This window comes from Streptomyces sp. NPDC057438, from assembly GCF_042802995.1.
Taxonomy (GTDB): Bacteria; Actinomycetota; Actinomycetes; order Streptomycetales; family Streptomycetaceae; genus Streptomyces.
Genome location: NZ_JBHVDD010000017.1, coordinates 1 through 57,671, shown reverse-complemented (window position 1 = coordinate 57,671; position 57,671 = coordinate 1). Strand labels below are relative to the sequence as shown.

At 73.3% G+C, this 57,671-nt stretch carries 43 protein-coding genes (1 of these 43 running past the window's edge); 31 read left to right on the top strand and 12 right to left on the bottom strand.

Going from position 1 to position 57,671, the window contains the following annotated elements:
• The 4 genes from uppS to ACFU5F_RS12750 form a co-directional block, all read right to left on the bottom strand.
• A protein-coding gene (gene uppS, locus ACFU5F_RS12765; protein ID WP_383885938.1) for a polyprenyl diphosphate synthase crosses the window boundary here: on the bottom strand, positions 1 to 973 show its 5' portion. Its footprint begins 881 nt before the window's first position; the window shows 973 of its 1,854 coding nt (coding positions 1-973); it begins with the start codon at positions 971 to 973; its stop codon lies off the left edge, out of view.
• 272 nt (positions 974 to 1,245) lie between these two features.
• Positions 1,246 to 3,798: a polynucleotide kinase-phosphatase gene (locus ACFU5F_RS12760; protein ID WP_383885935.1), complete on the bottom strand. Its 2,553-nt coding sequence runs from the start codon at positions 3,796 to 3,798 to the stop codon at positions 1,246 to 1,248.
• Complete coding sequence (locus tag ACFU5F_RS12755; RefSeq protein ID WP_383885932.1) at positions 3,795 to 5,285, bottom strand: 3' terminal RNA ribose 2'-O-methyltransferase Hen1; 1,491 nt, start codon at positions 5,283 to 5,285, stop codon at positions 3,795 to 3,797. Before ACFU5F_RS12755 ends, ACFU5F_RS12760 begins: the two co-directional genes overlap by 4 nt.
• Before the next feature lie 280 nt (positions 5,286 to 5,565).
• Positions 5,566 to 6,489 carry an LLM class F420-dependent oxidoreductase gene (locus ACFU5F_RS12750; RefSeq protein ID WP_383885930.1) on the bottom strand — a complete coding sequence of 308 codons (924 nt, stop codon included), beginning with the start codon at positions 6,487 to 6,489 and terminating at the stop codon, positions 5,566 to 5,568.
• A 238-nt stretch (positions 6,490 to 6,727) separates the two neighbouring features.
• Here ACFU5F_RS12750 and ACFU5F_RS12745 point away from each other — a divergent pair, with 238 nt between their 5' ends.
• On the top strand, positions 6,728 to 6,895 hold the full coding sequence (locus ACFU5F_RS12745; protein WP_383885928.1) for a hypothetical protein: 168 nt from the start codon (positions 6,728 to 6,730) through the stop codon (positions 6,893 to 6,895).
• 228 nt (positions 6,896 to 7,123) lie between these two features.
• Here ACFU5F_RS12745 and ACFU5F_RS12740 read toward each other — a convergent pair whose 3' ends face one another.
• The 4 genes from ACFU5F_RS12740 to ACFU5F_RS12725 form a co-directional block, all read right to left on the bottom strand.
• Positions 7,124 to 7,600, bottom strand: a complete 477-nt coding sequence (locus ACFU5F_RS12740; RefSeq protein ID WP_383885925.1) for a DUF6099 family protein — start codon at positions 7,598 to 7,600, stop codon at positions 7,124 to 7,126.
• A 214-nt stretch (positions 7,601 to 7,814) separates the two neighbouring features.
• Positions 7,815 to 8,177, bottom strand: coding sequence for a nucleotide pyrophosphohydrolase (locus ACFU5F_RS12735; protein ID WP_383885922.1), 363 nt, complete (start codon positions 8,175 to 8,177; stop codon positions 7,815 to 7,817).
• A complete protein-coding gene (locus ACFU5F_RS12730) occupies positions 8,164 to 9,339 on the bottom strand; it encodes an ATP-binding protein (protein ID WP_383885920.1) in 1,176 nt (391 codons plus the stop codon). Before ACFU5F_RS12730 ends, ACFU5F_RS12735 begins: the two co-directional genes overlap by 14 nt.
• A gap of 728 nt (positions 9,340 to 10,067) precedes the next feature.
• A complete protein-coding gene (locus ACFU5F_RS12725; RefSeq protein ID WP_383886077.1) occupies positions 10,068 to 10,457 on the bottom strand; it encodes a cell division protein SepF in 390 nt (129 codons plus the stop codon).
• Between the two features lie 371 nt (positions 10,458 to 10,828).
• Between ACFU5F_RS12725 and ACFU5F_RS12720 the strand changes: the two genes are divergently transcribed.
• From ACFU5F_RS12720 to ACFU5F_RS12595, 26 genes are all read left to right on the top strand, one after another.
• Positions 10,829 to 15,082, top strand: coding sequence for a molybdopterin-dependent oxidoreductase (locus ACFU5F_RS12720; RefSeq protein ID WP_383885917.1), 4,254 nt, complete (start codon positions 10,829 to 10,831; stop codon positions 15,080 to 15,082).
• 223 nt (positions 15,083 to 15,305) lie between these two features.
• The gene (locus ACFU5F_RS12715) at positions 15,306 to 15,698 is read left to right on the top strand and encodes a sortase-dependent protein (protein ID WP_383885914.1); all 393 of its coding nucleotides are present in this window, start codon (positions 15,306 to 15,308) and stop codon (positions 15,696 to 15,698) included.
• Positions 15,695 to 16,318: a class F sortase gene (locus ACFU5F_RS12710; RefSeq protein WP_383885911.1), complete on the top strand. Its 624-nt coding sequence runs from the start codon at positions 15,695 to 15,697 to the stop codon at positions 16,316 to 16,318. Before ACFU5F_RS12715 ends, ACFU5F_RS12710 begins: the two co-directional genes overlap by 4 nt.
• 77 nt (positions 16,319 to 16,395) lie before the next feature.
• Complete coding sequence (locus ACFU5F_RS12705; RefSeq protein ID WP_383885909.1) at positions 16,396 to 16,896, top strand: RNA polymerase sigma factor; 501 nt, start codon at positions 16,396 to 16,398, stop codon at positions 16,894 to 16,896.
• A complete protein-coding gene (locus ACFU5F_RS12700) occupies positions 16,880 to 17,407 on the top strand; it encodes a hypothetical protein (RefSeq protein ID WP_383885905.1) in 528 nt (175 codons plus the stop codon). Before ACFU5F_RS12705 ends, ACFU5F_RS12700 begins: the two co-directional genes overlap by 17 nt.
• A gap of 817 nt (positions 17,408 to 18,224) precedes the next feature.
• A complete protein-coding gene (locus ACFU5F_RS12695) occupies positions 18,225 to 19,703 on the top strand; it encodes a sugar transferase (RefSeq protein ID WP_383885902.1) in 1,479 nt (492 codons plus the stop codon).
• 82 nt (positions 19,704 to 19,785) lie between these two features.
• Positions 19,786 to 21,102: a nucleotide sugar dehydrogenase gene (locus ACFU5F_RS12690; RefSeq protein WP_383885899.1), complete on the top strand. Its 1,317-nt coding sequence runs from the start codon at positions 19,786 to 19,788 to the stop codon at positions 21,100 to 21,102.
• Positions 21,092 to 22,429, top strand: coding sequence for a glycosyltransferase (locus ACFU5F_RS12685; protein WP_383885897.1), 1,338 nt, complete (start codon positions 21,092 to 21,094; stop codon positions 22,427 to 22,429). Before ACFU5F_RS12690 ends, ACFU5F_RS12685 begins: the two co-directional genes overlap by 11 nt.
• Positions 22,426 to 23,793 (top strand): Wzz/FepE/Etk N-terminal domain-containing protein, encoded by a 1,368-nt coding sequence (locus tag ACFU5F_RS12680; protein ID WP_383885894.1) that lies wholly within the window; start codon positions 22,426 to 22,428, stop codon positions 23,791 to 23,793. Before ACFU5F_RS12685 ends, ACFU5F_RS12680 begins: the two co-directional genes overlap by 4 nt.
• Positions 23,790 to 25,307, top strand: a complete 1,518-nt coding sequence (locus tag ACFU5F_RS12675; RefSeq protein WP_383885891.1) for a Wzz/FepE/Etk N-terminal domain-containing protein — start codon at positions 23,790 to 23,792, stop codon at positions 25,305 to 25,307. The genes ACFU5F_RS12680 and ACFU5F_RS12675 overlap by 4 nt, the downstream gene beginning before the upstream one ends.
• A gap of 3 nt (positions 25,308 to 25,310) precedes the next feature.
• Positions 25,311 to 27,236: an asparagine synthase (glutamine-hydrolyzing) gene (asnB, locus tag ACFU5F_RS12670; protein ID WP_383885888.1), complete on the top strand. Its 1,926-nt coding sequence runs from the start codon at positions 25,311 to 25,313 to the stop codon at positions 27,234 to 27,236.
• A gap of 25 nt (positions 27,237 to 27,261) precedes the next feature.
• Positions 27,262 to 29,454 carry a bi-domain-containing oxidoreductase gene (locus ACFU5F_RS12665; protein ID WP_383885885.1) on the top strand — a complete coding sequence of 731 codons (2,193 nt, stop codon included), beginning with the start codon at positions 27,262 to 27,264 and terminating at the stop codon, positions 29,452 to 29,454.
• Positions 29,451 to 31,415: an alginate lyase family protein gene (locus ACFU5F_RS12660; RefSeq protein ID WP_383885882.1), complete on the top strand. Its 1,965-nt coding sequence runs from the start codon at positions 29,451 to 29,453 to the stop codon at positions 31,413 to 31,415. Before ACFU5F_RS12665 ends, ACFU5F_RS12660 begins: the two co-directional genes overlap by 4 nt.
• Before the next feature lie 9 nt (positions 31,416 to 31,424).
• Positions 31,425 to 32,945 carry a right-handed parallel beta-helix repeat-containing protein gene (locus ACFU5F_RS12655; protein ID WP_383885879.1) on the top strand — a complete coding sequence of 507 codons (1,521 nt, stop codon included), beginning with the start codon at positions 31,425 to 31,427 and terminating at the stop codon, positions 32,943 to 32,945.
• 37 nt (positions 32,946 to 32,982) lie between these two features.
• The gene (locus ACFU5F_RS12650; RefSeq protein WP_383886074.1) at positions 32,983 to 34,215 is read left to right on the top strand and encodes an O-antigen ligase domain-containing protein; all 1,233 of its coding nucleotides are present in this window, start codon (positions 32,983 to 32,985) and stop codon (positions 34,213 to 34,215) included.
• Positions 34,216 to 34,217: 2 nt separating this feature from the next.
• Positions 34,218 to 35,426, top strand: a complete 1,209-nt coding sequence (locus tag ACFU5F_RS12645; RefSeq protein WP_383885876.1) for a glycosyltransferase — start codon at positions 34,218 to 34,220, stop codon at positions 35,424 to 35,426.
• Positions 35,423 to 36,658 (top strand): class I SAM-dependent methyltransferase, encoded by a 1,236-nt coding sequence (locus ACFU5F_RS12640; RefSeq protein ID WP_383885873.1) that lies wholly within the window; start codon positions 35,423 to 35,425, stop codon positions 36,656 to 36,658. The genes ACFU5F_RS12645 and ACFU5F_RS12640 overlap by 4 nt, the downstream gene beginning before the upstream one ends.
• On the top strand, positions 36,655 to 37,449 hold the full coding sequence (locus tag ACFU5F_RS12635; RefSeq protein WP_383885869.1) for a glucose-1-phosphate cytidylyltransferase: 795 nt from the start codon (positions 36,655 to 36,657) through the stop codon (positions 37,447 to 37,449). Before ACFU5F_RS12640 ends, ACFU5F_RS12635 begins: the two co-directional genes overlap by 4 nt.
• Entirely contained in the window at positions 37,446 to 38,093 is a 648-nt protein-coding gene (locus tag ACFU5F_RS12630) for a PIG-L deacetylase family protein (protein ID WP_383885866.1), read from the top strand. The genes ACFU5F_RS12635 and ACFU5F_RS12630 overlap by 4 nt, the downstream gene beginning before the upstream one ends.
• 3 nt (positions 38,094 to 38,096) lie before the next feature.
• Entirely contained in the window at positions 38,097 to 39,122 is a 1,026-nt protein-coding gene (locus tag ACFU5F_RS12625; RefSeq protein WP_383885863.1) for an NAD-dependent epimerase/dehydratase family protein, read from the top strand.
• Positions 39,119 to 40,390, top strand: a complete 1,272-nt coding sequence (locus tag ACFU5F_RS12620; protein ID WP_383885860.1) for a DUF4910 domain-containing protein — start codon at positions 39,119 to 39,121, stop codon at positions 40,388 to 40,390. The genes ACFU5F_RS12625 and ACFU5F_RS12620 overlap by 4 nt, the downstream gene beginning before the upstream one ends.
• A gap of 5 nt (positions 40,391 to 40,395) precedes the next feature.
• The gene (locus ACFU5F_RS12615) at positions 40,396 to 41,685 is read left to right on the top strand and encodes a hypothetical protein (RefSeq protein ID WP_383886071.1); all 1,290 of its coding nucleotides are present in this window, start codon (positions 40,396 to 40,398) and stop codon (positions 41,683 to 41,685) included.
• Positions 41,682 to 42,629 carry a glycosyltransferase family 2 protein gene (locus tag ACFU5F_RS12610; protein ID WP_383885857.1) on the top strand — a complete coding sequence of 316 codons (948 nt, stop codon included), beginning with the start codon at positions 41,682 to 41,684 and terminating at the stop codon, positions 42,627 to 42,629. The genes ACFU5F_RS12615 and ACFU5F_RS12610 overlap by 4 nt, the downstream gene beginning before the upstream one ends.
• A complete protein-coding gene (locus ACFU5F_RS12605) occupies positions 42,626 to 43,888 on the top strand; it encodes a polysaccharide pyruvyl transferase family protein (RefSeq protein WP_383885854.1) in 1,263 nt (420 codons plus the stop codon). Before ACFU5F_RS12610 ends, ACFU5F_RS12605 begins: the two co-directional genes overlap by 4 nt.
• Complete coding sequence (locus ACFU5F_RS12600; protein WP_383885851.1) at positions 43,885 to 44,436, top strand: dTDP-4-dehydrorhamnose 3,5-epimerase family protein; 552 nt, start codon at positions 43,885 to 43,887, stop codon at positions 44,434 to 44,436. The genes ACFU5F_RS12605 and ACFU5F_RS12600 overlap by 4 nt, the downstream gene beginning before the upstream one ends.
• A gap of 7 nt (positions 44,437 to 44,443) precedes the next feature.
• Positions 44,444 to 45,769 (top strand): glutamate-1-semialdehyde 2,1-aminomutase, encoded by a 1,326-nt coding sequence (locus ACFU5F_RS12595; RefSeq protein WP_383885848.1) that lies wholly within the window; start codon positions 44,444 to 44,446, stop codon positions 45,767 to 45,769.
• 257 nt (positions 45,770 to 46,026) lie between these two features.
• On the opposite strand, the gene ACFU5F_RS12590 is transcribed toward ACFU5F_RS12595, so the two are convergent.
• Together ACFU5F_RS12590 and ACFU5F_RS12585 are read right to left on the bottom strand one after the other, a co-directional pair.
• Complete coding sequence (locus ACFU5F_RS12590; RefSeq protein ID WP_383885845.1) at positions 46,027 to 46,728, bottom strand: phosphatase PAP2 family protein; 702 nt, start codon at positions 46,726 to 46,728, stop codon at positions 46,027 to 46,029.
• A 316-nt stretch (positions 46,729 to 47,044) separates the two neighbouring features.
• On the bottom strand, positions 47,045 to 49,201 hold the full coding sequence (locus ACFU5F_RS12585) for an MMPL family transporter (protein ID WP_383885842.1): 2,157 nt from the start codon (positions 49,199 to 49,201) through the stop codon (positions 47,045 to 47,047).
• Positions 49,202 to 49,490: 289 nt separating this feature from the next.
• Here ACFU5F_RS12585 and ACFU5F_RS12580 point away from each other — a divergent pair, with 289 nt between their 5' ends.
• Positions 49,491 to 52,529, top strand: coding sequence for a BTAD domain-containing putative transcriptional regulator (locus ACFU5F_RS12580; protein ID WP_383885839.1), 3,039 nt, complete (start codon positions 49,491 to 49,493; stop codon positions 52,527 to 52,529).
• An 82-nt stretch (positions 52,530 to 52,611) separates the two neighbouring features.
• On the opposite strand, the gene ACFU5F_RS12575 is transcribed toward ACFU5F_RS12580, so the two are convergent.
• Positions 52,612 to 52,965, bottom strand: coding sequence for a hypothetical protein (locus ACFU5F_RS12575; protein WP_383885836.1), 354 nt, complete (start codon positions 52,963 to 52,965; stop codon positions 52,612 to 52,614).
• 198 nt (positions 52,966 to 53,163) lie between these two features.
• Here ACFU5F_RS12575 and ACFU5F_RS12570 point away from each other — a divergent pair, with 198 nt between their 5' ends.
• Complete coding sequence (locus ACFU5F_RS12570) at positions 53,164 to 54,714, top strand: tryptophan 7-halogenase (RefSeq protein ID WP_383885833.1); 1,551 nt, start codon at positions 53,164 to 53,166, stop codon at positions 54,712 to 54,714.
• A gap of 7 nt (positions 54,715 to 54,721) precedes the next feature.
• Here ACFU5F_RS12570 and ACFU5F_RS12565 read toward each other — a convergent pair whose 3' ends face one another.
• Positions 54,722 to 55,165: a MaoC family dehydratase N-terminal domain-containing protein gene (locus ACFU5F_RS12565; RefSeq protein WP_383885830.1), complete on the bottom strand. Its 444-nt coding sequence runs from the start codon at positions 55,163 to 55,165 to the stop codon at positions 54,722 to 54,724.
• Between the two features lie 190 nt (positions 55,166 to 55,355).
• On the opposite strand from ACFU5F_RS12565, the gene sbnA reads away from it, so the two are divergent.
• A complete protein-coding gene (gene sbnA / locus ACFU5F_RS12560) occupies positions 55,356 to 56,384 on the top strand; it encodes a 2,3-diaminopropionate biosynthesis protein SbnA (protein WP_383885827.1) in 1,029 nt (342 codons plus the stop codon).
• The gene (gene sbnB, locus ACFU5F_RS12555) at positions 56,378 to 57,400 is read left to right on the top strand and encodes a 2,3-diaminopropionate biosynthesis protein SbnB (protein ID WP_383885824.1); all 1,023 of its coding nucleotides are present in this window, start codon (positions 56,378 to 56,380) and stop codon (positions 57,398 to 57,400) included. Before sbnA ends, sbnB begins: the two co-directional genes overlap by 7 nt.
• Positions 57,401 to 57,671: the final 271 nt, after the last annotated feature.

The window sequence follows — 57,671 nt, the reverse complement described above, 5'->3', positions numbered from 1 at the left end:
CGGCCGCCGGCCTCGCCGGGGAGTCGCCGGGCGGCAGCGTCAGCCGCCACACCACGGCGGCCCGCGCCCGCGCCGGGCCGAGGATGCGCCACTCGATGTGCCGGGGCACACGAACCGGCCGGTGCAGGACCGCCGATCCGGCCCGGACGATCGCGTCCAGCTCCGCCCCGAACAGTTCGACGGCGCTGTCGAGCACGATGGCGGGGCCCAGCGGCAGTGTGTTCCGCAGCGCCCGGCGGGAGTTCTCCAGCCACTCCCGGGCCTGGTCCGCGAGGTGCGCGACCAGCCGCCGGACGGCCGGGGTCCACTCGCGGGACAGCAAGTCGGCCGGTGTGACGTCAAAACGGTCGAGCACCTCGGCGGGGAACCACACCTGCCCGGCGTCGAGATCCTCGGGGAGGTCGCGAAGCATGTCGGTGAGGAACAGGCCGTCCACGAAGCGGGTGAAGCCCGGAAGGTCCCGCAGGCGCACGGGCACGGGCAGCCCCGACCTGACCAGCATCCGCATCAGTTGCTCGGGCCAGCTGACGTTCTGGGCGTGCGCCCGCTCCCGCCACTCCTGCCAGGTCGCGACGCCCTCACGGCCCTCGTCCCGGCCGACCGCGTCCAGGGAGCCCAGCAGATCGCCGAGGTCGAGGCCCCAGTGCCAGACCGCGTCGGTCAGAGCGCGCCGGACCGGGTCGTCGCTGGTGCCGCTCGACAGGTCGGCCTCCAGCGCGGCCCGCCACTCCTGGAGCCGCCGGGCGCGCTCCCGCGGGGTGCCCTCGGTGGAGTCGACCAGGTCGTCGGCGGCGGCGAGGGCGGCGTACAGGGCCCAGCAGGCGGGGCGTACGGCCGGGGGCATCAGCTGCATCAGGGCGTACTCGGTGGGCCGGGTCGAGCGGACGAGCCGGCGGCACTCCTCGTACGCGGCGTCGAGTGCCGCTCGCTCCCGCCCGGACCGCGAGACGGAACGCGTGATGCTGCGACGCATGGGAAACCCCACATACCTTCGAACGGGACCGATGGGACCGACTCGGGTGACAGCGATCGCCTGCGACTGGCCGCGATCACTTTCCCCGAGCACTGCCGGAACCGCCGGAACCATTCGAACGCAGTGCACGGCCACACCTGACTGCGACATTATCAGCCGCATTGTCGCCTCCCGGGCGTGGGTCGGCCCGTGCCGGACGGGTGTTCCGTCCGGCACGGACCGGGGCCGCACCCGACCCGTGCCCGGGACCCGTGGGCCCCGGACGCGGGTTGTCACAGACGGGGGTCGACCGGCTCCGACTCCAGGGCCAGTACCCCGAACACCGCCTCGTGCACCCGCCACAGCGGCTCGCCCTCGGCGAGTCGGTCCAGGGCCTCCAGGCCGAGGGCGTACTCGCGCAGGGCGAGCGAGCGCTTGTGGTTGAGGAACCGGCCGCGCAGCCGGTCGAGGTTCTCGGGGCGGGTGTACTCCGGCCCGTAGATGATCCGCAGGTACTCCCGTCCCCGGCACTTGATGCCCGGCTGGACCAGCCTGCCCTGACTGCTCCGCACCACGGCCTCGACCGGTTTGACGACCATGCCCTCGCCGCCGCGGCCGGTCATCTCCAGCCACCAGTCGATCCCGGCCCGCACCGAGGCCTCGTCGCCGGTGTCGACGAAGAGGCGCCGGGTGGTCTGCAGCAGACCGCTGACGTCGAACTCCACGAGCCGGTCGATGAGGGCCAGCTGTTCGTCGTGCGGCAGGGCGGCGAGGCTGCGGCCCTGGACGGCGAGGATCTGGAAGGGGGCGAGCCGGACACCGTCGAGGCCCTCGGTGGGCCAGCAGTAGCGGCGGTAGGCGTCGGTGAACGCGGCCGCGTCGGCGGCCCGCTCGCGCTGCCTGCCCAGCAGCTCGCCCACGTCCACCCCGCGGGCCGCCGCGCCCTCCAGGGCGGCCAGCGCGCCCGGGAAGACCGCGCCGGAGGCGGCCCCGACGGCCGCGTACTGGGTGCGCAGCAGCCCGGAGGCCTTCAGCGACCAGGGCATCAGCTCGGCGTCCAGCAGCACCCAGTCGGTGGCCAGGTCCTCCCACAGTCCGGCGGCTCTCATCGCTTCGCGCAACCGGCCGAGGACCAGCTCGGTGCGGGCCTCGTCGTCGAAGAACGGGCGGCCGGTACGGGTGTAGAGGGATCCCGTGGGCCCGTCCACGCCGAAGCGCTCGCGCGCCGCGTCCGCGTCCCGGCAGACCAGGACCACGGCCCGCGAACCCATGTGCTTCTCCTCGCACACGACCCGGGCGACCCCGTCCTCCTTGTACTGCGCGAACGCCTCGGCCGGGTGTTCGAGGAATCCGTCGACGCGCGAGGTGGCCGTCGGGGCCATCGTCGGCGGCAGGTACGGCAGCAGACGCGGGTCGACCGCGAAGCGGCTCATGACCTCCAGCGCGGCGGCCGCGTTCTCCTCGCGGACCGAGATCCGGCCCGCGTGCCGGGTCTCGACGACCCGGCGGCCGTGCACGTCCGCCAGATCCAGCGGCCGCCCCTCGTGCCCGCCGGGGGCCTCCGTGGCCAGCGGCTTCGCCGGCTCGTACCAGACCCGTTCGGCGGGGACGTCGACGAGCTCGCGCTCCGGCCAGCGCAGCGCGGTGAGCCTGCCGCCGAAGACGGCGCCCGTGTCGAGGCAGATGGTGTTGTTCAGCCAGGTGGCGGTGGGCACCGGGGTGTGGCCGTAGACCACGGCCGCGCGGCCCCGGTAGTCCTCCGCCCACGGGTAGCGCACCGGCAGGCCGAACTCGTCGGTCTCGCCGGTGGTGTCGCCGTACAGTGCGTGGCTGCGCACCCGGCCGGAGGTCCGGCCGTGGTACTTCTCCGGCAGACCGGCGTGGCAGACGACCAGCCGGCCGCCGTCGAGGACGTAGTGGCTGACGAGCCCGTCGATGAACTCGCGGACCTGGTTCCTGAACTCCTCGCTCTCGCCCTCCATCTGCTCGATGGTCTCGGCGAGGCCGTGGGTGTGCTGGACGTTGCGGCCCTTGAGGTAGCGGCCGTACTTGTTCTCGTGGTTGCCGGGCACGCAGAGCGCGTTGCCCGAGCCGACCATCGACATCACCCGGCGCAGCACGCCCGGGCTGTCCGGGCCCCGGTCGACGAGGTCGCCGACGAAGACGGCCGTACGGCCTTCCGGGTGCACGCCGTCGACGTAGCCCAGCTTGCCGAGCAACGCCTCCAGTTCGCTCGCGCAGCCGTGGATGTCGCCGACGATGTCGAAGGGGCCGGTGAGGTGGGTGAGGTCGTTGAAGCGCTTCTCGGTGACGACGGTGGCGTTCTCGACGTCCTCGACCCCGCGCAGCACGTGCACCTTGCGGAAGCCCTCGCGCTCCAGGTGCCGCAGGGAGCGGCGGAGTTCGCGGGTGTGTCGCTGGATCACGCGGCGCGGCATGTCGGCGCGGTCGGTGCGGGCCGCGTTGCGTTCGGCGCACACCTCCTCCGGCACGTCGAGCACGATGGCGATCGGCAGGACGTCGTGCGTGCGCGCCAGCTCGATCAGCTGCTTGCGGGACTCCTGCTGCACGCTGGTGGCATCGACGACCGTACGGCGGCCGGCCGCGAGGCGCTTGCCCGCGATGTAGTGCAGGACGTCGAAGGCGTCCTTCGTCGCGCTCTGGTCGTTCTCGTCGTCGGAGACGAGACCGCGGCAGAAGTCCGACGAGATGATCTCGGTCGGCTCGAAGTGCCGGTGGGCGAACGTCGACTTGCCCGAGCCGGACGCGCCGACCAGCACCACGAGGGAGAGGTCGGTGACGGGCAGGACGCGCCCCCGGGTGGTCCGCTGTGTGTCCTCGCTCATGCCGCCTTCGCCTCCTTCTCGTTGCTGTCCTTCGCGTCGCGCCGCGTGAACACGGCCATCTGGGTGGGCGGCCCCACCTCCGGGTCGTCCGGCCCCACGGGCACGAACGCGACCTCGTAGCCGTGCCGTTCGGCGACCGTCGCCGCCCAGGCGCGGAACTCCTCCCGCGTCCACTCGAAGCGGTGGTCGCCGTGCCGGACATGGCCGGCGGGCAGGCTCTCCCAGCGGACGTTGTACTCGACGTTCGGGGTGGTCACGAGGACGGTCCTCGGCCGGGCCGAGCCGAAGACGGAGTACTCCAGGGCGGGCAGCCGGGGCAGGTCGAGGTGCTCGACGACCTCGCTGAGCACGGCGGCGTCGTACCCCTTGAGCCGCTTGTCGGTGTAGGCGAGGGAGCTCTGGAAAAGCTGGACTCGGGCGGCCTGGCGCTCGCCCATGCGGTCGAGCTTCAGACGGCGGGAGGCGATGGTGAGCGCGCGCATCGACACGTCCGTACCGACGATGTCGGTGTAGCGGACGTCCTTGAGCAGCGCCTGCAGCAACTGGCCCTGACCGCAGCCCAGGTCGAGGACCCGTGCCGCGCCGGACTCCCGCAGCGCGGCGAGGATCGCGTCCCGCCGCTGCACCGCGAGCGGCGTCGGCTTCTCCTCGCCCTCGGCCTCGCCGTCCGCGGTCTCCGCGACGGCGTTGTCGATCGCCTCGACCTCACTGTCGTCGGCCTCGGCGAGCCGTACGAGTTCCAGCCGCTCCATGGCCTGCCGGGTCAGCGACCAGCGGCGGGAGAGATAGCGGCTGGTGATCAGCTTGTGCTCGGGGTGGGCGGGGAGCCAGCCCTCGCCCGCGCGCAGCAGCTTGTCGACCTCGTCCGAGGACACCCAGTAGTGCTTGGTGTCGTCGAGGACCGGCAGCAGCACGTACAGGTGGCGCAGCGCCTCGGCCAGGGTCAGCGACTCCGACTCCAGGACCAGCCGTACGTAACGGGAGGCGCCCCACTCCGGGAACTCGGTGTCCAGCGCCACCGGCTCGGCGGTGACCGTCCAGCCGAGCGGTGCGAACAGCGCGACGACGAGGTCCGGGCCGCCGCGCGCGGGCAGCGCGGGTATCTCGACACGCAACGGGCGGGTCTGTTCCGGGAGTTCGGGCCGGGCCCTGCACTGACCGCGTACGGCGCTGGAGAAGACGTCGTTCAGCGCGACGGCGAGGAGGGAGGAGGCCGCGTACGGGCGGTCGTTGACGTACTGCGCGAGGGCCGCGTCCGGTGCCCCACCGCGTCCCTTGCCCTTGCCGCGCCGGACCAGCGCCACCGCGTCCACCTCCAGCAGCAGCGCGGCCGTGCACCGCGCGGCGTCCGCCTCGGGGTAGAGGACGTGGGCCTTGCCGTACGAGGTGGAGAACGCCTGTGCCCGGTCGGGATGCTTGTGCAGCAGGAAGCCGAGATCGGTCGCCGGGCGCTCTGGGGTACCGGTGGTACTGATCGTCAGGAACACGGTGGGGTTGCCTCGTGATGAGTTGTCCGGGGCGGCTGCCCTGGTCGAGGAGAAGGCGTCTGAACTGCGGATACCTGCGCGTCGTCACGTTTCGGCGCGCGCCCCCAACGTACAGGCCGGGTCCGGGCCGCACTCAGGCATTTTCCCGCTCGCTCCACCGTCTCCTGCGGCCGCGTGCCGACGCGCTCCCGCGCTCGCAGACGGCGCGGGAGCGCGCGCACGTGCGGGGCGCGCCTCCGGGAGGGTTCGCCTTCCGGGGAGGGGCGCGCGTTCGCTCGCGCTACGACAGCTGGGAGAGCACCTGGCCGGAGATCAGTTCCAGGTGGTCCAGGTCGTCGAGGTCGAGGATCTGGAGGTAGAGGCGCTGAGAGCCGATGGCCTGGTAGCGGGCGATCTTGTCGACGACCTCGGCCGGGGAGCCGGCGAGGCCGTTGGCCTTCAGCTCGTCCACCTCGCGGCCGATCGCGGCGGCGCGGCGGGCGACCTCCGCGTCGTCCTTGCCCACGCAGACGACCAGGGCGTTGGAGTACACGAGGTCGTGGCCCTTGCGGCCGGCCTCCTCGGCGGCCGCGCGGACCCGGCCGAACTGGCGCTCGCTGTCCTCGATCGAGCCGAACGGCATGTTGAACTCGTCGGCGTAGCGCGCGGCGAGCCGCGGGGTACGGCTCGCGCCGTGTCCGCCGATGAGCACCGGCACCTTGGCCTGCGCGGGCTTGGGCAGCGCGGGCGAGTCGGTCAGCTGGTAATGGGTGCCTTCGTAGGAGAACGTCTTGCCGATCTCCGTGGCCCACAGGCCGGTGACGATGGCCAGTTGCTCCTCCAGGCGGCCGAACTTCTCCTTGGGGAAGGGGATGCCGTACGCCTTGTGCTCCTCCTCGAACCAGCCGGCGCCCAGGCCGAGTTCGACACGGCCGCCGGACATCTGGTCGATCTGGGCGACCTGGATGGCGAGCACGCCGGGCAGCCGGAAGGTACCGGCGGTCATCAGGGTGCCGAGGCGGATGCGCTTGGTCTCGCGGGCGAGTCCGGCCAGTGTGACCCAGGCGTCGGTGGGACCGGGCAGGCCGTCCGACGAGCCCATGCTGAGGTAGTGGTCGGAACGGAAGAAGGCGTCGAAACCCAGGTCCTCGGTGGCCCTGGCGACGGTGAGGAGGGTGTCGTAGGTGGCCCCCTGCTGGGGCTCGGTGAAGATGCGAAGATCCATACCTCCATCCTGCCCGCTCGGGCCTCGGTCAACGGCACCGGTCCCGCCGGTGCCGTGGGGCCACGGTCGGGTGAAAATGCGCCGCTCCGGCCCGCGGTGCGGGCCCGCTCCAGTGACCGGCGCGAACGGTGATCGTTGCCCGGGAGGAGCCGGACCGCCCGGCACCCGTCGCCGGCGGCCGCTGCCGGGACGCCCCCACACGTGCCCCCTCGGGGGCGAGGGCCGAGGAGGCCGTCACATGTCCCAGGAAGCCGTGCCGGAGCAGGCTGCCGTGCCTGCGCAGCCGAAGGGTCTGCTCCAGCAGATGGAGGAGTTGATGGCTGCCCTGAACGCGGACCTGTCCCAGCTCGACGCGGATCTCTCGGCACCGCGGGCCGCTGCCGCGGAGGAGAGCGGCGCCGTCTGATTCCTCCCTGAGTCGTGTTGCCTCGCGCCCGGCCTCGTCCTCTGTGGCCGGGCGTCCGTCATGGCGGGGTGGGTCGGGGTCGAGGGGCTGGTGCGGGTGAGTGGGGGCTGGTCGCGCAGTTCCCCGCGCCCCTGACAGAACGGGGGCGCGCGCTCCGTGAGAAGCGGGTGGCAACCCGGTTCAGCCCGCTGCGGGGGGGGGCGAGCGCGGTGCCGTGGCCGGTGTCGGTCATCCGGTGGTCGCGTCCCGTTCCGACAGGACCTGGTCCCGCACCGCCAGGCGCCGCAGCATCTCCAGGACGCGGTCCCGGGCCTCGTCCGCAGCGTCGATCGCCTCCATGCACTGCCAGTACGTCGCCTCGTCGCCGGCGCCGCTGGCCAGACCGACGAGGGCGATGCCGACCTCGCCGAGGAGGACACCCAGCCGCACGAGCGCGTCGTGGGCGTCGCCCAACTCCGTGAGCTGGGCGGCGCGTAAGTCGCCCACACCGAGCGGGGGCGCGCCGAGTATGCCGCAGCCACTGCCTGCCAGCTCGGTCAACCCGAGGGCCTCGCCGCGCAGTTCGGGAGGTCCCGAGACCGCGAGCCGGCTGCCGATCGCCTGGGCGAGGGCATAGGACTGCCACGCCTCCGCCATGAGCTGCGGCCCCTCGGCGCTGCCCGCCAGTGCACGCCTGCTCGCCATGATGAGCCGCACCGCATCCATGCGCTGCCCCCGACTGTCCCGACGCGCTCTCGCGCGTCCGCCTGAACTCCTGCCTGTTCATTACCCACAGTGAGGGACGCCGAGACGGAAAGCCAGAGGAAGTCTGAAATCTGTGGATAACAAGTCGGCTGTGGAGAACTTTTTGACTCCGGAGAGTGACAATCGGGGGAGCTGGCAACGCCGTCCAGCCCCGGTCGAACGCGGTCGGGCTCCGTCAGGGCCGCTCCGGCGCAGGAAATCTCCGTTCGTTGCGGTCGATCTTCGCGTCCAGGGCCGACAGCGGATCGATGCCCAGCACCTCGCAGAGCTGGAGCAAGTAGGCGAGCACGTCCGCCACTTCGTCCGTGACCCGGTGGGCGGTCCCGGGGTCCTCCATCACGCGCGCGGACTCCTCCGGTGTCAGCCACTGGAAGATCTCGACGAGTTCGGACACCTCCACGCTCAGCGCGGAGACCAGGTTCTTCGGCGTGTGGAAGCGCCGCCAGTCGCGGGCGGCGGCGAACTCGGCGAGCCGTCGTTGCAGGGTCGCCACGTCGAGTTCTCGCGCGGACTCCCGCGCGGGTTCAGGATCTTTCACGGTTCAGGTCTACCACCGTCACCCCCGGCAGTCCGGCGGCCCAGGAGGCGTCGCTCACCGCGCCGGCGAGCCGGATGTGGCCGCGTTCGCACATCCGGGCCGCCAGCCGCACCAGCTCCAGGGCCTGCCGCGGGTCGAGGGACCGGTCGAGGCCGTCGGCGAGGACGGTGAGCGTCTGCAGCGCCGCGGGCACCTCCGCGACCGGGTCGACCTCCAGGACGCCGGGCCCGGTGAACAGCACGAGGGCGAGCGCCAGGTACCTCAGCTCCCCGTCGCCGAGCAGCCCCAGGGCCGTCCGTACGCCCTCGCCCCGGTCCAGCACCGCCCGTACCGCGCCGTCGCGCAGCGGCTCGGCCAGCAGGTCGAGGACGGGTCCCGCGCAGCCGTCGCGCACGGCCCCGACGAGCAGCGCGTGCCGGCGGCCGCACTCCGTGCGCGTACGCCACAGCACGTCGGCGAGGTTGTCGCAGCCCCGCAGCAGCCGGCCGGAGCCGAGCGGTACGGCGGCGCGCATCCGGCCGGGGCGCGGATCGCAGGCGTAGACGGAACGGAGCGCGACGACCGTCTGCTCGGCGGCGGCGAGGACCTGGCGCTGGCCGTCCGTCTTGCCGGCGACGCGCAGCGGGAGCAGTGCGGTGCCGAGGAGGTCGTCGGGGAGCGGGCCACGGGTGACCGGGGATGTGCCGGCCGTGTGCCAGGAGGCCTGGACGACGGGGCGGCCCGGATCGACGAGCGCCGTCTGCAGCAGGGTGCGGCCGCCGGATGTCAACCGCTCGCCCACGATGCGGAGTTCGGGTTCGGCCTGCACCGCGATGTCGAGGTGCACGGGGCCTTCGGGGCCGTCGGTCGTGCAGCCGATGCGGAAGCCGCGTCGCCGCTGGGCGTCGGGACGGGCCCGTTCGGGGACGCAACCGCGCGGGTCGGGGAACGCCTCGTCGAGGCGGGCACCGCCGCCGAGTCTCGCCAGCGCCTCGTACGCCCTGAGCGCGGTGGTCTTGCCGCTGCCGCTGCGGCCCGCGAGGAGGGTCAGGGGGCCCAGCGGCAGGAAGGCGCCCCGGTGTCCGGCGAAGGCGGAGAGCCGCAGCTCGACGACGCTCGGCCGCTCCGGACGTGCTCCGGCGTCCGCGCCGGGCGGCATCGACGACAGGGATGACACGGTCATATGCGGACAGTACGGTCCCGTCCGCCAGGCGAACCGTTCCACCGAGTGGATCTTCCTACGATCGAGGGAGCGCCCTCGACGACCCGAGGGCGCCCCGCCCTTGCGGGAGCGCCCCGCGGCATCCGGGAGCGGCGAGCCCCGCCCCCGGGCGCCCCGCCGCACACCCGGAGAAACAGAGGCGGCACCGAGGTTCTTCGGCGGGCAGGGCAGGGGGACCGAGGGGAGCGAGTACCGCAGCACGGCGGGGATCACCGGCAGAAGGGCGGGGCGACCTGTCGATCGAGTCGGCGGGGAGCGCCCGTCGGAGAGGGCCGGAAGCTCGAAGACCGGCGCCACGCGCCCCGGGCCGGGGGCGGGAGAGCCGAGGAACGGGGGGAGCGGCTCGAACGGACTGCGCTCGTCGGAGAGCGAGGGCCCCGGGCCAGGGCGAGAGCACTCGGCGGAGGGCGCCGCCGCGCAGCCCCGGCGCCGTGCGTCACGACGGGCGCCCCGGTGCCCGGCACACGCGCGCGTCGTCGCCGCGCCCGCGTCTCGCCCCAGGACCCGAGGTCTCGCGCCGCACCCCCGGGCTCTCGTCCACGTCCCCTCGCATCGGAGCGGCCCGGTGCGACCCGCGGCCTCTCCCTGTCGCGACCCGCCCGCCCACGCCTCACCAGCCGCACGCGCCCCAGTCGCAGCCTCCGAACCCGCGGCCCGTCCCCGGCGCGCTCGAGCCCGACCGTGCCGCCTCAGACGCCCGGGACCCCCGCACCTTCCATCAGCCCGCGCACCTCGGTGCCGCGCGGGGTGAGAAGGAACACGTTTTTGTCCACGCGGTGCATTCCGCTGGCGAGGCCGAAAACGACCCCCGTGCTGAAATCCAGTACGCGTTTGGCGGTGTCGGTCTCCGCGCCGGAGAGATCCAGCAGCACCGGAACGCCCGCCATCAGCGTTTCCGCCACGTCACGGGCGTCCGCGAAGACGTTGACGCGCAGCACCACGAAGCGGCGGCGGGCCTCCGTCTCGGCTTCCGGTATGGTCCGGTGGCCGACCGCCGACGGCCAGGCGTCCCGGCCCCGCAACGGCACGACCTGGGCGAGCCCCTCCCACTGTTCGTCGGTGACATCGTGGCTGTTCACCCTGTTCACCGGCCTTCCCCCTGGCTCGCACTGAATGACTGCATCAGCCAATTCTTACGCATGGTCACCCGTTCGGCCCAACAGCGACACGGACCGCGACCCCTGCTTCCGGGACAACGGCCGGAACCCGCCCTCACAGGCCCTTGCGCGGCCGTGTGTGGCGGGCGTAACGCCTCATGATCAGGTCATGTGACACAGGCGTAACGGGCAATTCGTACGATCGGGCCTGCCGGGCCCTGACCCGGCCGTTGAGCGGAAGCCGACCGGCCGCCGTACCAGACGAGCAACCGGCCCCCGCACCGGACAGCGACCGGCGGGCCGGACCGGACGACCGGCCGGAGACCCCGGACGCCGACAGAGAGGGGCCGCCCGTGGCCGCCCAGGGCCCGCAGAGCACCACGACCCAGGTACGGACCGTGTGCTCGTACTGCGGCGTCGGCTGCGGCATGCTCCTGGACGTCGGAATGGGTCCCGACGGCCGGCGGACGGTCCTGAGGGCGAGGGGGGACAAGTCCCACCCGGCGAACTTCGGCCGCCTGTGCACCAAGGGCGCCACCACCGCCGACATGCTGGCCGCGCCCGGACGCCTCACCACCGCCCTGGTGCGCGACGACCGGGGCGACGAGCCGGTCCCCGCGCCCGTCTCCGCCGCGATCACCGAGACCGCCCGGCGGCTGCGCGCGATCATCGACGAGCACGGGCCCGACGCGTTCGCCTTCTACGTCTCCGGCCAGATGAGCCTGGAAGCCCAGTACCTGGCGAACAAGCTGGCCAAGGGCTTCATCCGCACCAACCAGATCGAGTCGAACTCCCGGCTGTGCATGGCGAGCGCCGGCACGGGTTACAAGCTGTCGCTGGGCGCCGACGGGCCGCCCGGCTCGTACGAGGATCTCGACAGGGCGGACGTCTTCCTCGTCATCGGCTCGAACATGGCGGACTGCCATCCGATCCTGTTCCTGCGGATGATGGACCGGGTCAAGGCGGGCGCGAAGCTGATCGTCGTCGACCCGCGCCGCACGGCGACGGCCGAGAAGGCCGATCTGTTCCTGCAGATACGCCCGGGGACGGATCTGGCGCTGCTCAACGGACTTCTCCATCTGCTGCACGCGGACGGGCACACCGACCCCGGCTTCATCGCCGCCCACACCGAGGGCTGGGAGGCGATGCCCGGCTTCCTCGCCGACTACGCGCCGGACGCCGTCGCCGGGATCACCGGTGTCCCGGCGGAGGACGTCCGCGAGGCGGCGCGCCTCATCGGCGAGGCCGCCGAGTGGACCAGCTGCTGGACCATGGGCCTCAACCAGTCCACGCACGGCACCTGGAACACCAACGCGCTCGTCAACCTGCATCTGGCGACCGGCGCGATCTGCCGGCCGGGCAGCGGCCCCTTCTCGCTCACCGGGCAGCCGAACGCCATGGGCGGGCGCGAGATGGGCTACATGGGCCCGGGGCTGCCGGGGCAGCGGTCCGTACTGGTGGACGAGGAACGGGCGTTCGTCGAGGAGCTGTGGGGGCTGGAGCCGGATTCCCTGCGCGCGGACGGCGTCGGCCGGGGCACGGTCGAGATGTTCCGGAAGATGGCCGACGGGGAGATCAGGGCCTGCTGGATCATCTGCACCAACCCGGTCGCCTCGGTCGCCAACCGCAGGACCGTGATCGAGGGCCTGGAGGCCGCCGAGTTCGTCGTCACGCAGGACGTCTTCGCCGACACCGAGACCAACGCGTACGCCGATGTCGTCCTGCCCGGGGCCCTGTGGACGGAGTCCGAGGGCGTCCTCGTCAACAGCGAACGCACCCTCACGCTCGCCGCCCCGGCCGTCGACCCGCCGGGCGAGGCGATGGCCGACTGGCGGATCATCGCGGCCGTCGCCCGGGAGATGGGGTTCGAGAAGGGGTTCTCGTACGACACCGCCGAGCAGGTCTTCGAGGAGATCAAGCAGGCGTGGAACCCGAGGACCGGGTGGGACCTGCGGGGTGTGAGCTACGAGCGCCTGCGGTCGGGTTCCGTGCAGTGGCCGGCGGCGGAGGAGGACGGACCGGCGCGCAACCCGATCCGGTACGCCCGGGCCGGGGCGGACGGGGAGCTGCTGTTCCCCACCGCCAGTGGACGGGCCGTGTTCCACGCCCGGCCGCATCTGCCGGCCGCCGAGATGCCGGACGACGACTATCCGTTCGTGCTCAACACCGGGCGGCTGCAGCACCAGTGGCACACCCTGACGAAGACGGGCAGGGTCGCCAAGCTCAACAAGCTGAACCCCGGGCCCTTCGTGGAGGTGCATCCGCGGGACGCGCGTGAACTGGGCCTCGGTGACGGGGACTGCGTGGAGGTCGCCTCGCGGCGGGGGCGTGCCGTGCTCCCGGCGGTGGTGTCGGACCGTGTGCTGCCCGGCTGCGTGTTCGCGCCGTTCCACTGGAACGACCTGTTCGGGGAGTACCTGAGCATCAACGCGGTGACGAGCGACGCGGTGGATCCGCTGTCGTTCCAGCCGGAGTTGAAGGTGTGCGCGGTCTCGCTGGCGAAGGTGGCGGCACCGGCCCGGACTGCGGCGGCGACCGGGACGGTGCCCGGCACGGTCCCGCCGGCCGCCGCAGCACCGACGGGCGTGACCGTCCCGGCGGCCCTCACCGTGCCGGCAGGCGTCGGTGACCCGGCGACGGTGACCGCGCCGCCGTCCATGGCGGTGGTGGCCGTGCCGACGGCGGTCACCCCGGGCGCCGACGCGTTCGGTCTCGAACCCTCGCCGCCGCCCGTGCTCTCCGCCCAGGAGCGCCGGTACCTCACCGGCTTCCTCGCCGGGCTCGGCTCCGGGGTGCGGGGGGTGCCCGTCCTGCCGGTGGACGCGCCGTTCAGCCCCGAGCACGCGCTGTGGGTGAACGGGGTGCTCGCCGGGATGTACTCGCGGTCGGCGGCCCCGGCCGCCGCACCCGCCACCGGCACCGCAGGGCGCGAGGTCGTGGTGCTGTGGGCCTCGCAGACGGGGACGGCCGAGGAGTTCGCGGTGGCGGCCGCCGAGCATCTGGGGGCCGCGGGACACCGGGCCACGCTGGTCGGGATGGACGAGGCGGAACCGGAGCGACTGCCGCTCGGAGCCGACCTGTTGCTGATCACCAGCACCTTCGGGGACGGTGACGCGCCCGACAACGGCTCCGGGTTCTGGGACGCTCTCTCCCACCGGGAGGCCCCCCGTCTGGACGGGGTGCGCTACGCCGTACTGGCCTTCGGTGACTCCTCCTACGACGACTTCTGCGGGCACGGGCGCCGCCTCGACGCCCGGCTCGACGAGCTGGGCGCGGTGCGCCTGGCCCCCCGCACGGACTGCGAGCCGGACTACGAGCCGTCGGCGGACGCCTGGCTGAGCCAGGTCATCACCGCGCTGGCCACGGAGACGGACGGGGACGCGGCTGCGGCCGGGACCCGGGCGCCGACGCAGGGGACCGCCACCGCGACCGCCGTGGTGTCCGTCGCCCCGCAGCGCGCCACCACCGCACCCGCACCCGTCCGTTCCGCCAAGGCGGCCCCCGCCACCGCCCGGCTGGTCGGCAACCGGCTGCTCAGCCTGCCCGGGGCGGGCAAGGAGGTGCGCCGCTTCACCTTCGACACCAGCGGGACGGGCCTGTCGTACGAGGCGGGCGACGCGCTCGGGGTCCGGCCGGTCAACTCCGCCGGTCTGGTGGCGGAATGGCTGGCGGTGACCGGCCTGGACGGCTCGGCCCCGGTGGAGGCCGCCGGGGTGGGCGAGGTGCCCTTCGCCGAGGCCCTGCACCGGCATCTCGACATCACCCGGATCACCCCGGACCTGCTCCGCTTCGTCTCCGAACGCACCCGGGACAACCGGGAGTTGAAGAAGCTGATGCGCCCCGACAACAAGGACGGACTGGCCCAGTGGTCCTGGGGCCGGCAGGCCGTGGACGTGGTGGCCGAGTTCGCCGTGCGGGCCTCCGCGCAGGAGTGGGCCGGCGCCTTCAAACGGCTTCAGCCCCGGCTGTACTCGATCTCGTCGAGCCCGCTCGTCGACCCGCACCACGTCTCGCTGACGGTGTCGGTCGTGCGGTACGAGAACCTGCACGGACGCCCGCGCGGCGGGGTCTGCTCCCCCTTCCTCGCGGACGGCGAGGCGGGTCTGGACGTGCCGGTCTTCGTGCAGCGCTCGCCGCACTTCCGGCCGCCCACCGACCCGGCGACCCCCATGATCATGGTGGGTCCTGGCACCGGCGTCGCCCCCTTCATCGGCTTCCTCCAAGAGCGGCGGGCCCTCGGACACCGGGCGCCCAACTGGCTGTTCTTCGGGGAGCAGCACCGGGCGACGGACTTCTACTACCGGGAGGAGCTGGCGGACCTCCAGGATGCGGGTGTGCTCAGCCGGCTGGACACCGCCTTCTCCCGTGACCAGCGGGCCAAGGTGTACGTCCAGGACCGGATGCGCGAGCACGGGCCCGAGCTGTGGCACTGGCTCCGGGACGGCGCCCGCTTCTACGTCTGCGGCGACGCCTCCCGCATGGCGAAGGACGTCGACCGGGCCCTGCGGGACGTCGCGGTCACCCACGGCGGGATGACCGAGGACGAGGCCGCCGCGTACGTGAAGCAACTCGCGACGGAGAAGCGGTACGTCCGGGACGTGTACTGACCCTCTTTGCCGAGCCCCCTCCGCCCTCCTCTGCCGAGCCCCCTCCTGCCTCGACCCGGCTTTGCCATCTCTTTACAACGTGTCCGATCGCTGTCTCGTCTCTCCGCTCGACATGTGACCGCCGCCGCGTGCCGGTGACCGGCCGGGCGGCACACGAAGCCGTCGCCCCCGCCGAACACGGCGGCGGGTACGGCCCGTTGAGCCCGACGAGAGAGAGCGACCCATGCGCCGAACCGTCCTCAGTGCCACGGCACTCGTGTTCACCGCCGTGCTGGCGACCGCGCCGTCCGCATTCGCCGACGACACGAGCCCGACCGCCGTCCCGCGCGAGGCGTCGACCGCACCGAGCGCGGCACCGAGCGCGGTGCCGTCCGCCCCGGCCGAGGAACCTTCGCAGGCGACCGAACCCACCAAGGCCCCGGACCGCCGTGACGCGAGCCCGGTGCCGAGCCAGGTCTCCGTCGTGCCCAGTGGCGCGCCCGACACGGGGGCGGCGAACGGCTCGGAGGGGTCCGGCGACGCGGGCGTGCTGGCCGGCACGGGCGCCGCCGCCCTGCTCGTCGGCGGCGGCACGGCCGTCGTGCTGCTGCGCCGTCGGCGGGCGAACGGGGCGTGACCTTGTTCTCCAGGCGCGCCTTCGCCGCCGCGGCGGCGGCCTCGCTCCTCGTGGCCTGCGACGACCGGCGGACCGATGGCACCACGACCGCGCCCCCCGCGGGCGACGCCGCCTCGTCACCCCCGGCCTCCCCGCCCGCCACCGGCGCCGTACGCCCCCTCGGCCGTTCGGTCCCGGTCCGACTGCTGATACCGGGCATCGGGGTGGACACTCCCGTCATCCGGCTGGGGCTGGCCCCGGACGGCACGGTGGAGGTGCCGCCGATCACGGCGCACGACCGGGCGGGCTGGTACGAGCACTCACCGACCCCGGGACAGACCGGCCCGTCGGTGATCCTGGGCCATGTCACGGTCGGCCGCCACGGCGACGGGGTGTTCCGCCGGCTCGCCACCCTGCGGCGGGGCGAGCGGATCGAGGCGCGCCTGGAGAACCGCACGGCAGCCGAGTTCACCGTCGACTCCGTACGGACGGTCGCCAAGTCCGCCTTCCCGGCGGAGGAGGTCTACGGGAACGTGGACCGGCCCGCGCTGCGTCTGGTCACCTGCGGGGGCCCGCGCACGGGGAACGAGTACCGCGACAACGTGATCGTCTTCGCCACGCTGCGCGCCCCGGCCCGGTGACGCACGGCCCGCCCCCGGATCCCGCGGCCGGCCTGTCCCCGCTGGCGTTCGCCGCACCACCACGACCATGGAGAGCGTTGAAACGGTCCCGTGAGAAGGCCGCGTCCGAGCTGTTCGCCGCCCTCTATCCGCGCCTCGCCGGCTGGTGCCGTCGGCTCGTCGACGACGACGGGACGGCCCACGAGATCGCGTCGGAGGCGTTCACCCGGCTCTGGGCCCGCTGGACGTCCGTGGCGGAGCCGCACGGTTTCCTCTACGTCACCGCGGCCAACCTCGTGCGGGACCACTGGCGCAAGACGGAACGCGAGCGCAGGGCGATGCGCCGGGCCACCGCCGAGGCCTCGGTGCGTCCGCTGCCCGACCACGCCGAGGCGTCCGACCCCTCGGTGCGGCTGCTCGTGCAGTCGCTGCCTGAACGGCTGCGCGTGCCCATCCTGTTGCACTACTACGCTGACATGCCGATCCGGGAGGTGTCCGTGCTGACCGGACGCAAGGAGGGAACCGTCAAGGCCGACCTCCACGCGGCCCGCGAACTGCTCCGCGCCCATTTGAGGAGAAGCCTTGACCACACGCCCTGACGAGGGCCCGGGGTTCGAGCCGGACGACGACCCGCTCACCGTCGTCCTGCGTCCCCCCGCCGTCCATCTCGGAGCGCCGCCCGGCCACTTCGAGACGGTCCGCCGCGCCGCCGCCCGGCGCCGGCTGGTCCGGGCCGCGGCCGGCGCCGCCGCCGCCTGCGCGGCCGTCGCGCTCGTCGTCCTGCCGCTGCGTCTGGCCGGGAGCGACGCCCCCGCCTCCCCCTCGGTCCCCCTGGCCCCGCCCCCCGCGACCGGCAGCCCCTCCCCCATCCCGCCGGACTCCGGCGCCTCCGGCACCCCTCCGCCCGCCGAACAGCGTCCGACCCCGGCCCCCTCGGCCCCGCCCGCCAGGACCGGCACCGAGACCACCGTGCCCTCGGCGAGCCCGTCCGAGGCCCCCGGACGCTCGGACCGGCCCAGCGGAACGGGCACCCGGGCCACCGCGCCGTCGGCGACCCCGGCCCGCTCCTCCGCGGCCTCGGACCGGCTCGCGACGCCCGGGGCGGACTGAGCGCCGGCACTGCCGGCACACCTCGGCGTGCGGAACGCCAGTCGAACAGAGTGGCGCCCGGGACGATCACGGCGGCCGTTCGGTCCGGCGACGCGCGGGGCGGGGCCCTCTCGGCTCCGGATCCGGCGCCCTCGGAGCACCGGCACGATCAAGTCGCCCGGCTCACGCACCTGATCGATCACACCGGTGCGCCCCGGCACTCACACGGCTCCGCCGTAGGCCGTGACCAGCGGAAAGGAGAGGCCGAACAGAGCGTCGCGGAAGCCGAGTCCGGGGGCGCGGTGAGGCTTGTGAAACACCCGATGGCGTAAAGGCATCCATAGGCGGCCACCGTTGGTCGTTTCGGCCCCAAAGCTTGAACACAAATTACACACATCCCCTCTTCAAGACTGGCCCCGATGGTCTAGATTGACCGTGCTTCAGCTGTTCGAGCACGAGGCGACCGTTAATGATCAATAGGTCCGGCCCTGGGGATAGCGTGTTTTCGCGACCCCTTCGCCGGGCGTGGGGGTGATCATTCCCGCGGAGCCCGGGAAGGGGCCTTGGGTGCGGGGAGCACCCGGGATTTCGAGAGTTCTCGCGCGCCTCGAAAGCCCGCAGGCCGTATGCGTCCACCGCCGCCGGGGTGAGTGGCCGAGCAGTACCGGCACGGCGGGGATGTCATGTGCGGGAGGCGGGGGCCTCCCGCAGGAAAGAAGCGCGACGCGGGGGCGGGGGCCTCCCGAGGGGAGGGGCGGTACGGGGGGCGGGGGCCTCCCGGGGCGAGGAAACAGTGTGCGGCGAACACGTCGAACCACTGGGAACCTTGGGGGGTTCTGTGCGGCAAGGGGAATTGGTCAGCCCGTTTCCGCCGGCGCGGGGGCGCCTGGCGAGCGGGGCCATCAGCGGGACCACGATCGAGTGGGAGCAGCGCTACCGCCGTACCGTGATCATCAGCGACACCGTGGCCACGGCCACCGTGGTGGCGGCGATCGGCAATTTCTTCGGGGCCCGGGACGCGGCCAACTGGCACGAGAAGTGGGGAATTCTCGCATTCGGCACCGAACTCCTGGTGCTGGGCGCACTCGCGGTGAGCCGGGCATGGGCTCCCGCCGTACTCGGCCAGGGCGCCGAGGAATTCCGCCGGCTCGGACGCTCATTGTTCACGGCGACCGTCGTGCTGGCGCTCGGCGGAATCGCGCTCACCTCGCGCAACATCAAACTCTGGATCTTCGTCGCCATTCCCGCGATCGCCCTGGTCACCATGACCGTGCGATATCTGCTGCGCCTCTCCCTGCACAGACAGCGCAAAGAAGGACGGTGTCTGAGACCGGTGCTCGCCGCCGGGAGCCCGGCCACCGTGCGCGATCTGATCGCCCGGACACGCAAGTTCCCGCACCTGGGCTGGCGGGTGGACGCGGTGTGCACCACGGACGGCCTGGGCTTCGGCGGTGAGTACCTGGACGGGGTCCCGGTCGTCGGCGGGCTGGCGGACGTCGCGGGCCACGTCCGCCGCGACGGCTACCGCGTCGTCGCGGTCACCCCGGACCCGCACTGGTCACCGCACCGGCTGCAACGGCTGGCCTGGAACCTGGAGGGCAGCGACGCCGAGATGGTCGTGGCCCCCGTGCTGATGGAGGTGGCCGGCCCTCGGCTGCACGTGGACGCGGTGCTCGGGATCCCGCTGCTGCGGGTCAGCATGCCGACGTTCACCGGGGGCCGCCGAGCGGTCAAAGAAGTCGTCGACCGCATAGGCGCAACGTTTCTGCTGATGCTGTTCGCGCCGCTGATGGCCCTCGTCGCGCTGCTCGTGCTGCTGGACAGCCGGGGTGGGGCGTTCTACCGCCAGCGCAGGGTCGGCAAGGACGGCCGCGAGTTCACCATCCTCAAGTTCCGCACGATGGTCACCGGCGCGCACAAGGCACGCGACGCGCTGGCCGACCGCAACGAGGGCGCCGGGCCCCTGTTCAAGCTCCGCCGGGATCCGCGGGTGACCCGGGTGGGGGCGGTGCTGCGCCGGTACTCGCTCGACGAACTCCCCCAGCTCCTCAACGTACTCACCGGATCGATGTCGCTCGTCGGTCCGCGGCCGCCGCTGCCGGAGGAGTCCGCCGCCTACGGCCCGGACATCCGGCGGCGGCTGCTGGTCAAGCCCGGCCTCACCGGTCTGTGGCAGATCAGCGGACGCAGCGACCTGTCGTGGGAGGAGGCGGTGCGGCTGGACCTGCGGTACGTGGAGGACTGGTCGCTCGCTCTGGACAGCGTGATCCTGTGGAAGACGCTGCGTGCGGTGATCCACGGGCAGGGGGCCTACTGATGCGCCGGGAACCGCAACTCGACGGTGCCGCCGACGCGCGGACCGCAGGCCGTGGGGGCCTGCCTGGGGGGAGGAACGGGTCATGAGAGTCAGCGTTTTCGGGCTCGGCTACGTGGGCTGCGTGTCGGCCGCGTGCCTGGCCAGCATGGGGCACGAGGTCGTCGGGGTGGACGTGAACCAGGTGAAGGTCGACCTGGTCAACGACGGCAAGGCCCCGGTGGTGGAGGAGCGGATCGGCGAGCTGATCGCCGAGGTCGTGCGCACCGGTGCGCTGCGCGCCACCGCCGACGTCCGCGAGGCGATCATGGACAGCGAGGTGTCGCTGGTCTGCGTGGGCACACCCTCGGAGCCCAACGGCAGCCTGTGCACGACGTACTTGGAGCGGGTCACCGAGGAGATCGGTGCCGCGCTCGCCGAACGGGGCGGGCGGCACACCGTCGTGTTCCGCAGCACCATGCTCCCGGGCACCTGTCTGAACCTGCTGGTGCCGATCCTGGAGAAGTACGTCGGCGGCACGGCCGGGGTGGACGTCGGGGTCGCGGTCAACCCGGAGTTCCTGCGCGAGGGCACGAGCGTCAAGGACTTCTTCGACCCGCCCAAGACCGTCATCGGTGAACTCGACACGGCGAGCGGTGACGCGGTGCTCGCGCTCTACGACGGCCTGCCCGGCGAGGTGTTCCGGGTGCCGGTCCCGACGGCCGAGGCGATCAAGTACGCGGACAACGCCTTCCACGGACTCAAGATCGGTTTTGCCAACGAACTGGGCGCGGTGTGCCAGGCCCTCGGCGTGGACTCGCACCAGGTGATGGACGTCTTCCTGGCCGACCGCAAGCTCAACATCAGCCCCGCCTACCTGCGGCCCGGCTTCGCCTTCGGCGGCTCCTGCCTGCCCAAGGACCTGCGCAGCCTGGTCCACGCGGCCCAGCGGGCCGATGTCTCGGTGCCCATCCTGTCCCATGTGCTGCCCTCCAACGCCGACCATCTGCAGCGCGCGGTGGAGCTGGTCGAGCGCACCGGAAGACGCCGGGCGGGACTGTTCGGGCTGTCCTTCAAACCCGGCACCGACGACCTGCGCGAGAGCCCGCTCGTCGAACTGGCGGAGAGGCTGTTCGGCAAGGGGTACGACCTGAAGATCTACGACGCCAACGTGAGCCTCTCCCGGCTGCTCGGCGCCAACCGCGAGTACATCGAGACCCGGCTGCCGCATCTGGCGCAGCTGCTCGCGGACTCCGTCGAGGAGGTGCTCGAACACGCCGAGGTGCTCCTGGTCGGGACCCGGGACCCGGCCGTGCTGTCGGCGCTGCCCCACGGCGACGGCCCGGTGATCGTCGACCTCGTCCACCTCCCCGACGCCGACGCGCGCCGGGCCGAACCGGGGTACGTGGGCCTTGCCTGGTGACGCGAGGCGCGGGAGCCGGCCGGGCCGGCGCGCGCTGATTCTGGTGGAGAACCTGTCGGTGCCCTTCGACCGGCGGGTGTGGCAGGAGTGCACGACGCTGCGCGACGCCGGCTGGACGGTGCACGTCATCTGCCCGCAGGGCACGAAGCGGGACACCGAACCCGAGGCGGAGATCGACGGGGTGCGGATCCACCGCTATCCGTTGCGCGCGGCCACCGGAGGGCCGGCCGGCTATCTCCGGGAGTACGGCTCGGCGTTGTGGCACACGGTCCGGCTGGCGCGGAAGGTCGGCCCGGTCGACGTGGTCCACGCCTGCAACCCGCCCGACCTGCTGTTCCTGCCGGCCCTGTGGATGAAGCGGCGCGGCGCGCGCTTCGTCTTCGACCAGCACGACCTGGTGCCCGAGCTGTACCTGTCGCGGTTCGACCGCGGCGAGGACCTGCTCTACCGCGCCGTGTGCGCGCTGGAACGGCGGACCTACCGGGCCGCGGACGTCGTGCTCGCGACCAACGAGAGCTACCGGGACGTCGCGGTGCGCCGCGGCGGCAAGCGGCCCGAGGACGTCTTCGTGGTGCGCAGCGCACCCGACACCGGCCGGTTCCACCCGGTGCCGCCCGAGCCGGAGTTGAAGCGCGGCAAGCCCCATCTGCTCTGCTACCTCGGTGTCATGGGTCCGCAGGACGGCGTCGACTACGCCCTGCGGGCGCTGGCGAAGCTGCGCGACGAACACGGACGGACCGACTGGCACGCGGTGTTCGTCGGCGCCGGCGACACCTTCGACGCGATGGTGGAGCTGTCCCGGCGGCTCGGGCTCGCGGAGCGGGTGGAGTTCACCGGGCGCATCCCGGACGCCGACCTGGCGCGCTACCTGTCCACCGCGGATGTGTGCCTCTCCCCCGACCCGCGCAACCCGCTCAACGACGTGTCGACCATGAACAAGGTGCTGGAGTACATGGTCATGGGCCGGCCGATCGTGTCGTTCGACCTGCGGGAGGCGCGGGTCTCCGCCGGTGAGGCCGCCGTCTACGCGCCGGCCAACGACGAGTCGGCCTTCGCGGGGCTCGTCGCGGGGCTGCTGGACGACCCGGACCGACGGGCCCACATGGGAAAGATCGGCCAGGAGCGGATCGGCGGGGCGCTGTCCTGGAGCAACTCCCAGCGCTCGCTGCTCGCCGCGTACGCCGCGGCCTGCGGCGACCGCCCACCGGGGCCGGCGGGCGGCACGGCCCCGGCGAGCGACACGGACGGGGCGAGCGACACGGACGGGGCGAGCGACACGGACGGGGCGAGCGACACGGACGGGCCGGGAAAGAGGCCGCGCCGTTGAGCGATGACACGATACGCCTGGTCACGATCGGGCGGATTCTCCGCCGGCGCCGACGGCTCCTCCTCATCCTCACCGTGGTGGGCGCGCTCGTCGGCTACGGCACCTCTCTGCTGCTGCCGCCGCGGTACACGACGTCGGCGTCGGTGCTGCTGCCGGGCGCGTGGGAGGAGCGCGAGCTGCTGACGCAGGCGGAGATCGCGACCAGTTCGGTGGTGGTCGACCGCGCGGCCACCGCGCTCGGCTGGACCGGGGTGGACGGCGGCGAGGTGCGGGAGCACGTCAGCGCCGAGGCCACCGACGGGAACATCATCAAGATCTCGGGCACCGCCGACACCCCGGAGCGTGCCCAGCACCTCTCCGACCAGGTGGCCCGGCAGTTCGTCGCCTTCGCCAAGCAGGTCGCGGGCGACAGCGCCGACCCTGACGCCGGGGCGCCCGAGGCGCTGCGGCAGACGGTCAAGAAGACCAGCCGCCGCATCACCGAACTGGCCGGCCGGGCCGGTTCCGGGGAGACCGTGGAGAGCGTGCAGACCCGCACCGAGCTGGCGAAGCTGCGCACCGCGCTGCAGGAGGCCATCGACAAGCTGGACCAGGCCGACCCGGCCGACGAGCAGGCCGCCAACCTGGTCGTCATGGGATCCGCGGCCCGGCCGGCCGGCGAGGCCCCGCCGACCAGGACCCAGCTCGTCGGCGCCGGGGCCCTGCTGTTCTTCCTGTTCACGGTCGCCTGCCATCTCGTCGCCGCCCGGATGAGCCGCCGGCTGCGGACCGAGCCGGAGATCGCCGCGGCGCTGGGTTCGGCACTGCTGGGCACCGTCGACGTACCTGTCGGGCGGTCCGGGCACCGGACCGGAGGCCGTGGCCCGGGGGCACTCGTCCGCCGGCTGCTGGGCACCGACGTCCGGTGGGACCTGCCGGCCCCGCGGACCTCCGGCGACGAGGCCAGCAGACAGCTCCGCTACCGGCGGGTCTGCACCCGCCTGCGGGAACGGCTGCCGGCCCCCCGGCGGCTGCTGGTGGTCGTCCCGGACGGCGACCGGACCGCCCGCGGGGCCGCCGAACGGCTCGTCGCCGAGGCCGGGAGCGATCCGCTGCTGCGGGTGGTGGGGGTTCCGGTGGCCCGGCCGATGGTGCCGGACCGCGCCCACGAGTCGGGGGTCCTGGTGGTGCTCAGCGCGGGCACCTGGACCGCCGCGGAGCTGGCCGGCCTCAACGAGGCGTGCGCGGACGCCAAGCACGAGATCGTCGGCATCGTCCTCGCCGGCCCGGTCCGGGCGCGTACGTCCCGGTCCGCCGGTCCGCCGCCGGAGGCCGTGACGCCGGCGTTCGCGGTCGGCGAGGACGCGAGAAGAGGTGCACGATGACGACGAGTACGACTCCGGAGTCGTCGGCCGCCCCGCTGCTGGACCTGCAGGGGCTGGTGGTGTCGGTGCGCAGGCGCCGCCGGCTCTGGGGCTCCATGGCTCTGCTGGGGCTGCTCGGCGGCGTGGGGGTGGCGGTCCTGCTGCCGCCGCCGCCGACCGCGGTGACCAAGGTGCTGGTCGCGCACCAGGAGGACCAGCCCAACGACCCCGGAACGCTGATCCGCACCGACGTCGCCCTGCTGCAGACCACCCGGATCGCCGGCAAGGCCCTGAAGTCCCTCGGGTCCACGGAGAAACCGGAGGACTTCATGGAGGACTACGGGGGCATCGGCCTGACCAACAACCTGCTGCAGATCGAGGTGACCGGGGACAGCGACGCGGTGGCCGTGGCCCGCGCGAAGGCACTGGCCGACGCGTTCGTCGCCGACCACGTGCGGCGGATCCAGGAAGCGGCGGACGCGGAGGCCAAGGCCCTGCTCAAGCAGCGTGACCGCATCAAGGCCGACCTCGCCAAGGTCAACAAGGCCATCGGGGACGGCGCACCGGACAGCGGCCCGAGCGCCTCGGCGGACATGGAGTCCCTCTTCGCCCGCCGGGCCGAACTCACCTCCCGCATCTCCGACTTCGACCAGCGGGCCGCCGAGGCGCGCATCGGCACACCCCAGCTGGTGGCCGGCACCCAGATCGTGGACGCGCCGCGCGCGGTGCGGCACTCGCTGCCCAGGACCGCCGCCACCGACGCGGCGATCGGACTCGTCCTCGGGCTCGCCCTCGGGCTCGCGGTGGCCGCGGTCGGCACCGTGGTGGCGGACCGTCCCGTCCTGCGCCGGGACATCGCCGCGCACCTGGGCGCCTCGGTCCTGTCGGAGCTGCCCCGCCGGTCGCCCCGGCTGTGGCGGCGCCGGCCGGTCCGGGCCGCGCGCGAACGGCTCACCCTGACCCTGACCCGCGCCGTACGCGGCTCGACGGACCCGCTGTCGCTGCTGGAGCTGGGCTGTGCGCGCGCCGCCGGCGAGATCGCCCTGGACCTCGCCGGGGCACTGGCGGCCCAGGGGCCGGTGGCCGTCGTCGACGGGCTGCCCGGCCGGCAGCTCGCGGGCCGCCGCCCGAGACCGGGAGACCCGGCCGTGGTCGACGGCGCGCGGGCAGAGGCCCTGGCGCCCGAGGACCTCAGGATCGGCGTCGGCTCGGTGGCCCCCGGCACGGCGTGGACCGACCTGCGGTACCTCGGCACGCGGACGGTGCTCGTCGTACGGGCCGGGCACGGCAGCGTCGCCTGGCTGCACACCGTCGCGCGGCAGCTCGCGGACCAGCACATCGCGGTGGTCGGGGTGGTCCTGATCGACCCCGATCCGCGGGACCGGACCGACGGCACGCTGTGGGACGGGCCGCTGGGCGCGGTGCGCGGCCGGAGCGAACGGCAGGGCCGCCCGGGCGGAACCGGCCGGCGGCGGACCGAACGGCTGCCGATGTGGGCGGAGCGGGTCCCGGACAGCGATCAGGAGGCGCGGTAGCACATGTGCGGCATCGCAGGTACGTACCGATGGCCCGACGGGAAGGACGTGACCGACCGGCTCACCGACGTCCTCGCCCACCGCGGTCCGGACGGGGCCGGCCGGTACAGCCACCCCGTCGGTGACGCCGAGGTGCACCTCGGGCACCGCCGGCTGGCCATCATCGACCTCTCCGAGACCGGGGCCCAGCCGATGGTCTCGGACGGCCTCGTCCTGACGTACAACGGAGAGCTGTACAACGCGCCCGAGCTGCGCGCGGAGCTGGCGGGGGCCGGGGTGCGCTTCCGCGGCACCTCCGACTCCGAGGTGCTGCTGGAGGCCTGGCGGCGATGGGGCACGGACTGTCTGCCCCGGCTGCGCGGGATGTTCGCGTTCGGGATCTTCGACGAGCGCACCGGTGATCTGGTGCTCGCCCGCGACCAGCTCGGCATCAAACCGCTGTTCCTGCTGCGGCGCGGCGAGGGGCTGGTGTTCGCCTCCGAGCTGAAGGCGCTGGCCGCCGTGACGGGCAGGTCGCTGGAGGTGGACCACGCGGCGCTGGTGGCCTCGCTGCTGTACTACTGGGTGCCGGACTCCCGGTGCGCGTTCCGTGAGGCGGAGAAGCTGCCGCCGGGGAGCTGGCTGCGGTGCCGGGCCGACGGCCGGGTGGAGCGCGGCCGGTTCTGGAACCTGCGGGACGTCGCAGCGGAAGGCAGGGAACGCGCCCTCGCCGGCGACCATCCGGACCTCGCGGCCGTCGTCGAGGAGTCGACCCGGCGCCATCTGCTGTCCGACGTCCCCGTGGCGACGTTCCTCTCCGGCGGGCTCGACTCCAGCTATCTGACGGCGCTGGCGGCCCGGGACCGGCCCGGGATCTCCGCCTACACGATCGGGTTCCGCGCCGAGGACGCCAGGTTCGAGGCGATGCCGGACGATCTGCGGTACGCCCGGCAGGTGGCCGAGCGGTTCGGCGTCGACCTGCACGAGATCGAGATCGCGCCGGACGTGCTCGACCTGCTGCCCCGGATGACGTACCACCTGGACGAGCCGATCGGCGACCCCGCCGCGATCAACACCTTCCTGATCTGTTCGGCCGCCCGGGAGGCCGGGGTCAAGGTGATGCTGTCGGGGATGGGTGCCGACGAGCTGTTCGCCGGGTACCGCAAGCACCTGGCCAATCTGCTGGCGCTGCGCTACCAGCGCGTCCCGCGGCCCCTGCGGCGCGGGCTGTCCGCGGCCGTGGACCGGCTGCCGGTGGCCTCGGCCCGCCGGGGGTACCGGTCGGTGCGCTTCGCCAAGCGGTTCCTCTCCTTCGCCGATCTGCCGGAGGAGACCGCGTTCCGGCGCAGCTACACCATGTACGACCAGGACGAGCTGCTCGGCCTGATCGATCCGGACCTGGCCGGGACGGTCGACGACGTGCTGACCGAGCACGCGGACGTCTACGAGGACAACGACCTCGACGACTTCGTCAACCGCATGTGCCTGGGCGACAGCCGGATGTTCCTGCCGGGCCTGAACCTCGCCTACACGGACCGCTCCAGCATGGCCGCGTCGACGGAGGTGCGGGTGCCGTACGTGGACGTCGAGGTGGTCAGGGCGGCGTTCGCCGTGCCCGGCGACCGCAAGATCGTCGGCCGGCAGGGCAAGGCCGTCCTGAAGGAGGCCGCCTGCTCGGTCCTGCCCCGGGAGATCGTGTACCGGCCCAAGGGCCTGTTCAGCGCCCCGCTGCGGGCCTGGATGAGCCGGGACCTGGCGCCGCTGGTGCGCGAGGTGGTCAACGACGGCGAACTCGTCCGGTCCGGATTCCTGCGCCGCGACGCGCTGCGACGGCTGGTCGCCGAGGACGCCGCCGGGCACCGGGACAACTCCAAGCATCTGTGGCATGTGCTGACCCTCGAGTACTGGTATCGCGGCGCGGTCTCCGGCTCCGGCCGGAGCGCGCCCTGACGGCGGAGAGACAAGAGGACTTCGGGTGAAACAGGTAGTGCAGAACTACAAGAGCGGCGAGCTGGCGCTGCTCGACGTGCCGGTGCCGGGGTGCAAGCCGGGCGGCGTGCTGGTGCGATCCGCCTACTCGCTGATCTCCACCGGCACCGAGCTGATGAAGGTGTCCGAGGCCGGCATGTCGATGGTGGGCAAGGCCCGTTCGCGCCCCGACCAGGTGGCCAAGGTCGTGCAGAGCGTGGCCACCAACGGGGTGGGCCCCACCTACCGCAAGGTGATGGGCAAGCTGGACTCCTACACGCCGCTGGGCTACTCGCTGTGCGGGGTGGTCGAGCAGGTCGGCGCCGGCATCGACGACGTGAAGGCCGGCGACCTCGTGGCCTGCGCCGGCAACGAGCACGCGCTGCACGCCGAGCTGAACTGGGTGCCGAAGAACCTCTACGCCCCGGTGCCGGACGGCCTCGCGGCCCGGCACGCGGCCTTCGGCACCGTCGGGTCGATCGCGATGCAGGGCGTCCGCCAGGGCGAGCCCCGGCTCGGCGAGGTGGCGCTGGTCATCGGTCTCGGGCTGATCGGTCAGCTGGTGGCGCAGCTGCTGACCGCCTCGGGCGTCCGGGTCGTCGGGGTCGACCCCGACCCGGCGCGCTGCGAGCTGGCCGAACGCCTGGGCGCCGCCGCCAGCGGCGACCCCGACTCCGCGGCCGTGGCGCACGCCGTCGCCGAACTCACCGACGGCCACGGCGTGGACCAGGTGTATCTGGCGGCCGGCGGCGGCAGCAACCAGCCCGTCGAACTGGCCGCCCGGCTGTGCCGGGACCGCGGCCGGGTCGTCGACATCGGCAAGTGCCGGCTGGACCTGCCGTGGAACGCGTACTACGAGAAGGAGCTGGACGTCCGGTTCTCCCGGTCGTACGGCCCCGGCCGCTACGACCCCGCGTACGAGCTGGAGGGGCGGGACTACCCGATCGGCTACGTGCGCTGGACCGAGCGCCGCAACCTGGCGTGCTTCCTCGATCTCCTCGCCCGCGGGCGGGTCGACGTGGAGCCCCTGATCTCCCACACGGCCCCCTTCGACGACGCCGTGGAGACGTACCGCGGCCTGCAGGACGGCGATCTGAAGGCCGTGGCGGTGCTGTTCCGGTACCCCGACCACGAGGAGGAGGCTCAGGAGGCCGAGGCCCCGGCGGTGGCCGTGCCCGCGGTGCGGCACGCCGGCGCGGGGACCACCGCCCCGGCCCGGGCGGCCGGGACGCCGGTGCGGCTGGCGTTCGTCGGCGCGGGGAACTACGCGACGTCGATGCTGCTGCCGCATCTGGCGGGCCGCGAGGGCGTCGAGCTGTCCACGGTCGTGACCACGACGGCGCTGTCCGCGGCGAACGCGCAGCGCAAGTTCGGTTTCGGGGCGGCGACCACCGATCTCGACGCCGTGCTCGGCGACCCGTCCGTGGACGCGGTGTTCGTGGTCACCCGGCACAGCTCGCACGCCGAACTGACCCGCAGGGCGCTGCTGGCCGGCAAGGCGGTGTTCGTGGAGAAGCCGCTGGCGCTCACCGAGGAGGAACTGGCGGGAGTGCTCGCGGCGGTGGAGGAGTCCGGCAACGACCGGCTGCAGGTGGGCTTCAACCGCCGGTTCGCGCCCCTGCTGCGGGAGGCTAAGCAGCGGTTCGGCGCCCGGACCGGTCCGGCGAGCCTGCGCTACCTGGTCAACGCGGGCCGTCTGGACCACGGCAGCTGGTACCTCCGGCAGGGCACCGAGGGCTCGCGGTTCGCCGGCGAGGGCGGGCACTTCGTCGACACGGCGAGCTGGCTGCTCGACTCCGACCCGGTCTCGGTGTACGCGACGGCCACGCCCGGCAACGAGGACCTGCAGGTCGTGCTGCGCTACCCGGACGGCTCCACCGCCACCATCAGCTATGTGACCACCGGCTCGTCCGGCTTCCCCAAGGAGACGCTGGACCTGATCGCGGACGGCAGGGTGCTCCGGCTCGACGACTTCGTCCGTGCCTCGGTGTACGACCGCAAGCGGTGGGTGAGTTCGCGGCTGCCCAAGGCCCGGGACAAGGGCCAGAACGCCGAACTGGCCGCGTTCGTCCGGGCTGTACGGACCGGCGGGCCGATGCCGGTGCCGCTGGAGTCGCTGGTCGCCACGACGGCGGCCACCCTCGCCGTACAGACCGGCCTGGCCGGCGGCGCGCCGGTGACGTTGGCGAGGCCACGGTGAGCATGAGCGCGGGCTGGTACCTTCGCCGGCTGTCCCGGATGGGGCCGCGGGAGGTCGCGGGCCGGGTGGGCGACACGGTGCGCAGGCGCCGGTGGCGGTCGGCGCCGCCCGGGGGCCCGGAGGTGATCGGCGCCCGGTTCACCGCCGTACTGCCCCCGGGGACCCTCGCCGAGGTGCCGCCGGACGCGACGAAGCGTCTGGTCGCCGAGGCGGACCGGCTGCTGGACGGACACGCCGAGTACTTCGGGGTGCCCCGCGACGACCTGGCCGACCCGGACTGGTGCCACGACCCGAGGACCGGGCGCCGGGCGCCCTGGGGCTACGCCTTCGACGTGCCGTACCGGGACGAGGACGCGGTCGGGGACATCAAGCAGATCTGGGAGCTGTCCCGGCACCAGTACCTCACCGTGCTCGCCGCCGCCTACGCGGTCACCGGGGACGAGCGGTACGCCGAGCGGGTGGCCGCGCATCTGCGGTCGTGGTGGTCGGCGAACACCCCGCTGCGCGGGGTGCACTGGACCAGCGGCATCGAGCTGGGCATCCGGCTGCTGTCCTGGGTGTGGGTGCGCCGGCTGCTCGACGGCTGGGCGGGCGCGGCCGAACTGTTCGAGGGCAACCCGGTGGCACGCCGGCAGATCTGGCACCACCAGCGCTGGCTGGCCGCCTTCCCCAGCCGGGGGTCGTCCGCGAACAACCATGTGATCGCCGAGGCGGCCGGGCAGTTCGCCGCGTCCTGCGCCTTCGACTGGTTCCCCGCCTCGGCGCGCTGGCGGGCCGAGGCGCTGCGGTCGCTGGAGCGGCAGCTGCGCGCCAACACCTTCCCCTCCGGCCTCAACCGGGAGCTGGCCACCGAGTACCACGGCCTGGTGCTGGAGCTGGGCCTGGCCGCGCTGGCCGAGGCGGACGCCGCGGGCGTGCCGGTGCCCGCGCCGGTCCGGCTGGTGCTGCTGCGGATGACCGACGCGCTCGCGGCCGTCGTGGACAACCGGCTGCGGCCGCCGCGCCAGGGGGACGCGGACGACGGGCACGGTCTGGTCGTCGACGGGGCGGGCACCGACCGCTGGGGCTCCCTGCTGGCCACCGGGGAGGCCGTGTTCGGCCGCCTGGACTGGTGGCCGGCGGTGACCGGCACCGATGTGCGCACCCCGCTGCTGGCCGCGCTGGTCCGGCCTCACCCGGCGAAGGGGGCACCGGCGGTGTCCCGCCCGGCGAGCCGGCCCGACCGTTTCGCCGACGCGGGGATGACGATCCTGCGGGGGCCGGAGGAGATCTGGTGCCGCTGTGACGGCGGCCCGCACGGGTTCCTCTCCATCGCCGCGCACGCGCACGCGGACGCGCTGTCCCTGGAGGTCCGGCACGACGGGGTCGACGTGCTCGCCGACCCGGGGACGTACTGCTACCACGGGCAGCCTCAGTGGCGGCGGTACTTCCGGTCGACCCTCGGCCACAACACCCTGGAGCTGGACGGGGCCGACCAGTCCCTCTCGGGTGGCCCGTTCCTGTGGACGCGGCAGGCCCGCACCCGCGTCCTGGTCTGCGACACGTCCGGGGAGGGCGTGGCCCGCTGGGGCGCCGAGCACGACGGTTACGCGCCCTCGGTGCACCGCCGCCGGGTGGAACTGACGGCCGCGGCCCGGGAACTGCGGATCGTCGACGAGGTCCGCGGCCGGCACGGCCCGCGCCGGGCCGTGCGGCTGGCGTTCCACCTCGGCCCGGCGATCGCCGCGGACCTGACGGGCCACCGTGCGGTGCTCACCTGGACCCGGGACGGCGAGGAGCGTTCGGCGGTGCTGGACCTGCCCGGGCAGCTGTCCTGGCGCGCGCACCGCGGCGAGAGCGACCCGCCGCTGGGCTGGTACTCGGCCGGCTTCGGTCGCAAGGAACCCGCCACCACGCTGATCGGCACGGGCTTCGCCGACGGCGTGGAGGGGTTCACCACCGTACTCGGGTTCCGCGGCTAGGGAGGACGCTTGGGGATCACGTGGCGGCACCGGGCACGGGCCGTGGCACCGCTGGTGCTGGCACTGCTGGCGGCGACCGGCTGCGAGGGCACGCCGGACGCGGGGCCGAAGCCGTCCACCGCGCCGCCCACGGCCGTGGCCGGGGTGTGCGCCGCGCGCGCGGCCGGGCCGTCGAAGGCGCCGGAGGGCGCGGTGACGGTCGACCCCGTCGTGCCCGGCGACCTGGCGGTGAAGACCGAGGAGAACCCGCCGGGCACCACGTTCTGGCTGCTCCCGGGCAAGCACCGGCTCGGACCGGACCGCTACGCCCAGGTCCTGCCCAAGGAGGGGGACAGCTACCTCGGTGCGCCGGGCGCGGTGCTCGACGGGCGGAAGACCAACCAGTACGCGTTCGGCGGCAGCGCCCGCGACGTCACGATCCGCCATCTGACCGTGCAGCGGTTCGTCGCGCCGCACGACGAGGGCGTGGTCAACCACGACTCGGCCGACGGCTGGGTCATCGAGCACACGACGGTCCAGAACAACTCCGGCGCGGGGCTGATGGCCGGGGCCCGCCAGCGGGTGCGCGGCAACTGCCTGCGCGACAACGGCCAGTACGGCATGAACGCCTACAAGGCCGACGGCCGTATCACCGGCCTGGTGGTCGAGGGCAACGAGATCACGGGCAACAACACGGACGACTGGGAGAAGCGGCGGCCGGGCTGCGGGTGCACCGGAGGCGTGAAGTTCTGGGCCGTCGACGGCGCCGACGTACGCGGCAACTGGGTGCACGACAACCGCGGGACCGGACTGTGGGCGGACACCAACAACAACGACTTCCGCATCGAGGGAAACCTGCTGGAGGCCAACGACGGTGCCGCGCTGATCTACGAGACCAGCTACAACGCGGTCATCCGGCAGAACAGGATCCGGCGGAACAACTGGGTCGAGGGCCGCGACTACGCCGGGCGCGGCGACAGCTTCCCGTTCGCGACCGTCTACATCTCGGAGTCCGGCGGCGAACCACGGGTCCCGGCCCGCACCGACAAGATCGAGATCTACCGGAACGTGCTGGAGAACAACTGGTCCGGCATCACCCTGTGGGAGAACGCGGACCGGTTCTGCAACAGCCCGGCGAACACCTCCTCGGGCGAGTGCACGCTCCTGGTGAAGGACATCGAACGCTGCGAGCGGCCGGCGATCGCCACCGCTCCGCTCTACGACGACTGCCGGTGGAAGACCCAGCGGGTGGACGTCCACGACAACCGCTTCACGCTGGACAAGGCCGTCCTCGACTGCACGGTGAAGTGCGACCGCATGGCGGTGCTGGCCAACTACGGCACCTATCCGGACTGGTCGCCCTACCGGGGCGAACGGGTGGCCGAGGCGATCACGCGCAAGCAGCACAACCGCTGGCACGACAACGTCTACCGGGGGCCGTGGAGGTTCGTCGTCCACGACCCGAGCCGGGTCCTGGACTTCGCCCAGTGGCAGGACACGCCGTACCGGCAGGACGCGGGCAGCAGGTACCGCGCCGGGAAGGGCGGTTGAGATGGCCACCGACCACACGCCGAAGAGGGCGGTTGAGATGGCCGCCGACCACACGCCGAAGATCGTCGGGACGGTCTGGGGGCTGCTGGTCCTCAACACCCTCGGCTCCGCCGGGGCGAAGACCATCGTCCCGCTGCCGCGCTCCCTCATCCAGATGGTCACCATGGGCGCGCTCGTCGCGGCGTTCGCGCTGGCGCTGGTGGTCAATCCCCGGCTGCGCGTGCGCCCCAACGCCTACCTGTTCCTGCTGACCCTGCTGCTGGTGCCGAGCGTGATCTCCAGCGCGGACCTGGAGTCCGGCTTCGGCGCGGTGTTCCGCTGCGCCCGGCTGGCGCTGTTCGTCAGCACCCTGTGGCTGCTCACCCGCTGGTGGGACGGCGAGCTGAGGTTCGTCCGGCTGCACATCCGGATGTACTACGTGGTCCTCGGCTCGGTGGCCCTCGGCGCTCTCGTCTCCCCGGGCGCGGCCCTGCCCGAGCTGTACGGCGGGCGGCTGGTCGGCGCGCTCTGGCCGCTCACCCCGCCGCAGATCGGACAGTACGCGGCGGTGATCATCGGGCTGTCCGTGCTGCTCCTGCTGGGCCGCCGGACGACCCGGGGCAGCGCGGCGCTGGTCATCGTGCCGTCCCTCGTCCTGCTCGCGCTGACCCACACCCGCACGGCGACGCTCGGAATGCTCATCGGGCTGGTGCTGGCGATCGGCTCGCTCTTCCTGACCAGCACCGCCGCCCGCCGGTTCTTCGCCTGGGTGGTGCTGTGCGCCGCCGTGGCCGCGGTGGGGTTCGGGCCGGCACTGCGGGCGTGGTTCCTGCGCGGGCAGAGCCAGGAGAACTTCACCAGCCTCACCGGCCGGGCCAAGGTCTGGGAGGCGCTGCTGGCGGCGCCCCGGACCACCTCGGAGTACCTGTTCGGCACAGGTCTCGGCGACAAGTCGTTCGGCGGACTGCCGATCGACAACAGCTGGCTGGCCGTCTTCAACGAGCAGGGCATGACCGGCGTGACGCTGGTGGCGGCGATCGTCGTCGTGCTGGGCGGCGTCGCGCTGCTGCGGCCGCCGTCGCTGTCGAGGGCCTGCGCGATCTTCCTGATCAGCTACTGCGGCATCGCCTCGTACACCGAGGCAGGACTGGGCGACGCCTCGCCGTACCTGCTGCATCTGGCGGTGGCCGCCTCGCTGTTGGCGGTGCCCGCCGAGCCCGGGGCCCCGCCGCCCCCCACTGTCCCCCGACGGCGCGTCACGCGTTGGGTCAGAAGATCGGAGGTGGCCTGAGCATGCACGTGCTCGTGGTGCACAACCGCTACGCGTCGGCGCAGCCGAGCGGCGAGAACAAGGTCGTCGACCAGGAGGTGGAGCTGCTGCGCGCGGCCGGCCACCGGGTCGAGGTGTTCGAGCGGCGCAGCGACGACATCGCCGCCCGGTCCCTGCCGGGCAAGGCCGCGATCCCGCTGCTGGTGCCGTGGAACCCGGCGGTCCGCAGGGAACTCGCCGCGCGGCTGCGCGCCGCACGGCCGGACGTGGTGCACGTCCACAACGTCTTCCCGCTGCTGTCGCCGGCGGTGCTGGCCGCCTGCGCGGACGCCGGCGTGCCCGCCGTCGCGACGCTGCACAACTACACCCAGGTGTGCCCGCCCGGCACGCTGCAGCGCGAGGGCCGGCCGTGCGCCGAGTGCGTGGGGTCCGCGCCGCTGCCCGCCGTCCGGCACGGCTGCTACCGGGGTTCGCGGCTGGCGACGGTGCCGCTCGCGGTCAGTCTCTCGGTGAACCGGCGGCGATGGTGGTCCGGTGTGGAGCGGTTCTTCTGCATCTCGGCGGCGCAGCGCGAGGTCCTGGTGCGCTCCGGCATGCCGGCCGAGCGGCTGGCGGTGAAGCACAACTTCGTGCCCGACCCGGGCCCGCGCCGGGAGGGTGACGGCGAGCACCTGCTGTACCTGGGCCGGCTCGCGGAGGCCAAGGGGATACGGCTGCTCATGGCCGCCTGGGACGAGCTGGCCGACGGCGGCGGGGTGGGCGTACCGCTCGTGATCGCCGGGGCGGGGCCGCTGGAGCGGGAGGTGACCGCCTGGGCGGCGGGTCGCGACGACGTGCGGTACGCCGGGCTGTACGACACGGCGCAGGTCCGCGAGGCCGTCGCGCGGTCGGTCGCCGTGGTGGCTCCCTCGACGTGGCTGGAGGCGTTCGGCCTGGTGGTCGTGGAGGCGATGGCGGCGGGGGTCCCGGCCGTCGCCGCCGGTCACGGCGCCTTCGTCGAACTCGTCGAGGACGGGGTGACCGGGCTGCTGCACCGGCCGGGCGAGTCCGCCTCGCTCGCGTCGTGTCTGCGCGGGATCACGGCCGATCCGGCCCTGGGCCGGGAGATGGGCCGGGCGGCCCGGGGCCGCTACGAGCGGGACTTCAGCCCGGAGGTCGGGCTGGAGCACCTGGTGGAGGGGTACCGCGCCGCGATCGCGGGGCGGACGGAATCATTGGGGGGCAGTAGATGACCGGATGCCGACTCTGCGGCTCGACGGCGCTGGAGAGCGTCGTCGACCTGGGAGCGACGCCGCCGTGCGAGAGCTTTCTCGCCGCGGACCGACTGGACCTGCCGGAGCCGGCGTACCCGCTGCACCTGCGGGTCTGCACGGACTGCTGGCTGGCGCAGATCCCTCCGCTGATCACGCCGGAGGACACGTTCGAGGAGTACGCCTACTTCTCCTCCTTCTCGACCTCCTGGGTGGAGCACGCGCGCACGTTCGTCGGCGACGCCGTGGAGCGGGCGGGCCTCGGCCCCGACGCCTTCGTGGTCGAGGTGGCGAGCAACGACGGGTACCTGCTGAGGCATGTGGTGGACCGGGGGATCCGCTGCCTGGGCGTCGAGCCGTCGGTGAACGTCGGGGCGGCGGCGCGGGAGGCGGGGGTGCCCACGCTCACGGCGTTCCTGTCCCCGGAGACCGGTTCGGCGGTCCGGGCGGAGCACGGCCCGGCGGACCTGGTGGTGGCCAACAACGTGTACGCGCACATCCCCGACGTGGTCGGCTTCACCCGGGGGCTGCGGGCCCTGGTCGCCGACGACGGCTGGGTCTCGATCGAGGTGCAGCACCTGCTGACCCTGATCGAGGAGAACCAGTACGACACGATCTACCACGAGCACTTCCAGTACTACACGGTCGCCTCCGCGATCCGGGCACTGGCGAGCGGTGGACTGACGCTCGTGGACGTCGAGCTGCTGCCCACGCACGGCGGCTCGATCCGGCTGTGGGCCCGCCCGGCCGAGGTGGCCGGCGAGCCCACCGCGCGGGTGGCCGACGTGCTGGCCCGGGAGAAGGCCGCCGGGCTGCAGGAGCTGTCCGGGTACACCGAGTTCTCCGCCCGGGTGGCCAAGGTCCGCAGGGACCTGCTGCGGTTCCTCATCGACGCCGCAGAGCGCGGCGAGACGGTCGTCGGCTACGGCGCCCCGGGCAAGGGCAACACCCTGCTCAACCACTGCGGCATCCGGCCCGACCTGCTGGCGTACACCGTGGACCGCAACCCCTACAAGCACGGCAGGTTCACCCCGGGCACCCGCATCCCGATCCTGCCGCCCGAGCGGATCGCCGCCGACAGGCCCGACTACGTGCTCGTCCTGCCGTGGAACCTGCGGACCGAGCTGGTCGAGCAGTTGGCGTACGTGCACGAGTGGGGCGGCCGCCTGGTCTTCCCGATACCGGAACTGAGCATTGTCGAGGTCGAGGCATGAAGGTCGTCCTGTTCTGCGGCGGTTACGGCATGCGGATGCGCAACGGAACCTCCGACGACGTGCCCAAGCCGATGGCGATGGTCGGCCCGCGCCCGCTGATCTGGCACGTCATGCGCTACTACGCGCACTTCGGGCACAAGGAGTTCATCCTCTGCCTCGGGTACGGCGCCCACCACATCAAGAACTTCTTCCTCACCTACGAGGAGACGACGTCCAACGACTTCGTGCTGCGGGGTGGTCGGACCGAGCTGCTGTCCACCGACATCGCCGACTGGACGATCACGTTCGCGCAGACCGGCGTCGAGTCGCCGATCGGGGAGCGGCTGCGCCGGGTGCGGCACCACCTGGACGGCGACGAGATGTTCCTCGCCAACTACGCGGACGTCCTCACCGACGCCCCGCTGCCGGAGATGATCGACTCCTTCGCCCGGCGTGACGCCGGCGCGTCGATGATGGTGGTGCCGCCGCAGTCCTCGTTCCACTGCGTGGACCTGGGCGAGGACGGGCTGGTGGGGGGCATCACCGCGGTGAGCGACATGCCGCTGTGGGAGAACGGCGGCTATTTCGTGCTCCGCCAGGAGGTCTTCGACCACATCCCGGAGGGCGGTGACCTGGTCGCCGACGGATGCGCGCGGCTGGCCAAGGAGGGCCGGCTGGTGGCGCACCAGCACCGCGGCTTCTGGAAGCCGACCGACACCGTCAAGGAGCGGGCCGCGCTCGACGAGGCCTACGCCCGCGGCGACCGCCCGTGGGCCGTGTGGGAACGGGACACCACCGGGGTGGGCGCGTGATCCGGCTCGGCGCCGGACGCCCCGACCGGGTCGTCGCGGTGGGCGCGCACTGCGACGACATCGCCATCGGCGCCGGCGGCACGCTGCTGACGCTGTGCCAGGCACGGCCGGGCCTGCGGGTCGACGCGCTGGTGCTCACCGGCGGCGGAACCGACCGGGAGCAGGAGGAGCGGGCCGCGCTCGCCGCCTTCTGCCCGGGCGCCGACCTGCGGCTGACCGTGGGCAAGCTGCCGGACGGCCGGCTGCCCGCGCACTGGGAGGAGGCCAAGTCCGCGGTCGAGGAGCTGCGTGCGGCGACGGACCCGGACCTCGTGCTGGCCCCGCGCACCGACGACGCCCACCAGGACCACCGCGGCCTGGCGCGGCTGATCCCCACCGCGTTCCGCGACCACCTCGTGCTCGGCTACGAGATCGTCAAGTGGGACGGCGACCTCGGCCGTACGGCGGCGTACCAGCCGCTGGCCGCGGAGACCGCCGAACAGAAGGTGCGGCTGCTGCAGGAGCACTACCCCTCGCAGCGCCACCGGCCCTGGTACGACCGGGAGGCCTTCCTGGGCCTCGCGCGGATCCGCGGCATCGAATGCCACGAGCGCTACGCCGAGGCGTTCGCGGTCACCAAACTCACGCTCAACCTGGGGGGTTGAACCATGCGCGTACTCCTGACCGGACACCAGGGTTACCTGGGCACCGTGATGGCCCCGGTCCTCGCCGAGGCCGGGCACGAGGTCGTCGGCCTCGACGCCGGGCTGTTCGCCGACTGCGTGCTGGGCCCGACGCCCGCCGACCCGCCGGGGCATCGGGTGGACCTGCGCGACCTCACGGCCGAGCACGTGGGCGGGGTGGACGCCGTGATCCATCTGGCCGCCCTGTCCAACGACCCGCTGGGCTCGCTGGCGCCGCAGCTCACCTACGACATCAACCACCACGCGTCCGTGCGGCTGGCCCGGCTGGCCCGCGACGCCGGGGTCCGGCGCTTCCTGTACGCGTCGACCTGCTCGGTGTACGGCGCCGCCGGCGGTGACGAGCTGGTGGCCGAGGACGCCCCGCTGCGCCCGGTCACGCCGTACGCGGAGTCCAAGGTGCGGGTGGAGGACGACCTGCACGCGCTGGCCGACGGGGACTTCAGCCCGGTGTACATGCGCAACGCCACCGCCTTCGGCCACTCCCCCCGGCTGCGCGCCGACATCGTGCTGAACAACCTGGTGGGCCACGCGCTGCTGTCCGGCGAGGTGCTGGTGCTCTCCGACGGCACTCCCTGGCGCCCGCTGGTGCACGCCGCCGACATCGCGCGGGCCTTCACGGCCGCGCTGGAGGCGCCGCGCGAGGCGGTGCACGACCGAGCGTTCAACATCGGCAGCGAGGCCAACAACGTCACGGTCGCCGAGATCGCCGAGCAGGTCGCCGAGGCGGTGTCCGGCGCGAAGGTGGTGATCACCGGGGAGAACGGCGCCGATCCCCGGTCCTACCGGGTGGACTTCTCCCGGTTCCGGGCCGCGGTCCCCGGCTTCGACTGCGAGTGGTCGGTGAAGCGGGGCGCGCTCGAACTCGCCGACGCCTACCGGACGTTCGGGCTCACCAAGGAGGACTTCGAGCGGCGCTTCACCCGGCTGGCCGTGCTGCGGGCGGCGTCCGATGCCGGCACCGTCGACGACACCCTGCGGTGGCGCGGATGACCGTCGGCGAGGAGATGCACGCGCTGGTCGAGCGGTTGTACCCGCTGTGCCGGAGCATCACCGGCGACGGGGTGCGCGCCACCCTGGACATCGTCGGCGAGTACATCCCGCTCCAGGTGCACGAGGTGCCGACCGGGACCCAGGTGCTCGACTGGACGGTGCCGCAGGAGTGGAACATCCGGGACGCCTACGTCGCCGACGCCTCCGGCAGGCGGGTCGTCGACTTCAACGCCTCCAGCCTGCACGTGCTGGGCTACAGCGTGCCGGTGTCGGCGACCCTGCCGCTCACCGAGCTGCGCGAGCACCTGTACACGCTGCCGGAGCAGCCGAGCCTGGTGCCGTACCGCACCAGCTACTACGAGCCGCAGTGGGGCTTCTGTCTCTCCCAGGACACCCTGGACGCGCTGCCGGACGGCCCGTACGAGGTGCGGGTGGACTCCACGCTCGCCGACGGCCACCTCACCTACGCCGAGCACGTGGTCCCCGGCCAGGTCGCCGACGAGGTGATCGTCTCGTGCCACGTCTGCCACCCGTCGCTGGCCAACGACAACCTGGCGGGCGTCGCGGTGGCGACCTTCCTGGCCCGGGCACTGGCGGAGCGGACACCCCACTTCACCTACCGGTTCGTCTTCGCGCCGGGCACCATCGGGGCGATCACCTGGCTGGCCCGCAACGCCGAACGGATCGAACGGGTCAAGCACGGCCTGGTGCTGGCCTGCGCCGGCGACCGGGGCGAGGTGACGTACAAGCAGAGCCGACGCGGCGACGCGGAGATCGACCGGGTGATGCGGCACGTGCTGAACGCCTCCGGGCGCCCGCACCGCGTCACCGAGTTCACCCCGTACGGCTACGACGAGCGCCAGTACTGCTCACCGGGGTTCGATCTCGGTGTCGGCTCGCTCAGCCGGACCCCGTACGCGGGCTACCCGGAGTACCACACCTCGGCGGACAATCCGGACTTCGTCACCCCGGAGGCGATGACGGACACCCTGGACCTGTGCCGGGAGGCGTTCGCCGTGCTCGACGGCAACCGGCGGTACGTCAACCTCAGCCCCTACGGCGAACCGCAGCTGGGCCGGCGCGGCCTGTACGACTCGCTCGGCGGCCGCAGCGACGCCAAAGAGGCCCAGATGGCCATGTTGTGGGTGCTCAGCCTCTCCGACGGCGAGCACTCCCTGCTGGACGTCGCCGAGCGGTCCGGGCTGCCCTTCGACACCGTCGCCGTCGCGGCCGGTGCCCTGCACGGTGCCGGACTGATCAAGGCATGACGCCGATGACCACCGGGGAGGAGAAGGCGACGGCACGGGCGCGGCCCGCCCGGCGGGCCCTGCTCGGCCGGCTGTCCTGGGGACTGGCCGACCAGGCGGCCTCCAGCATGACCAACTTCGCGGTGGGGATCTATGTCGCCCGCTCGCTCGGGCTCACCGCGTTCGGCGCGTTCAGCCTGGCCTGGGTGACCTACGGCGTGGTGCTCAGCGTCTCCCGGGGGCTGGCCACCGACCCGCTCGTGGTGCGCTTCAGCGGTGTGCCGGACGCCGCCTGGCGGGGGGCGGTGGCCCGTTCGTCGGGCACCGCGCTCGGCGTCGGCTGCGTCATCGGCGCGGCCTGCCTGCTGGTCGGACCGGCCGCCGGCGGCCACGTGGGGCCCGCCTTCGCCTGCCTCGGCGTCATGCTGCCGGGGCTGCTGCTGCAGGACGCCTGGCGGTACTCGTTCTTCGCCGCCGGCGCCGGGCGGAAGGCGTTCGTCAACGACGTGGTGTGGGGCGTCGCGCTCGTCCCGGCCATGGTCGTGGCGGCCCGTGTCGGCACGGTCGCCGCGTTCGTGCTGGCCTGGGGCGCGTCCGCCGCGGTCGCCGCGGTGTACGGCTGCTTCCAGTCCGGCATCCGCCCCCGGCCGGCCGGAGCGCGCGCCTGGCTCCGCGACCACCGCGACCTCGGCTACCGCTACCTGGTCGAGAACACCTCCCTCAGCGGCGCGGCCCAGCTGCGGGCGTACGGGCTCGGCGCGATCGTCGGGGTCGGCGCGGTGGGCGTGGTCCGGGGCGCCGAGCTGCTGCTCGGCCCCTTCCTCGCCGTGCTGATGGGGCTGTCGCTGGTCACCGTCGCGGAGGCGGCCCGGGTGCTGCGGCGGGCCCCGCACCGGCTCGGCAGGTTCTGCCTCCTGCTCGGCGGCGCGCAGGCCGTCGCCGCGCTGGTCTGGGGCGCGGCGCTGCTGCTGGTGCCGGACCACTACGGCGAACTCGTGCTCGGCGGCGTCTGGCAGGCCGCCTCGGAGCTGATCGTGCCGGCCACGCTCGGTGTCGCGGGCGCCGGTCTCGGCACCGGTGCGGCGGCCGGCCTGCGCGCGCTCGGCGCGGCCCGCCGCAGCCTGCGCTGCCAGCTGTTCGCCTCCGCCTGCTACGTCGGCGGCGGACTCGGCGGGGCCGCCGCGGCCGGCACGGTCGGCTCGGCCTGGGGCGTCGCCGCCGCGACCCTCGCCGGCTCCGCCGTGTGGTGGCTGCAGCTGCGCTCCGCCCTGCGCGAGCGCCACCAGGACTCCATCCGCGAAGTGAGGACGCCATGACCGCCCAACCCCGGCTGAGCATCGGCCTGCCCGTCTACAACGGCGAGGAGTACCTCGCCGAGTCGTTCGACGCCCTGCTCGGCCAGACCTACGAGGACTTCGAGCTGGTCGTCTCGGACAACGCCTCGACCGACGGGACCGAGGACATCTGCCGCCGGTACGCGGCGAAGGACTCCCGCATCCGGTACATCCGACTGCCCCGCAACATCGGCGCCGCGCCCAACCACAACTACGTGTTCACCGAGTGCCGCGGCGAGCTGTTCAAGTGGGCCTCGCACGACGACCTGTACGCCCGGGACCTGCTGCTGCGCTGCGTCGAGGCCCTGGACGAACGGCCGGACGTGGTCCTCGCGCACAGCGGCCAGGCGGTCATCGACGGCGACGGCAAGGTGAAGGTCCCCTACGCGTACGGGCTCGCCACCGACTCGCCGCACGCGCCGGAACGCTTCCGCAGCCTGCTGTTCGAGCCCGGCGGCGACGACTTCTACGGGGTGATGCGGGCCGACATGCTGCGCCGGGTGAAGCCGCACGACAGCTACCACCACGCGGACCGCACGTTCGTCGCCGAGATCACCCTGCACGGGCCCTTCCACCAGGTGCCCGAGCTGCTGTACTTCCGCCGCGACCACCCCACCCGCGCCGAGCGGGCGAACCCCTCCAAGCGCTCCCGGTGCGTCAACCTGGACCCGCGCCGGGCGGGCCCGCTGCACCCGACGCCCCGGCTGCTCGCCGAGTACGTCTGGGGCTTCGTCTCGGCGATCCGCCGGGCGCCGCTGTCCCCGGCCGACCGGCGCGCGTGCCACCGCCACCTGGCCGCGTGGATGACCAGCAGGGTCCGGCCGGGCGCCGGCGAGAGGGTCGAGGACCGCGCCCCGGTGGACCCGGCCCGGTACGACGTCTCCGTGGACGCCCTCGTCGCCGGCCGCGAAGGCAGGCAGGCATGAGGTCCGCGGGCGAACCCCCCGTGCGCGTAGGGGTGTTCGGGCTGCTCGGCTCCGGCAACCTCGGCAACGACGGGTCGCTGGAGGCGGTGCTCGGCCGGCTCCGCGCCGAACGCCCGGAGGCGGTCGTGGACGCGCTGTGCGGCGGGCCCGAGGCCGTCACGGCCCGGTACGGCATCCCCGCGACGCGGCTGCACTGGTACCGCGGGGAGTACCGGACCGCCTCCCGCGCGGGCGCGATCGCGGGCAAGGGCCTGGGAAAGCTCGTCGACGCCTTCCGCACCGCCGCCTGGGTGCGCCGGCACGACGTGGTGATCGTGCCGGGCATGGGCGTCCTGGAGGCCACGCTGCCGCTGCGGCCGTGGGGTTTCCCGTACGCGCTGTTCCTGCTCTGCGCAAGCGGCCGGCTGACCGGGACCCGGGTCGCGCTGGTCGGTGTCGGGGCAGGACCGATCGGCAACCGGGCGACCCGCACCCTGGTGCGCTGGTCCGCGCGGCTGGCCGCCCACCGGTCGTACCGGGACGAGCTGTCCCGTGACGCGATGCGGGCGATGGGCGTGGACACCGCGCGCGACGCGGTCCACCCGGACCTCGCCTTCGCCCTGCCGGCGCCGAGCTCGCCCGGCGGTCCGCCGGGCCGGGTGTGCGTCGGTGTCATGGACTTCCACGGCGGCGACGACGACCGCGACCGGGCCGAGGAGATCCACCGGCGCTACCTCGACGGGACGACCCGCTTCGTCCGCGCACTGGCCGAGGAGGGCAGGTCCGTCCGGCTGCTCACGGGCGACGCGTGCGACGCGCCGGTGGTCGCCGCGATCCTCGACGCGGTGGACTCGCCGCTGGTCACCGCCGCCGGGGCGACCTCGCTGGCCGACCTGATGAGGGAGACGGCCGCCGCCGACACCGTGGTGGCGACCCGCTACCACAACCTGGTCTGCGCGCTGCGGTCCGGCACCCCGACGCTCGCCCTCTCCTACGCGGCCAAGAGCGAGGCGCTGATGGCGCTGATGGGCCTGGACGCGTACTGCCACCCGGCCCGCGAGGTCGACGCCGACCGCCTGCTCGAACAGTTCCGGGAGCTGGAGAAGAACGCGACGGACACCCGGCGGACCCTCGCCGAGCGGAATCTGGCCGTCACCCGGCAGCTCGACGAGCAGTTCACGGCCCTGGCGAGGGCCCTGTTCCCGGCGGCCGACCGCACCCACACCCCCTCCCCCACGCCCACGCCCACGCCCACGCATCCTCGGCAGGAGACGCCATGAAAGCGACGGAAGTCCCGGAGATCTCCGGCGCGTACCTCTTCGAGCCGACCCCGTACGCCGACGAACGCGGCTTCTTCTGCCGCACCTTCGACGCCGACGTGGTCCGCTCGGTGGGCCTGGACCCGGACGCCTTCCTCCAGGACAGCCTGTCCCGCTCGGTGGGCGGCGTGGTGCGCGGCCTGCACCTGCGCTCCGGCGCCGGCGAGGCCAAGCTGGTGCGGTGCTCGTACGGGAGGATCTTCGACGTCGTCGTGGACCTGCGGCCGGGCTCGCCGACCTATCTGGGCCGGGCCTTCTTCGAACTGTCGGGCGAGACACAGACGACTCTCTACATCCCGGCGGGCTGCGCGCACGGCTTCCAGGCCCTGACCCCGACCGCCGACACCTCGTACCGGATCGACCGCCCGCACGATCCGTCCGAGGACGTGACGATCGCCTTCGACGACCCCGACCTCGCCATTCCCTGGCCGCTCCCGGTCACGTCGATGTCCGATCGGGACCGGAGGGCGCCCGGCCTGGCCGAGGTCCTGAAGCACAGGGAGAGCTGACACCGCCATGGACACCGAAGAGTTCGCACTCCCCCGGTCGCGGGCGGCCAACGAGCGGCTGCACGCCCTCGTCCCCGGCGGCGCGCACACCTACGCCAAGGGCGACGACCAGTACCCCGAGCACCTGGCGCCGGTCATCAGCCACGGCAACGGCGCCCATGTCTGGGACGTCGACGGCAACCGCTACATCGAGTACGGCTCCGGCCTGCGGTCGGTCAGCCTCGGGCACGCCCACCCGCGCGTGACCGAGGCGGTGCGGCGGGAACTCGACCGGGGCAGCAACTTCGTCCGGCCGTCCGTCGTCGAGGTCGAGGCCGCCGAACGCTTCCTGGCGACGGTGCCGACCGCCGAGATGGTGAAGTTCGCCAAGAACGGCTCCGACGCCACGACCGCGGCGGTGCGCCTGGCCCGCGCCGCCACCGGACGCTCGCGGGTGGCCCTCTGCGCCGACCATCCGTTCTTCTCCACGGACGACTGGTTCATCGGCACCACACCGATGGCCGCCGGCATCCCGTCGGCCACCAACGACCTCACCGTGACGTTCCCCTACGGGGACCTTGCGGCCACCGAGGAGCTGCTCGCCCGGTACCCGGACGACATCGCCTGCCTGATCCTCGAACCCGCCACCCACACCGAGCCGCCGCCGGGGTACCTCGCCGGCCTGCGCGCCCTGGCCGACCGGCACGGCTGCGTCCTGGTCTTCGACGAGATGATCACCGGCTTCCGCTGGTCCGAGGCGGGCGCCCAGAGCCTGTACGGCGTCGTCCCCGACCTCTCCACCTTCGGCAAGGCGCTGGGCAACGGGTTCGCCGTCTCCGCGCTGGCCGGGCGCCGCGCGCTGATGGAGCTGGGCGGGCTGCGGCACTCCGGCGAGCGGGTGTTCCTGCTGTCCACCACGCACGGCGCGGAGACGCACGCGCTGGCCGCCGCGATGGCGGTGCAGAGCACGTACGTCGAGGAGGGCGTCACCGCGCGGCTGCACGCCATCGGCGAGCGGCTGGCCGCCGGTGTCCGCGACGCCGCGGCCGCCATGGGCGTCGGCGACCACGTCCTCGTCCGGGGCCGGGCCAGCAACCTGGTCTTCGCCACCCTCGACGAGAACGGCCGGCCGTCGCAGGAGTACCGCACCCTGTTCCTGCGCCGGCTCCTCGCGGGCGGGGTGCTGGCCCCGTCGTTCGTGGTGAGCGCCGCGCTCGACGACGCGGACATCGAGCACACCGTCGACGTGGTGGCCGAGGCGTGCGCGGCGTACCGGAAGGCGCTGGACGCGGCCGACCCCACTCCGTGGTCGGGCGGACGCCCGGTGAAGCCGGTGTTCCGCCGCCTGGTGTAGGTGACGCCGGCGCCGCCCAGCCCGGCGCCGGCTCTCCGTCATGGACCGGAGCGCCGCCCGACCGGCCGGACGACCGGACGACAGGTGGGGCGGTGTTCCGCCGCGCGGCGCGACGGACATCGACATCGACCGGGCCCGAGGACGCGGGGCGCGGGGGCGCGGGGCCGCGATGCACCGCGTCGGCAGTGGCTCCGCCGTCCCGCCGCCTGACCGGACGACCGGTGGCGCGGTAGTCCCGCCCCTCGGCATGACGGACGTCAGCGGCGCCGCAGTCGGCCGGGGGCCGCCGTCCGGTCGACCAGCCACGCGGTCGCCGGTGTCACCGCCAGCGCGGTGCACCAGCCGCCGAGGACGTCGGTCGGGTAGTGCGCGCCCAGGGCGACCTGGGCCCAGCCCATGGCGGCACCGGCGGCCAGCGCGGTGGCGAGCACGAGGGACGGGCCGGCCGTCCTGCCGAGGCCGAGCCGGCCCGCCGCGAGCAGTGCGACCACGAGGGCGAGCGTGGTGAGGAAGGCGGTGTGCCCGCTCGGGTAGGAGAGGTTGCCGTCGCCGTGGATGGTGCGTCCGACCAGCGACTTGAGCGATGTGGTCGCCCCCACGGCGATACCGGCCGAGGCGACGGCGAGCACAGCCGCCCGAGGACGCCGCAACAGGAGACAGCCCACCACGAGGGCCATGACCAGGGCCGTGGCCCCCGCGGGCTCCCCCAGGAAATCGACGGCCAGAGCGACCTGTCGCCACGGCGGCCCCACCCCGTCCACGACCGCCGAGATCCGCACGTCCACCGCACCCGGCTCACTGTCACCGGCGAAGAGGAACCCGCCCACGGCGACACCCAGCGCGGCGAGAACAGCCACCACCCCGAGCCCCCCACGCAGCGCCGACGGCAGCACGGGCGGCGCGGGCCGCTCACCGTGTCCGCCGGGCCCGACGCCGACGCGCTCCTCGACCTCCGCCACCACAGAGCCCCCCGTCGTGTCCCTCCCCGCCACCCTAACCAACACGAGTTCCCCGGCACGGGGCACTCGGCGACCTGGTCGGCGCACAACTCGGTGCTCTGGGACGCGTCGGCAGCGATCATGTCGGCGGGGGTGGTGGGGCCGTACGCAGGGCGTGTCGCGATACACAGTGGGCGGCACAGCCGGGGGGCGGGTAGGGCTTGCGCAGGTCGAGCGTTCGGGCGCCGCCACCCCCGCTGCCGCTTCGAGCGCAGGACGAAGGCCCCGCCCCGGTGGATTCCGGGGAACGGGGCCCGGGGGTGGGCAGGGGCGGGCGTCAGACGCTCGTGCCCTGGCGGTCGTCCCGCGGCTGCGCGAGGTCGGCCGGGCGGGCCGGCGGGGCCGCCCGGTGGCCCGGCCACCAGGCGTGGCGGCCGAGGAGGGCCGTCACCGTCGGGACCAGGAGGATCGCCATCACGAACGCGGTCAGCAGGATGCCGAACGCGACCGCGAAACCCATCTGCTGGAGCATCGAGTTGGGGGCGAGGACAAGGACGCCGAAGGTACCCGCGAGGATCACCGCGGCCGCGCCGATGGTCGGTGTGGAGCGGGCCACCGCCCGGGCGACCGCGTCCCGCGGGTCGTGGCCCGCGCGGATCTCCTCGCGCAGGCGGGCGACCATCAGGATGTTGTAGTCGGTGCCGATGGCCACCACGAAGAGGTAGACGATCACCGGCAGCGTGAAGAGCAGGCCGTTCTCGCCCCTGAGGTCCTGGAAGAGCCAGACCGTCGCACCGAGGGTCGCGCCGAAGCCGAGGCCCACCGCCATCATCAGGTACAGCGGGGCGACGACACTGCGCAGCAGCAGGCCCAGAATCAGCATGATGGCCGCGCCCGCCACCGGGAAGACCAGGCGGTAGTCATGGGTGACCGCGGTGCGGACGTCCGCGAGGAGAGCGGTGGTGCCGCCGACGAGGGCGGTCGTGTTCTCGGGGGCCGAGCGGTGGGCCAGGTCCCGCAGCGGGCCGTCCACCAGGTTGATCGACCGTTCCTCGGCCGGGCCGTGGGCCAGGACCAGGCTGTACTGGGCGACCGTGCCGTCGGCGGAGAGGACCGCCTTCGGGGACATGGAGCCGACGCCCTTCGCGCCGTCGAACGCCGCGCGGAAGCCGGCGAGGGACTTCTCGTCCAGTCGGCTGCCGTTCGTGGAGCGGACGTACACCGTCGTGGGGTCGGTCTGGCCGGCCGAGAAGCCCTTCTCGAGGTCCTTCGCCGCGATGACGGACTCCAGGTTCTGCGGCATGGAGGCCGCCCCGTCGAACTCGGCCCGGAACCCGAGGGTGCCCACCGCGAGGACCGCGAGCAGCCCCGCCGAGAGGGCGGCGACCAGCGCCGGGCGCTTCGCGGCGAGCCGGCCCGTCCCGTCGGCGAGACGGTTCTTCGCGGGCCTGCGCCATGACGTGGACGGCCAGAACGCCTTGGTGCCCAGCATCGAGAAGACCGCCGGGACCAAGGTGAGTCCGGCCGCCAGGGTCACCCCCACCGCGATGGCCAGCGCCGGTCCCATCGCGCGCAGCATGCCCATGCTGGACAGCAGCAGCGCCAGGAACGCCACGATCACCGCGCCCGCCGCCGAGGCGATGGTCTCGCCGACCACGGAGACCGACCTCAGCATGGCGTCCTTGGGCGCGGTGCCCTCGCGAAGCTGCTCGCGGAAGCGGAACAGCAGGAAGAGGATGTAGTCGGTGCCGACGCCGAACAGGACGACGATCAGGATCGCGGAGATCGAGGCGTCCACCTTGAGGCCTCCGAGCTCCGCCGCGAACGAGATCAGGCCGGTGGCCACGACGTACGCCACCGCGATCAGCAGGACCGGCAGCACGGCGATCAGCGGGCTGCGGAAGATGATCAGCAGCAGCACCACGATCAGCGCCAGCGTGGCCAGCATGATCATCGCGTCGGTGTCGCCCGCTGACTCCATCGAGTCCAGCGAGATGGCGGCGGTGCCGGTGAGGCCCATGCGCAGATCGGTGCCGGAGAGCAGCGGCTTGGCATCGGCGCGCAGGTCGCGCATGGACTCGATCAGCGTGAGGTCGGCCGGGTCCTTGACGGTGGCGACGACGGAGGCGAGGGCGATCCTCCCGTTCGGGGAGACCGCCTGCGGGCCGGTCCGCACCGCCTTGACCCGGGGCAGCCCGCGGTCGGTGAGGCCGGCGGCGACCTTCGCCACGTCGGCCAGGTCCTCCTCGGTCAGCTTCGCACCGTCCGCGCGCTGGAAGACCGCTGTCGCGGCCGGCTGCTCGTGCTGCGGGAACGCCTTCTTCTCCAGGTCCGCGACCAGGACGGACTCGTAGTGGGGGGGCAGGAATTCGGCCTGGTCGCTGGTCGCCTTGAGCTGGGGTGCCAGCACGGCCAGCGCCACAGCGGCCAGCAGCCAGGCCGCGACGGTGGTCAGGGGGCGGCGAACGGCGAACCGTCCGATCCGTCCGAACATGGGGGGCTCCGTTGGTTGTTGGGCGGTTCGTCTCCCGGTCCCGCGCCCCGGGTGGTCCCCTGCGCGGCGGGGGTGGACGGCGCACAGAGAGCCTGACTCCCCCGGGGATCGAGTCGCGTGTCTCGACGGACGGCCGAATCTAGGAGCCGTTTCTATAAAGGAACTTGCACCGACCGCTTCACGTTGTGTCCGCTGAGTGAGATCTTGATCGGGTACGGTGACGGGACCGTCGGATGTGGTGAAGATTTCGGCCGTTCGGGGAAGAGGCGGCAGCGGGGGCGTTGTGGCCATGGGGGAAGTAGGGGCGACGGTGCTTCAGGTGGTCTTCCGGGTTTTAGGGCCGCTGGAGATCGAGGCGGACGGGCACGCCGTGCCCCTTCAGGGGGCCCGGCAACGCAGCCTCATGGCGATGCTGCTGCTCTCCCCGGACCGGGTGGTCTCGGTCGACGCGCTGGCCGACGCCGTGTGGCACGGCAAACCGCCCGCCACCGCCCGCAACCAGATCGCCATCTGCGTGTCCGCCCTGCGCAAGACCTTCAGGACGGCGGTCGGCCTCGACGACGTCCTGGTCACCAGCCATCCCGGGTACATGCTGCTCGCCGGTGAACACCGCATCGACGCGGTCGAGTTCGACCGCAGCGCCGTGCTCGGCCGGGAAGCCGCCCGGGGCGGCCGGGCCCACGAGGCGTGCGCCCACTTCGAGGACGCCTTGGCGATGTGGCGCGGACTGGCCCTGGAGGGCATCGGCGCGGAGCGCGTGGAGGCGGAGGCGGCCCGGCTGGAGGCGATGCGGCTCGACGTGTACGAGGAGTACACGGGGCTGCGCATCAAGCTCGGCCGCCACCGCGACCTGCTGGGCGAGCTGACCGCGTTCACCCGTGAACACCCCCTGCGCGAGCAGGCCCTCGCCCATCTGATGCTCGCCCAGTACCGGTCGGGACGACGGGCGGACGCCCTGGAGACGTACCACGCGGGCCGCCGCCGCCTCGCCGACGAGCTGGGCATCGATCCCGGGCCCACGCTCCAGGAGCTGCACGAGTCGATCCTCGCCGACGCCCCCGAACTGAGCGCGCCCGCGGCCGCGGTGACCGTCACCGTCGCGCCGCAGGCCACCGTGCCCGCGCAACTCCCCTCCGACATCGCCTCGTTCACGGGGCGCACCGCCGAGCTGGCCGCGCTGGACCGGCTGCTGGACCAGGTCGGCGGCGGGGCGCTGACGGTGGGGGCCGTCGCCGGGACCGGCGGCGTCGGCAAGACCGCGCTCGCCGTGCACTGGGCGCATCAGGTCGTCGCCCGTTTCCCCGACGGCCAGCTCTACGCCGACCTGCGCGGGTACGACGGCGAGGAGGCCCCGCGCCGGCCCGACGCGGTCCTGGACGGCTTCCTGCGCGCGCTCGGGGTGCCCGCCCCCCAGATACCCGCCGACCGGCACGAACGCGCCGACCTCTTCCGCAGCATGCTCGACGGCCGGCGGGTCCTGATCGTCCTGGACAACGCGCGCTCCTTCGCCCAGATCCGGCCCCTGCTGCCCGGCACCGGCCAGTGCTGTGTCCTGGTCACGGGGCGCGACGCGATGGACACCGCGCTCGCCGGGGACTACTTCTTCCAGTCGCTCAACCTCGGCCCGCTGGACGAGAGCGAGGCCATCGCCCTGCTGGCCCGGGTCGCGGGCGACGACGGGCTCACCGCCGACCCGGTGGGCGCGGCCCGGCTGGGCGAGCTGTGCGACCGGCTGCCGCTCGCCCTGCGGATCGCGGCGGCCCGGCTGGCCGCGAAGCCCCACTGGTCGGTGCGGACCCTGGTGACTCGCCTGGAGAACCAGCGCCGAAGACTCGACGAACTCAGTCCCGACGAGCGTGGGGTGCGCGCCGGTCTGCGGCTCAGCCACCGGGACCTGGCCCCGGGCGCGGCCCGGATGTTCCGCAGGCTGGGCCTGCTGACCGTGCCCGACTTCGCCGCCTGGGCAGGGGCGGCCCTGCTGGACATCGACCCGGTGGACGCCGAGGACCTCATCGAGGAACTGGTCGACGCCCAGCTTCTGGAGCCGCGCCGGGCGGGTGCGGACGGCCAGGTCCGTTACCGCTTCCAGGAGTTGGTGCGGCTGTTCGCCCGCGAGTGCGCGTACGCGGAGGAGAGCGAGGAGGACCGCCGGAACGCGGTGCTGCGGGCCTGCGGGGCATGGCTCGGTCTCGCCGAGGAGGCCCACCGCCGCGTCTACGGCGGCGACTTCACCGTGGTGCGGGCGGCGAAGGCGTCGCCGCACCCGTTGCCCGGGCATCTGGTCGACGCCCTGCTCGACAACCCGATGGGCTGGTTCGACACGGAGCGCGCGACGATCACCGGGCTGGTGGAGCAGATCGCGCAGGCGGCGACGGCCGGGGACGTCGACGGGGCGTCGTACGCCTGGGGGCTGACGATGGCGAGCGTCACCCTCTTCCAGAGCCGCAACTTCCTGGAGGACTGGCGGCGTTGCGCCGAGCTGTCGCTCGCCGCGGTCCGGCGGGCGGGCGACGCGCTGGGCGAGGCGGCGATGCTGCACTCGCTGGGCACCCTGGAGATCGTCCAGTGGGACTACGACCGTGCGCACGAGCGGCTCGGACTGGCTCTGCGGCTCTTCGAGGAGCAGGGCGAGCAGCAGGGCCGGGCGCTCGTGCTGCGCAACATGGCCCTGTGCGAACGCCATCGGGGCGAACTGGACCGGGCTGCCGACCGGGGCCAGGAGTCGCTGGAGACCTTCCGGGCGGTGGGCGACAGGTACGGGGAGGCGTACATGCTGGGGCTGCTGGCGCAGATCGCGTTGGAGCGCGGTGCGGCGACCACCAGTCTGGAGCTGTCGGCCGAGGCCATCGCCCGCTGCCGGTCGATGGGTACCGCGCGCGGTGAGGCACAGAGTTCGGTGCGGTTCGCGGAGGCGCTGACCTGGCTGGGCGAAGGGGGCCGGGCGGAGGAGTCGTGCCGCCGGGCCCTGGAACTCGTGCGGGAGACCGGTGACCTGCGCGGTGAGGCTCACGCGCTGCGGGCGCTGGGCGAGGCCCTGTGGCAGCAGGGGCGCACGGCGGAGGCGGAGGGGGCGCTGCGGGAGGGGCTGGCGGTGGCCCGGGAGGTGCCGGACCGGTTCCTGGAGGGGCGGGCGGCCGCCGTGCTCGGCTGTCTGCTGGCGCTGCGCGGGGACCGCGCGGGCGCGGTGCAGCAGACACGGAACGCGGCCCGGCTTTTCACCGAGGTGGGGGCGGGCCGGCGGTGGCGGGAGCGCGTGGAGCGGCTGCTGGGAGCGGTGGGGGCGGAACGGCCCGCGGGGGACGACCTGTTCGCGCTGATCAAGCAGTAGTGGGTCCGTACGCTGCCGCGCCGCGCCCCCGGATCACCGGAGCGGGACGCACAGCGTACGGACTCCGGGCGGGTCTGCGGACCTACGCGGGCTTCGGGGCGGTCCAGGGGTCGTCACCGTTCGGGACGGCACGGGTCCAAGGGTCGTCGCCCTTGAGGGCGGCACGGGTCCAGGGGTCGTCACCGCTCGGGACGGCACGGGTCCAGGGGTCGTCGCCCTTGAGGGCGGCACGGGTCCAGGGGTCGTCACCGCTCGGGACGGCACGGGTCCACGGGTCGTCCTGGGTGGCCGCGGCCCGCACGCCCGTCCAGGGGTCGTCGGCGGGGGCCTTGGCGAGGCCGCCGAGCGCACCGGTCACCGTGAGGAACAGGACCGCGCCCGCCGCCGGACCGCCGAGCGGAGCGAGCATTCTCGTGCGGAGCGAAGTGCGCTGCATGGTGTCCCCCTGAGTGTGTGCGGGCCGCCGTCGGCGGGCCCTGCGGTATGGAAAGAACACTAGGGAGACCTGGTTTCCGGGCTCTTTCGAAATCCTTTTGCCCTCCCCGGCCCAGGGAAAAGAGACGCGGCAGAGATTTTTCGTAGACCTCGGGGATCGCATCGAGGTATGGAAAGTCGCATCAGAAACATTCTCGTCGTGGGGGACACCACGGCCGGCTGGCTCAGCGCCGCCTACCTCGCCACCCTCCTCGCGGCGACGGTGAAGGTCACCGTCCTGGAAACCGGGCAGGCGGGGGCGGACGGAACGGACGCCGCGGCGAGCGGGGGCGTCCAGGCGCTGCCCCCCGGGATGCAGACCGAATTCTTCGACCGGCTCGGAATTAAGGAGTCCGATTGGATGCGGACCTGCGACGCCTCCTTCCGGGTCGCCGGCCGCTATGCGAATTGGCGCACCGAGGGCCCCGAGCGATGGGAGGACGGAAATGTGCCGTCCGGCGGCCCCGACCGCTTCTACGACCCCGCGGAAGGCAACAGGACCCAGGTCTCGGAATTCGCACTTCCGTATTTCTGGGCGTACCGGCGGAGCGCTGGGCAGACCCTGGAACCCCTGGACCGCGCCTGTTTCCGCGAGCCGCCGCTGCTGGACGCCCGCAAGTCGCCGCGCTGGCTGGACGGGCGGGCGGCCCTGCCGTACGGCTGGCACGTCGACGGCGGACTGTTCCTCGCGTACCTCCGGCGTCTGGCCACCGGTGACGCGGGGGTGCGGACGGTACGGGGCACTGTGCGCGGGGTGGAGCGCGACACGCAGGGTCATGTCGTCGCCGTGGTGACGACCGGCGGGCTGCGCGTCGCGGGGGACCTCTTCCTCGACTGCACCGGGACCCGCGCCGCCCTGCTCGCCGGGGCGCTCGGCGAACCGCGGGTCAGCGACGCGGACCGGCTGCTGTGCGACGGCGTCGTCACCCTCACCGCGCCCGCCGACCCGGCGGGCATCGCCCCGTACACGAGTCTGGTCGCCGCGCCCGACGGCTGGCTGTGGCGGATGCCGCTGCCGGGCCGCACGGGCGTCGGGCGGGTGTACGCGAGCGCCTTCACCCGGCCCGAGGACGCGGCCCGGAAGCTGGCCGCGCTGTGCGGTCTCGACCCGGCGACGGCGGACGTGCGCCACCACGCGCTGCCGCAGGGCCGCAGCGCCCGCGCCTGGGTCAGGAACGTGGTGGCGGTGGGCAGCGCGGCGCGGGTGGTGGAGCCGCTGGACAGCACCGCGCAGGTGAGCGACGTGCTGGACGCACTGCGCGGGCTGGTGCGGCACCTGCCCACCGCCACCGCCCGGGAGGCCCCGGCCACCCGCTTCAACCGGGAGGCCGAACTGCGCCACGAGGCCGACCGGGACTTCGTCCAGCTCCATCACGCGGCCGGCCCCCGCCGGGACTCCGCGTTCCGGCGGGCCCAGTCCGCGCTTCCGGTCTCCGCGGCGGTGCTGGACCGGATGGCGGCGCACCGGGGGGCCCACCCGCTGCGCGGCGCGCGTGAGCTGCGGCAGTACACCCTGCTGGAGGCGCTGCACATGACGCTGCCCGTCGCGCCGCCTGCTCTCGCCCATCTGTGCGCGGAGCGCCGGGAGGCGGACGCGCACTTCGAGCGGATCGCGCGGCAGCAGCGCATCCTGGGCGAGACGCTGCCCACGGCGAGCGACTACCTGACCCGGCTGCACGGTGAGCCGAGGGCGGGCCGCCAAACAGTGTGACGATGCGTCAGGCCGTGCGTGACACCAGTGACATGCGGATGGTGGCCACCGGCTCGTCGCCCGCCTCCCGTGCCTCCGCCCGCAGTTCGAGCACGTCGTTGCCGGCCAGGGCCTTCACGGAGTCGATGTGCACCACCAGCCGCAGCACGTCGCCCGCGTACACGGGGCGGGTGAAGGCGAAACGCTGGTCGCGGTGGACCACCCGGGAGTAGTCCAGGCCCAGTTCGGGGTCGTGGACCACCGGGTCGGTCGCCCGCTGCATCAGTACGGCGAGGAAGGTCGGCGGCGCAAGCACGTCCCGGTGGCCGAGTGCGCGGGCCGCGTTCGGGTCGTGGTGCGCCGGGTGGTCCGCGCCGACCGCCGCCGCGAACTCCCGTATCTTCTCGCGGCCCACCTCGTAGGGCTCGGTGGGCGGGTAGACGCGTCCGGCGAATGCGGGATCGAGCGGCATGGAGGCTCCAGGTACGGAGGACGAGAAGGGAGTCGGCCGGGGTCGGCACCGAGGCCCACCCTAGGTCGGTTCCGGGCCGGGAGCCTTATAGATCGCCCATAGCGCAGCCGCGCACGCTCGGCTCTCCCAAGCATCGCCGTTTCACGAAGGGAGAGCCGTGTCCGCAGGGCTCAAAGGCATTCTCTCAGCGGTGGGCAGAACACCGCTCTTCGAACTGGAGCGGCTGGTTCCCGGCTTCTCCTCGCGTGTGTACGCCAAGGCAGAACGGTTCAACCCGGGCGGCAGCATCAAGGACCGCTCCGCGCTGAGCATGCTGCTCGGGCCGCTCAGGTCCGGGCGGCTGGTACCCGGCCGTTCCACGGTGGTCGAGTCGAGCTCCGGCAACCTCGCGATCGGACTCGCGCAGCTCTGCCGGTACTACGGGCTGCGCTTCATCTGTGTCGTGGACTCCCGGACGACCGCGCAGAACATCGCGATCCTGCGCGCGTACGGGGCCGATGTGCGCATCGTCTCCGAACCCGACCCGGTGACCGGGGAACTGCTGCCGGAGCGGCTGAAGCTGGTCGCCCGGCTGCTCGCGGAGATCCCCGACGCGTACTGCCCCGACCAGTACTCCAACCCCCTCAACCCCAAGGCGCACTTGGCCACCATGGCCGAGATCGACGAGGCGCTCGACGGCGACGTCGACTACCTGGTGCTGTCGGTCGGCACCTCGGGCACGCTCGGCGGCTGCGCCGAGTACATCCGCAGCCGCGGGATGAAGACGAAGATCGTCGCGGTGGACGCCATCGGCAGCGCGCTGTTCGACTCCAGCACCACCTGCAGCCGGATCATCCCGGGGCACGGGGCCTCGGTGCTTCCGGCCGTCCTCGACCAGCGGGACGCGCACCGGGTCGTGCACGTCGGCGACCTGGAGTGTGTGGTGGGCTGCCGGCGGCTGGTGGAACGGGAGGCGGTGCTGGCCGGCGGCTCGTCCGGCGCGGTGGTCTCCGCACTGGGGCTGATCGCGCCGGAGATACCGGCGGGCTCCAGCTGCGTCCTGGTGCTCCCGGACGGCGGCGACCGCTATCTGGACACCATCTACGACGACGCCTGGGTGCGCCGTCAGTTCGGCGAGGTCTCCCACCTGTGGAAGGACCCCGCCGGCTCCCCCGGCCCCGCCGAGCCGGGACAGACAGAGCACAAGCAGAGAGAGCAGAAAGAGGTAGTGCCGTGCTGATCGTCGGGCACCACGAGGTGCGCGCCCTGCTGGACGGGCACGAGAAGGAGGTGCTCGAACTCGTCGCGTCCGCCTACCGGCTGCACGACGAGGGCCGCACCGCCCTGCCTCATTCCGTCTTCCTCCGCTTCCCGGAGGACCACCGCAACCGGGTCATCGGCCTGCCCGCATACCTGGGCGGCGACGACCCGGTGGCCGGGATGAAGTGGATCGCCAGCTTCCCCGGCAACGTGGCGCGCGGGATCGAACGGGCCAGCGCCTCCATCGTGCTCAACTCGACGGCCGACGGCCGGCCCGAGGCGTTCATCGAGGCGTCCGTGATCTCCGCCCGACGCACCGGGGCCTCGGCGGCGCTCGCCGCGGGCCTGCTCACCGAGGCGGCCGGGGACGGCGTCCCGCACGGCATGGGCCTGGTCGGGCTCGGGCCGATCAACCTGGAGGTGCTGCGGTTCACCGCCGCCCGCCTCCCCTCGCTGCGCGAAGCGCTGGTGTACGACCTGGACCCGGGGCGCGCCGAGGAGTTCGCGGCACAGGCCGCGGGCGCCGTGCCGCACGTGGAGGTGCGGGTCGTGGACGACGCGGCGCAGGCGCTGGGCACCCACGCCCTGGTGTCGCTCGCCACCACGGCCGGGACCCCGCACATGGACCTGGCCGACTGCCGCCCGGACGCCACCGTGCTGCACGTCTCGCTGCGCGACCTGACCGTCGAGGCGGTCCTCGGCGCGCAGAACGTCACCGATGACACCGACCACGTCTGCCGCGAGCGCACCTCCCTCCATCTGGCCGAACAGGCCACCGGCGGACGTGCGTTCGTGGCAGGCGAGATCGGAGCGCTGCTGCGCGGCACCTCCGGCTTCCGGCGCGAGCCGGGCCGACGGGTGGTGTTCTCGCCGTTCGGCCTCGGGGTGCTCGACCTGGCCCTGGCCCGCTGGGTCAGGGTCCGGGCGGACGCGGAGGGCGTCGGCGTCCGGGTGGCGGGCTTCCTGCCGGGCGCGATTCCGGAGCCGTCGGCCTAGCGCCTGGCGTCACCTTCCCGTCGTCGCCCGACGTGCGGCCCCCGCGGCCCCCGGTGCGTGCTCTCGGCGTGCCGGGCGTGGACCCGCGTACTGGACCGTACTCGGGTCTGCGTCCGGCGCGTCGGTGGGGCACCTCCCACGTGAGCGAAGCCGAGCGTGGGGGAGCGTGCCGGGCGTCGCGGGGCAACGGGAAGGTGACGACAGGCCCCGAGGGCCTGGACGCGTCCGCCTCGGCGGTACGGCGAAGGGGCCCGGAAGGAAACTTCCGGGC

Coding starts and splice junctions, on each gene's coding strand:
- ACFU5F_RS12760 (WP_383885935.1), bottom strand. CDS start 3,798: ATGAGCGAGGACACACAGCGGACCACCCGGGGGCGCGTCCTGCCCGTC.
- ACFU5F_RS12750 (WP_383885930.1), bottom strand. CDS start 6,489: ATGGATCTTCGCATCTTCACCGAGCCCCAGCAGGGGGCCACCTACGAC.
- ACFU5F_RS12745 (WP_383885928.1), top strand. CDS start 6,728: ATGTCCCAGGAAGCCGTGCCGGAGCAGGCTGCCGTGCCTGCGCAGCCG.
- ACFU5F_RS12740 (WP_383885925.1), bottom strand. CDS start 7,600: ATGGATGCGGTGCGGCTCATCATGGCGAGCAGGCGTGCACTGGCGGGC.
- ACFU5F_RS12730 (WP_383885920.1), bottom strand. CDS start 9,339: ATGACCGTGTCATCCCTGTCGTCGATGCCGCCCGGCGCGGACGCCGGA.
- ACFU5F_RS12715 (WP_383885914.1), top strand. CDS start 15,306: ATGCGCCGAACCGTCCTCAGTGCCACGGCACTCGTGTTCACCGCCGTG.
- ACFU5F_RS12690 (WP_383885899.1), top strand. CDS start 19,786: ATGAGAGTCAGCGTTTTCGGGCTCGGCTACGTGGGCTGCGTGTCGGCC.
- ACFU5F_RS12675 (WP_383885891.1), top strand. CDS start 23,790: ATGACGACGAGTACGACTCCGGAGTCGTCGGCCGCCCCGCTGCTGGAC.
- asnB (WP_383885888.1), top strand. CDS start 25,311: ATGTGCGGCATCGCAGGTACGTACCGATGGCCCGACGGGAAGGACGTG.
- ACFU5F_RS12650 (WP_383886074.1), top strand. CDS start 32,983: ATGGCCGCCGACCACACGCCGAAGATCGTCGGGACGGTCTGGGGGCTG.
- ACFU5F_RS12645 (WP_383885876.1), top strand. CDS start 34,218: ATGCACGTGCTCGTGGTGCACAACCGCTACGCGTCGGCGCAGCCGAGC.
- ACFU5F_RS12640 (WP_383885873.1), top strand. CDS start 35,423: ATGACCGGATGCCGACTCTGCGGCTCGACGGCGCTGGAGAGCGTCGTC.
- ACFU5F_RS12635 (WP_383885869.1), top strand. CDS start 36,655: ATGAAGGTCGTCCTGTTCTGCGGCGGTTACGGCATGCGGATGCGCAAC.
- ACFU5F_RS12625 (WP_383885863.1), top strand. CDS start 38,097: ATGCGCGTACTCCTGACCGGACACCAGGGTTACCTGGGCACCGTGATG.
- ACFU5F_RS12620 (WP_383885860.1), top strand. CDS start 39,119: ATGACCGTCGGCGAGGAGATGCACGCGCTGGTCGAGCGGTTGTACCCG.
- ACFU5F_RS12615 (WP_383886071.1), top strand. CDS start 40,396: ATGACCACCGGGGAGGAGAAGGCGACGGCACGGGCGCGGCCCGCCCGG.
- ACFU5F_RS12610 (WP_383885857.1), top strand. CDS start 41,682: ATGACCGCCCAACCCCGGCTGAGCATCGGCCTGCCCGTCTACAACGGC.
- ACFU5F_RS12605 (WP_383885854.1), top strand. CDS start 42,626: ATGAGGTCCGCGGGCGAACCCCCCGTGCGCGTAGGGGTGTTCGGGCTG.
- ACFU5F_RS12600 (WP_383885851.1), top strand. CDS start 43,885: ATGAAAGCGACGGAAGTCCCGGAGATCTCCGGCGCGTACCTCTTCGAG.
- ACFU5F_RS12595 (WP_383885848.1), top strand. CDS start 44,444: ATGGACACCGAAGAGTTCGCACTCCCCCGGTCGCGGGCGGCCAACGAG.
- ACFU5F_RS12585 (WP_383885842.1), bottom strand. CDS start 49,201: ATGTTCGGACGGATCGGACGGTTCGCCGTTCGCCGCCCCCTGACCACC.
- ACFU5F_RS12580 (WP_383885839.1), top strand. CDS start 49,491: ATGGGGGAAGTAGGGGCGACGGTGCTTCAGGTGGTCTTCCGGGTTTTA.
- ACFU5F_RS12575 (WP_383885836.1), bottom strand. CDS start 52,965: ATGCAGCGCACTTCGCTCCGCACGAGAATGCTCGCTCCGCTCGGCGGT.
- ACFU5F_RS12565 (WP_383885830.1), bottom strand. CDS start 55,165: ATGCCGCTCGATCCCGCATTCGCCGGACGCGTCTACCCGCCCACCGAG.